The following is a 49352-nucleotide window of genomic DNA, read 5'->3' as shown; positions in this document are numbered from 1 at the left end:
CGGATCGCGCAAGGCCGCGAAGGCGGATAAGAACAAGGCGCGCTTGAGCACCTTGTTACCGCGTCTTGATGGATGCTCGCCACGGATAGACGAGCCGGATCGACGGGTAACCGGTGCGAGGCCCGCATAGGCGGCCAAGTGGCCAGCCGAAGCGAAGGCTTTATGGGCGACTTCCGTCAGGAGTCGAGCGGCGGTCCTGACGCCGACTCCCGGCATGCTGGTCAGGACCGGCCAAAGAGGGTGAGCAAGCACCAGTCGTTCGACTTCGGCGGCGATTTCGTCACGCTGCTTGCGTAAAGCGGCGAGCTGCTGGGCCAGGCGAGGCATAACGATGGTGGCGGCCTGTGTGCCGGGAACGATCACGGCCTGTTCACTCAACGCCTGAACGATTTCCGCCGCCAGGCTCTTGCCCATGCGCGGAGCGAGCTTGGTCAGGCGATTGGCAAGCGCCTTCTCGCTGACAGCGGCAAGCGTGGCGGGCGACGGGTAGCGCTCGAGCAGATCGAGGACAGCTGGATGATCGAGGCGAGGTCCGAGAACGCGTTCGAGCGCTGGATGAATCTGCGTGAGTAGGCCGCGGATGCGGTTGCTGGTTTGGGTAATCTGGGCGGCCAGATCGTCGTCGAAGCCGCACAGCATGGTGAGTTCGGCGAGCTGTTCGTCGGCCAGTCGAAGTGAGCGCAGCGTGTGCGGCATCGAGCGGGCGGCTTCAGCAATGATCGCGGCATCGCGGGCATCGGTCTTGGCTTCGCCGGCGTGCAAATCGGCGATGCGGCGCATGGCCAGCCCCGGTAGATAGGCGACCAGTACGCCTTCATCACGGGCAACGGCCACTGGCAATGCCCCAATGGTGGCGGGCTGATCGACGACGAACAGGAGCTGGCCGTGAGTCTTGAGTTCGGCGATAAGAGCACGCAGTTTGGCTTCGTCGTTGGGCAGCGCCTTGTTGTACAGGCGCTTTCCGTTCCGATCGAGTGCGACGGCGTGATGCTGGCCTTTGCCGACGTCGACGCCGACGAACACGTCGACGGAATTACGTTGTTGATCTTCTTGCATCGGAGTATGTGCGGAATGAACGAATTGGCCTGCAACCTCGGTGGCGAGTCTCGGCATCCACGTTACGGACGGCCTCAAGGATGTCTTGGCCGAGCCCCTATTAGCGATCACCAGCCACCCACCAGGCCCGGCGACAACACCCCCCGGATCATGGGCGACTGGGGGCAGGAATCATACCGGGCCTGGCTGGCCAAAGCCCCAATTATCGGGGCATGAAGATAGTAACGGGGGTCAACTCATTGACAGTTGACAGTTGGCCACGGCTAGCAACGATGTTGTTCTCAAAATTTTCGTCTCACCATAGTATGAAAGGGCGGCATTCGTAGCTTTCCACAAGGCTTTCTCTGAATCGGGACGGGCACCATCAACCGACGAGGCGACGCGTTTAGATATCGGGTCTGCGGCCAACGACTGGCTAGATGCATCCGAAATTACAGATGAGCAACGAGAGCCCTTAACACACCTGTTAAGGGCTTTTGACATTCCTCGCACCGAGGTGAAAGCCGACGAAGTGGGCGAGACTTCTTCAGTTCCCAAATCTGAATGATCAACGGCGTCAGCTAGCCCGGAGTCTTGCGAAATTGAATACCCGCGCCGCTCAGCCGCACGAACGGATCCCCGGACTCCACCAACCAACCATCGGGCATCGACGCCTTGCCGTGCATCGCGTCGATCAGTCGGGCCTCGTCGTATGTCACGCGGACAATTTTCAGAAGCCTATCCAGTAAGCTCGCCACGTCACTCAGTGAGTGACCATTCTTAAAGGCGTTAAATACCAAATCAGCGAGATATCGAAGCGGAACCACATGCTCACGGCGCCGTCTTGGCGCCTCCGCAGCGGCCAGCGATTGGCCGACGACCGTGTATTCATCCCTAACTATCAACTCCAAAAGCCGTGTGTGACACCACGGCTCGTCGTCGCGATTTTCGTCCGCGTCTTCCCAAAGCGCGCGCAGAACGCGGGCTGCGCGCATGAGCTCTCGCTCTTTGGTATTACAGTCAGTGCTCATTTGGAACGCGCTCTCCCAGAAAATTCACCGGCGGCATTAGCCGGCTTTGAGCTGGCTTCCTCAGCAAGCAGGGTGCTCATCATTTTGTTGTTAGCATCAATTTCTGTCAGGAGCATTATCGGTGCTTGGGTGCTGCTAATAGCGGTCATCGGCAACATTCGTTCGTTGCATTTGTATTACATGAACATCCGATAGTCGTACACATCGTTCACGATGTTGGGTGATTCCTTCACCACTTCGGCGAAGACCTGCGAATACACGAGCGTTACCGGAAGCGTCTTGTATAGCGTGTTGTTGTTCCAGTCAACCTTCGTGAGGGCAAGAATACTCGCGCATGTCGCATGCCATCCCCCAGCACCGGAGAAGCGGCGCAGCATTATAGGTTTAGGGAGAGGTTTCAACGGCGCTTCCTTGAAAACCGGTTGATTGGGTTTCTGTTGATTGACGCCATGGATGGCTCCTTGCGTCCAAAGCAGACACTCGTTTTCGGTGAGCGGCTGGTAAAGGCCGCGATCAACGCAATATCCAGCAGGAGCAGGGTTCTTGTTCCATTTGTTCGGCCCGTCAATCTTCAACCCATACCAATTGGTCCCGCGCACGATCTGAACTAGTTCTATCTCCATCTTCGATCCGAAGGCATCGAACGCGCCTTGGATTTCATCCTCGGTGAAGCCTGTCGTCTTATGGACATAGATTTTCTTCGGCAAGCGCCCGTTGTGTGAGTTTTGATAAAGCAACAGGCTCTTCGATAGCACTGACTGCATCTCCTGATACGTCAGGTATGGATTCCCCTTACGATCGGTTGTGTAATCACGCGTATCGTAAGCAACAAACTCGAAACCGGTGCCATCGGGGTCGAAAACCTGGCTGCAGCAAGTACTGTATTCGATGTCATCCTTAAATTTTTTGATGGCGTAGCTGAGTCCAATATAAGCCTCGTCCTTGTCCCAATCAGCGAGCTTCCAGGGAATTCCGCTTGCCTTTGCATAGAGAGCAACGCTCAATCCCCATGCAACCTGTGCTCGACATGTGCGCTCGAACATTGTGTCGTTGATGATTTGGATCGGAATGTTGAGTGGTGCAACCTTCGCTTTGATTCTGTCGTGAAGATTGAAGCCTTCGTATAGATAGGCCGCCTTCCATGCGGCGGGCAGATAGACGATCAATACGTCAAACTCATGTTTGAGCTTCTGCAGCGGAAGAATTACCTGCAAGATCAAGTCGGCTAGCTCGTTGCCGTTCCCAGAAGCGGCAATGACGTTGCACTCGTTCGGAGTAGCAACGCGCAGAGCCTCCGTCGGTGGTACTAGCCGGGCTCGGAAGACCTTCTCAAATCCCTCGTATGCGATGTAGTAGTTCGGAGCTTCGCGTACCTGCTGTTTGTTAATCAGTTCGCCGGCAAGCGCGTCTAGCCTAGGAAAGAGATCGCTTGGCGCCAGATAAGCAAGTCGGACTACATTTGGCGCGCCGATGTCAAGGCTGTATGGGCCATGATCGACCAGACCGCGCAGCGGATGAGCGTGAGTCTTTCCGCTCGCAAAGAGCAGGCGCGGTTCCGGTAGAATGGAATTGGCAGGTAGCGCGTTTGGATCATTAGCCATTTTAGTCACTCCTCTTGCTGAATGCGGAGCGCATGCTGATTTGGAATTCCGCGGGATGTTCGGTGCCTTTGTACGCGACAACGCTCGCGTCTCCCTTCCCGACGCCTCCGAGAAAAATCTGGATCCAAGCACTTAGAATTTCGAAAGCTTGCTTGTTATACCGACGGATCCTCTTCTTGTAGAGGAAGTCGGTGGCTTCCTCGCGCATCTTGTTTGGAGAAATCCAAATATCAGGTTGTAGCAGCAACCACAACTGTCCGTTCCGCTCTTCAACCTTTAACGAAACGGCCTCTGCCCAATAGACATCTTTGAGGCCAGGAACCCGGCCGTCAACAATGCCGTTGCGAACCGTTCCGTCCCGATCTTTCCAGGAAAGGACCTCTCGCAAAGGTTTCAAAGCATCGCTGTCGGCCTCCTCGTGGTCGATGATGGCGTACCAAGTCTTGCTCCGCTTACGCGGCAGGAGAGGCTTGTCAGCTACCAGCGCGGTCGCAACGCTTTGTTCCACCATCGACTTGAAGTAAGTCGAAGCGTTAATTGCACAAACAAAATCGTCGATCTCGAATGACGAAATTGACTTCACACGGTCTGGCTCGTAAATCTTGGCGAGTTCCCTGCCACATCCCCAGAACAGGATCCGATCCGTGTAACAAACCGAGCAGGGAGGTTGCTTCTCGAACAAGACGCTTTTCAACTGCCCAACGTCCAAAGCTCCGACATAATCGATTGCGCCGCAGGTCCTCGGAAACCCTGCGATTCGAAGCGCGTTCATCCGCAGAATGGGGTACGTCGTGCCGGCAGGAGGTAGTGGAATCCTCACCTGACTAGCCGTCGCGCTTCTTACTTTTGCGTCAATGTCAGGATTTTTTCCGGCGACTAATCGCCAGATTTTCACCAGCATCTCATCGAACGTACCGGTTTCGACGATCCCGCCTTTAACGCCTTTGCTGTGTGCGTAGTCCATCAACTCACACACTGGCTTTTCGACACGAGATATGCGTGTCACAGTCCAATATAAGCCATACGGAAACGAGTTGTTCTGTGCGATAGCCTCACGGAACATTGCCATCACATTGCCGTCGCGCCCGCTGTATCCGCTGACGACCATTCCGAAACGAGCGGCGGCGGCTACAAGACATTTCTGAATTTCACGATCATTGTGGATTAGATCGTCAGTGAGATTTTTTATCGTCTGATACCGAAAGTCGCCATGAACCTTCGCGTAAAACGGAAACCTCTCTGCGTTCAACGCCTCAAGCGCGGCATAAGAACCTTCAAGATGAAACGTGGTTAGATTCTTTCCTGCAATCGAAGCGTAAGCAGATTCGACAACCTCGTCGAAGTTGGTTGTGAAAATGACCCGGGCAAGGCCAAGGTGGAGTAGTGCAGCTAGCGCGCGGTGACCGATCGTCGAAGAAATTTTCTCTGTCGCAAGCGCGGTATTGAGATATTTCTGCTGTGCTGCATGATCTTTCCCGAACAGCAACTCGAAATAGAAGGAATACTCGCCCGGATCCCAAAGAGGAGGAAAGTCTCTGCTGTCCATGTATGCCTGTATGCGGGCTTGGATAGATCGATTGCTGACGTCATGTGCAACAACGTCTTGATTTTCCTGGGCGCAGTAGTAACGACGCTTAAGGTCCCAAGTTAGATCTGTTGCGGTAGGAAGCCCGGAACTGCGTGATGCTCCTGCTCCGAGAAACCACATTATCTGCTTCCCATTTTGGGAGACATGCTGGCGGAAGTCGATTTCCTTGATCTCTGGCACCGGCATAGCGAGCTTTTCCTCATTTTTTGGTTATCCAAGCTAAATTCAGGAACGCATCTTTCTGGTCTTGCCGCTCGGCACCGCTCGGACCGAGCAAGCCCTCCGCGTTAGTGGCCAGCACGGCGCCAGTAGGCTCGATGGCCGGAACAAGCGGTATCCAGCAAAAGCAGCGCACCCTCAGCGCGAAGCCTCATTTGCCAATCCATACTTTGAAAATGGGTGTCGTTGTCGTCGGCTGACCAAGGGCGGGTTGTGATCTCGCCTACCAGAGCACTCTCGTTCAGTCTAAAAATCGAAATCAGAGTCCTTAAGAGGTGTGTCATCGTCCTCATCGCCTTGATCGTGCCCCGCATCGCGACGCGCATAAAGTCTCGTACCATTCTGATCAATGGCAATTAGCGTCTTACGATGTTTCTTCGCCCAAAACTCACAATCCTCGCCGCCAGGACGCGAGACTCGATCTATTTCCCGCAACTGATTACCCGGATTATTGAGCCTCGCCGCTATCTCCAGAACTGCCCACTCAGTTAACGCGATTTCCGACGTCCGCTCAACCCGCGTTTCTGAATCTTTCGCCCTCACCTGCAGCCGATACCGTTTGCCGGATGATCGACGTTCGACATAATTGACTTTTTTCAGATCGTCCACACTGTCTGTAATACCGAATTCCCTCAAGCGCCTAATCGGCACCTTGTGTTGAGATATCGCTGGCGAGGACACGACCCTTACGCCAATCGCCTCTCGCACGAGCGCGGGCATCCATAATCCCGGAGGTCTGCGCGTTCCCGACTGTTCAAAAAAGCGAACCACTTTTGCATCGACGTGTTGCCTCTTCAGAGCAAACGCATCAATTATCTCGGAATATTTTTTTTTCACCAAGTAGACGCGGCGAACCGTTCCGCTAGCTGTTTCGAACAGCATTTCCCGCGCTGCAATTTTCTGAATTTTCAGCAACCACTCGGCGCGAAAGCGTAAAACCCTACTTTTGATTTTCAGCTCCCCTTTAGCCTGTAAACTGAGCGTATTTTTCGATTGTATCAAACTATTTTCTCCTTATTTATCATATATTTGCAGAGATTATCTGGAAATTTTTCTGCGCCCCGATCAGCGATCAGTAAATACACCGCGTATGCGCACCAAATCGTGTCATACCGGACCGAGGCACGCCGTTCCGCCTCAATTGGATTTTGCTATGCAGAAAAAATTTGACGTCAGTCCTTCAGCAGTAGAAATCGACAATTTCCCGATTATCTTTATCACGCGCAAGGAAGTCGAGCGCATCACCGGCATGTCGCGCTCATGGATTTATCAGGCGATGTCATCCGGGCATTTTCCCAAGCCTGTGGCGACGTGTTCGTCACCCACCTGCTCCGCATCTTCAGTTCGATGGATTCTCAGTGAAGTGCACAGCTGGATGGAAAGCAAAATTCAAGCGCGCGACAACCCGGTGCCGAAGCGAGACCGAAAAATGCGTCACACGCCACAATAATCTCGCTCGGCTTCCGATCAGCATCACCGCTTCAGCTGTAACTCAAGATCCCCGCGTTTCATGCTGCGCCCTATCGCCTTCGACGAATCGCTCAGCGGCAGTACCTAGTTTCATCTCGTAGTCATTCTCTGTTCAAACCTCCGTGCAAGCGCGTATCCCGCGAGTGCTGCGTTTATTTGCGCACGCTATCCGCCCTCGCTTGCACGATTTCCATTTAGACCGATATGAATAGCTCAACGTCATACAGCAGGTTGCCCGCAGCTACCCAGGATGCGCTCTCCCTGATTCGCAAAACCGTTGTCGGGTTCGATCGCATCACGCTTTGGGTGAATCACCCAAAACCGAAAATTCCGAGATCCATCCGTAACAGACTTGGCCGCAAGGTCACAATCAAAACGCGATCTGTGTCTTATCACGCTTACTGGCAAACGGAGATAAGAATTCATCAGCCCTACGTGGATGGACTGCGCGCGCTCCCCCGTGTTCTCTGCGGCAAATATGCTACGAAAATTGCCTACGCCGAGATCGCGATCGATTGGATTGCCGCTAGTCAGGATGATGCCGCTCAGTTGCAGCAATACATCCTCCAGCACTTTTATCTGAAGCATTCTCGCTACCCGGTCAAGTTCGAGAAAAGCACGGCCTATTACGGTCCACGTGCGTCGGAAACCCACGGGAAATTCAATCGGAACTTCGTGATTTACGCCGACAAATTCAGCAAGCTGGCTCGCGGTAAAAAGTTGCCATGCTGCCATCTGGAATATCGCTTTGGCTCACCGAAACTCAACTGCATCGGCTTGTTCACCATTGGCGACTGCGCGGCATTCGATTTCCACGGATTCTGGCCCAGGCATTTGAACCTCGTTCGCTTTAGCTCAAAGAAAAACCTCGGTCGGATCTTAGACCCGGAAAATCAGGACGTATCTAGTGCCTCATTCCGTCAACGCGCAGATGTCTTTCTCAAGGTACACGCCTATCAGGGCGGGTTCATCCTGCAGGACTGCATTTTGCAGCGTCGAGAAATCATGCCGATTTTGGAGCCCATCGATAACCGGCACTTTTTGACCAAACCGGCGGTGCGCTAGCCACACGTCGCCAGACACCGCAGGCGATAAGTTTTTTCAATGATACATACGCGTAATTTATTTTAATAAAAACCATCCTCATCACAGTGAGAAGCGCAATTTCCTGCAATTTTCATTGTGATTTCTCTATTTTTGAGCACATCGACCTCATCGTTGCACCCTACAAATTCGCAACATCCTGGTCAATGTGTGCTCTCCAATTTTTGGATAAACACCATGAAATACAATCTAACGAAAGAACAGACAGCGATCATTCAAACGGAGAAGAAACGTGTTTACGTACCTGCGGTAGCTGGATCAGGAAAAACGCACACGTTGAGTAAACGCGTTAGCCAATTGTTGGCTTCTGGCGTATCTCCTGACGCCATATTAGTTTTGAGTTTCTCTAACCGCGCTGTCGATGTATTACGCAAGCGTCTAGGTTCCAAGATCACCATCAAGACGTTCCACGCGTTTGGTAAATCCTTGGTGAAGCAGCGACATGGACGATCCGTCAAAGTAGCAACTCCCACGGAAATCGCTAGTTGCCTGAAGCAAGCAATTGCGAGCGAGCGAAAGATCTGGAAGCGCGTAAAGCAATCAACGGGCATCGATTTGAAGGACAAAACAGAACAACGTAGCTTGTTGGATTTTCTATCAGCAACGCAAGGGTTTCCATCTGACGCGAAACGACTGGTTGCTGATAGTGCCTCACGTTATACGTCGTACGCTCCAGTGCTTGACGAGCTCCGCGAAATCCGGAAGACCTATCGAAAATGTTTGAAGGAAGCGAAGCGCCTTGACTACGCGGAGATGCTCAGACGAGGACGTATGGCAATTCCTAAGCTGGATTTGCCGTACACCCACCTCTTTGTTGATGAGTGCCAAGACATGAGCCTTGCACAAATGCGCCTGCTATCAGCTGCGGTTGAGAAGATACCGAACGTGATGATGTTCGGCGATCCACGGCAGAGTATTTTCGGCTTTATGGGTGCCCAATTTCATAATGTGAGTGATGTGACGGACCGCTTTCACACGATGCCCCTGACGAAATCGTTTCGGCTCTCGCACCAGACTGCCTTGCTAGCCGACGCCATTTTGGAAGGTGAAACGTCGATCGTGGGAGCCCACGACGGCGAGCGGCCGACCTTAACCAGCTGCAAATCGACGGTGAAACAGGAGGATGAGATTGTGGCGCTAGTTGGCAAGTTGATGGCCTCGGGTGTCTCACCCGACGAGATTGCCATTCTGGGGCGTACCAAGGCGCAGTTGCGGGCGATCGACCAGGCGTTGCTATGCTCCGCTGGTTACGCGACGCAGCCTCGCTACGAGGAACGTTTGATCGAGCACACGCACCGGATGCTTGATCTTTTGCTGCTGTTGAATCGGAGCTATATGCGGATGCGGGAACTATCAAAGCCCGATGCGGAGCAACGCAAGCAAATCGAGGATAAGCTGGCGGCATTCGTCGACGGTGGGGTGCCGGCTAAGGTTTTAGCCGATTGTCGTCGACGGTTTATGGAAGCAGCGCGTGCCCCGACGTTTGCCGGGCGGTACGTAGCGATCAAGAAGATCTACCTGCGACTGATGAGAGTGGCGAACGAAGATGTCAAGCCGATCCGAATTGAGCTGGGGCGCTGGGACGCCATCAGCAGTCAATTTAATTCAGTCAAGAAATTGAGGTCGACGATCAGGCAACTCGAGGAGCAAACGCCAGTCACGCTATCGACGATTCACGGGGCAAAGGGCGACGAGTGGGATCACGTGATTATCGCAGGCGTGACGGACGGATCGATCCCCTTCTACCGGGAGATGGCGCGGGGTGAACTGGACGAGGAACGACGGCTTTTGTATGTGGCAGCCACCCGTGCCCGCCAGCGCTTGCATTTGTTTCACGCGCCGTATCATCACGCTCCGTCCGGGCAGCGCTTTGATGAGCCCTCTCGGTTTTTAACTCCGGCCGTTCGGAAGTTGTCGGTGAAGCGGTCGAGGTGATTAAGCGAACAGGAGCTGATTCGTGGCGTTGGCCGGCTTGGCCACACCGATAGGATAGCCGACGAGATGATTCATCTTGCCTGCCAACGCCCGCTCAATCAGCGCTTTCTTGAGCGCCTGTGTCGTAGCATTGATGGGCTTCGGCCGTCATCGGGCCGTTGCCGAACTACCCGAGCAACTCGGCGGGGGTCGCCGGTAGATCTACCGGCTTGGTTTTCGGTTTGCGAGGCATATCATCCTCCCCAGGAGAAGATATGCCTTGAACACGAAATTAATGACAGGCCCATGGTGACGGCCACAACGCCGTCAGTGAACGCTAGCAGTCTCTCCGCTCTCCCATCTGGCCCCCTAAAAAATCATCCGTGTTCATCCCACCGAATACGAAACCATAGGCCCGATTATCCCCAATGTGGAGGGCGTACTGCCGCCTAAGATGGACCTCACGCCAAGAATCATCAATCTGCGCGAAAGCGAAGTCGGCCGCCCCCTCAGCAATCTCACCACCTCGTTGCAATACCCGACGCTGCATGTAGACGCGCACGAGATATTACGCATCTTGGTTCCGTCGGGAAAACAGACCGTCACCAATGACGGCGGGTGATTCGCGGTGCGCGTCCATGGCCTACCGCTGGTTCAATAACGTCATCAATGATGCCGTCATTACCTTTGTCGACATCACTGCGGCGGAAAAACTCGAATCGAGATTTCGTCTCGATGCGAAGAACTGAGGCTTCTGCCACGCCAGTGCGCGGCCGATAATGGGGCAATCTCATCGCACCGCGTATGTTCGCTGGCGCACCGACCGCCATGCCGCCGCAGGCGTAGTGTGGATCGCGATAGTGATGCGTTGGTCTCGGCAATCTGTCGGAACAATACGTTACAGGTGGAGGCTGATCCCTTTGCTCGCGGACGCTGACCTGACTTGTCGATGCCGACGATTTCCACCAATCGCTTACTTAGTCTGGAAGACCACCCGCAATCATGTGGATGGTTCGTGCGGCACAACGGAAGGAATCATCATGAAAATTATCAATTCAATTGCCGCAGCGCTGGTATGCGCCAGCGTAATCCTCTCGCTTTCTGTGTTCGCTCAAGGCCGTCCCGGTAACGATCGCCAAGGAGACGGATTTCGCCAGGAACAAGGTCACCGCAGAGAGAACCCCGGCTATGGACATCAGGGCGGCCCCGCCGGCCATGATCAGGGGTTGGCGCGGGGCGAACGAGACTCAGGCCCGCGTGGCTGGCACAAGGGCGAGCGTTTGCCCAACGAGTACCGTAATCGTCAATACGTCATCAATGATTGGCGTAGCTATGGACTGCGTCGTCCGCCACGTGGCTATCATTGGGTCGGCATCGGTGGTGACTATGTTCTGGTCGCAATTGGGTCTGGTCTTATTTTTGAGATTCAAATTGGTCGATAACGATCAGACTAATTGAAGTTACCTGGAACTTATGTGGCAGCAAAGAAAGCCCGTTCAGGCAGCGGGCCTTTTTTTCAAGTTCACAACCGAAAAGCCGCCGTTGCAGTTGTGTTTCCCGGAAGCGGTCATTCATCACTGAGCGCAGGCGACCCGTTTGAGCCACTCGCCAAGATCGACATGAAAAGGCCGTTTCCGAAGACACACCGGTCGCTGCGCGTGTACGCATCCGGCTAGGCAAGAGATAATCCTGCATTACTCATAATTCGGGCCGGGTCATCGAGTTGTCTCCGACGACGATCTACACCGAGGTATGTCTATCCGGTGGATGGCCAAGCATCCGCGTTTCCACGTGCATTCGGCGCCCACCGGTGACTCATCAACACGGCCTAACGTTCCCTTCGTGGCCGAACAGAGTACAAGGTGCGACACACAGCGTTTCGCTCGACACATGATTCGGTCTGCATGATCGAACACAGCGCGGAGGAGCAGAGTCGTCATCCGAAACCGTTCACCGGGAAGGCAAGAGCTTTCGCCGCTCTGGTGAATGTCACGCGGGCCAGGAGCATGGCGAATAAGATGCACCGCGCTTGACGCAGACCACTAACGCGTTACCAGCTATAACGATAGCCCACTTGACCGAACACGCTGCGCCGCCGCTCGCCGCCCAGGTTGTGTGTGTATTTGAGGTTGACATACAACATCGACGCCTTGCCCATGCTCGCGGTCGCGCCGACTCCGAGTTCGTACCAGGTTTTCGCCGGAGATTCTGCGAATGAGGTATCGCCGACGACGACCTGTCCCGGCGAGATGAAGTCGCGCAGAATATCGGCGGTGAAGTAGGGCGTCAGATAACCTGTCTTGGCGTCGTTGGACAGATTCGGTCTGAACAGACGAAAGCCGATTCGGCCGCGCAATTCGTTCGACGTATTGCCCGAGACGGCCGATACGCTGTCGCTGAAGGGGTTCAGATGCACATATTGATAAAGCAATTGCATCTGCGGCTCGATGGCGAGCGACGACACGCCGAGCCGCAATGGTTTGCCGGCTTCGGCCGACACGCCCGCGCCTAAGCCATTCTGAGTCGCGCCGCCGCCATAGACGTCGCTATATTTGTCGTGATAGTGGGTCAATTGCGCGACGCCGTCGAAGTAGGTGCCGTCGGGCAGATAGCGTGTCCAATAGCCGCCGATCGACTGCGCCTGCATCGTCAGCGAGCCGGCGCGGGACGTAAGCGCCGCATTGATGGCGCGCTGGCTGTCATCGAAGGTCGACGACGCGGTGCCGAGCGTGACCATCGCGCCGGTGTGCGTGCTGCCGCCGGCATCGTCATGCGCGAGCGTCCAGTCCTTGCCGAATTGCGCGAAATAGGTTCGCGCCTGGGCAGAGAAGCGGTCGTTGCCGTTCATGGTCAGGTTCTGGCCGGCGACCCGCGCCCACACGCCATCGCGATGGGCGGGCTGGGCTCGTTCGATCGCCGCGATGTCGCCCACCCGTTCATGCAGGCGGCTCAATATCGAGAACCCATAATCCGCGTTGAGCAGAGGCGTCAACGAGTAGCCGACCACTGCCGGGCGGTACGCCGTCGGCGCGGTGGCCGGATCGGAGTTTGCCGGCGAGCTCGATCCGGGCGTCGATCCCGAGCCGCCGCCGGGCTGTGCTAGGAGTTTCGAGCGCAGATACCAGTCGCTCGGGGTGGCGCCGCCTTGGTAAAGCAGATATTGATAGGCACCCGCCTGGACCGGGCTGGCAAGATGAAATGCGCCGGACGCCGATGTGCCGCCGACTTGAACGACGCGAATTCCGTCGCCCACGGTTTGCGCGCCGCTTCCCGTGCCTTGCACTTGGATGCCGGTAGTGCCGCTGGCATTGCCACCGATGACGAGTGTGTCCGTTTGTGTTGCCGCGCCCCCTTGGTTGAGTACCGTATTGATAGCGAGCGTGCCCGACGCGCCGACGTAATTGCCGCGAACGTTCAACGTGTTGCCGGTTTGGCCGGCCACAGCGCCCACTTGCAGCAAGCCGGTGTTCGACAAATCGCCGCCGATCGTAAAAGTCCCGCTGGTGTTGCCGGCGAATGCCGGCATCGCACTGGCGACCGCCAGCGTGCCGAGATTGATCACGCTGCCAGGTGCGCTGCCGTAGCCGCCGAGCGTCGCGCCGGCGGCCACCTGGGTTGCGCCAGTGCCGAGCGAAGCGCTTGCATGCGCCGAATCGCCGACCGCGAGCGCACCGGCCGACACCGTCGTCGTCCCCGAGTAGGTGTTTGCCGCATCCAACACAGTCGTACCGCTGCCTGCCTGAACCAGCGCGCCGCTGCCCGATACCGTGCCGCTGAAAGTCGTTGCGTCAGAGCGATCAAACACCAGTGTGCCATTGTCGCTCACGTTGCCGACGATGCTGCCGCTCGTGCCGCCGTTACCAAGCTGCAATGTGCCGGCGGAAATTGTCGTGCCGCCCGTATAGGCATTCGCCGCGCTCAACACAGTCGTACCGCTGCCTGTCTGTGCCAGCGAACCGCTGCCCGATACCGTGCCGCTGAAGAGCGTCGCGTCGGACCGATCGAATGCCAGCGTGCTATTGTCGGTCACGTTGCCGACGATGCTACCGCTTGTGCCGCCATTGCCAAGCTGCAATGTGCCGGCGGAAACTGTCGTGCCGCCCGTATAGGTGTTCGCGCCACTCAACACCAGCGTACCGCTGCCCGCCTTGGTCAACGCGCCCGCGCCGCTGATACCCTGTCCGAGTTGTATCGTGAATCCTTGCGTATCGATCGTGCCGTTCGCGCTCGTGATTGAGACCGCGCGGGTAGGTGCAAGACTCAGATTCTGATTGGCCTGCAGCGTCCCGCCATTCAACACTAGCGCCCCGCTGGCCGCGCCGATCGCGGCGTCGGCGCCGATCGCCAGCGTGCCCTGCGAAATCGTCGTGCCGCCCGAGTAGGTGTTGCCGTTGGCCCCAGATGGCGCGAGCGTCAAGGTGCCCTGCCCGGTCTTCTCGACCGCGCCGGTGCCGGACAGCGCGCCCGTGTAAGTGCCGGCGTCCGGCTGCGCGAACCGCACCAGCCCGTTGTCGAGCACCGAGGGCGGCAAACTTTGCGCGCGCGCCTGGAGCGTACCGGCCGGATCGACGATCACGGTGCCCGTGTAGTTGCTGTTATTGCCGGTCAACGCTAGCGTGCCGCCCTGCACTTCGGCCCGCGTCACCCCCGTGATCGTGCCGGTGAGCGACCAAGTGCCGGAATCCGCCTTGTAAAGGGTCTGAAAGTTGGTGAAGTTGCCGGGCAGGCTCGCCGTGCCGGTGCCGTTGAGATAAACGGTATTGGTGCCGCCCCCGCCGTCCATATTGCCGGTGATCGTCGAGCCGGTATAAAGGCGCAGCGTATCGTCGCCCCCGGCGAAGACGAGGTTGCCGATGACCTGGCCACGATTGGTGAAATCGACCGCGCCGTTGCCGCTGGCGCCAATGACGTCGCCCGGGGCTTGAATGACACCGGTCGCATTATTAATGATCGTATTTGTGCCGCTCAGGTTCTGAAACCAAATGGCCGCCGCGTGATCCGCGCGAATCAATCCGTCATTGACGATGGTATTGCCGCTGCCTTCCAGATTGACCGCTTCGGCGGATGTCTCGGTGCCGAGCGAGAGCACTTGGCCGTTTTGCTGGACCGTCAACTGGCCGTTGTTCGCGAACTCGATGGTGTCCGCGCCGGTGCCATAGAGCCCGCTGGAACTCACGCCGGTGGCGCTGACCGTGCCGCCCGACTGAACCGTGACGTTCGCGTTATCGCGCACGCTAATCGCGTTTTCATCGCCCACCGCGACACTCGAACCGTTCTGGACTGTCACGGTTCGGTTGTCTTCGCTCGCGACGTTACCATTGCCGATCGTCGACGTGGTCGGATTCGGCGCACTCGAATCACAGATCGTCGATTGTCCGGTTGTCGTACACGCCGCGTGCGCAGTGCTCATGCATGCGGCCTGAAAAACCAGGAAAGGAAATAGCAGAATTGCATAAGCAGCAGGCTTCGCATGCCGTGATTTCGCGTCGCTGGCCATCGGTACCCTCGGATAGAGTCATTTCGCGATGGCATTGTATGGTTGCCTAATCGATTACATCGGAATATTAACAATATTTAATAATTCAACTTTATAGACCGATTGAGGTGTACTGCTCGTCTTTGAAAAGTTTCCCCCTACTCCCGGGGATGGGCCCGCGGGGCGCGTAACCGTCCACTGCCTGGTGCGGAACGGCCATTTGAGTGTCCGCGGGCCCACGCCGGCGAACGGCCGGAGATGGTCGAGTGTATGAAATCACGGAAGACAGCTATCGAGCGGCAAAATTAGCGGAAGCCCGGCGTGCCTGAATGACGGCTCAGGGAGGTTCGGATGGCTGCTTGGGGTCGCGACACGACAGCCATCTTTTCAAGTTCATCGCCGAAAAACCGCCGTTGAAGTTGCGTTTCCCGGAAGCAGCCATTCATCACTGAGTGCAGGCGACCCCAAGCGGACTCCACGCAAGTTGAGCAGTGACGACCGCTGTCGGAGTGAAGCGGTCACTCCGCGCTATCGTTCGGGGGGCAGGTCATCGGCCAGAAGGGACATCAATCTGAGCGCCCAAAGACGCCCAGTTCCACCGAGCGAGGACGTCTCCCCTATTAATCCCTGTCAGCTTGCCGAATTGCGTGCCGTGACGATCCACGCCGCGCCGTTGATCATCACCGACCGCTCGCCGGGGAGGCCCGCGAAGGCGGTGCGAACCGCGGCCGACGCGCGGGCGCGGATGTCGTCGGACTGATCAGCAAGCACGTGCAACAGCGGGCCGACCTCGAGCGTCATCTTCACCGCGTCGTCGATCGCAGCGTCCCTCGTCCTGCCCTCACCAAACGGGACGAAAGCATCGAAGGGCGCGATAGCGATATCGGTGAAGCCGGCTGCCGTCAGGATGCGCGACACACGTCCCCGGTCGCCGAACGAAAATGGGCCGTGCGCTTCGGGGTCTGGCGGCGCGCTCGGCGGGAGGATGCCCTTGAGCGCGCCCATCGGCAGGCGCACCCAATCGTTCTCGGCCACGCCGCGCCAGCAGACGAAAGCGACCCGCCCGCCCGGCCGCAACGCACGTCGCATATGGACGAACGCCGCTGTCGGATCGTCGAAGAACATCACGCCGAAACGCGAGAACAGGATGTCGAACGCGCTCTCTGGCAACTCGGCGCTGCTGGCGTCGGCCACTTGGAACAGGGCCGGCGTATTCTGTGGTGCAAGCGCGCGCGCCCGATCGATCAGTGGTTCGGATATGTCCACACCCAGCACTTGCCCCCCCCGGGCCGACGTGGGCGGCCAGTACCAGACTCGACGCGCCCGCGCCGCAGCCGACGTCCAGCACGCGCTCGCCCTTCGCGGGCGCGGCGGCTTCGATCGCGGCTTGGCCGAACACCGCCACTATAGCGTCAAGCCGGGCCTGGTTTGCGGCCCAGCGCTTCCCGCTTTGGCCATTCCAGTCGCCGACACGATCGGCATTTTGCTCTGCCATGATATCTACCTGTTCTGAATTCGCTTTTAACTAGGCTGTCCGATGTCAAAACGCGCATCGCAGCCAGAGCCTCCGCTTGCTCGAGGGACCCCAAACGCCAGCGCTCCAGGAGCTAAGCGTCCACGATTCTTTTCAGCCTGGCTCTTTGCATTGATTGCGGCGCCAAACGATTTGAAAAGGCTACTATCTTGTTCGCCAAACCCGCGACTACCATCGCCTTTCCTTGCAACAACGCCTGAATACCGCTCGCGGCGACCGGGCGGGACTTCATGGTGAGGAGGCGCAACAAGGCTGATGTGGTTGCGCCGGCTGCAGCATCGGAGCCTGTCTCGGTGTGCCCTGGGCAGAGAGTGGTAGCAATCACACCATGTGGGCGGAGTTCGTTGTGTATTGCCTCGCCAAGGGCGAGCACATATGCCTTGGTCGCCGCATAGGCTGCGTAGCTGGGAACGGCTTGGAAGGCCATGAGGCTAGCGACGAGAAGTATATGTCCGGATCGCCGCTTGGCCATATCGAGGCCAAAGAGATAGGTCAGCTCTGTGAGCGTCGTGATGTTGAACTGGATCAGGTTCACGGTGCACTCGATCGGTGTTTCCAATAAGTCGCCGTGCAAGCCGTATCCGGCATTGTTCAGCAAGATGTCGATGGTCAGCGACTTTGCGTCGAGACTGCATTTCAAGCGGCTGGCCGCGCCCGGCGAGGCAAGATCGATCGCCTCGACCAGCACATCCACCCCGTATTTCTGGCGGAGATCGGAGGCAAGCTTTTCCATCGATTCCTGCCGTCGGGCCGCCAATACGAGATTGACTTTCTGCGCAGCCAGTAGATCTGCGAATTCAAGGCCAAGGCAGCTCGAAGCCCCGGTGATCAGAGCCCATTTCCCGGCGAAGCTGTTCATTGATTCTTTCGACATGGTTCTCTTCCTAAATTCTTTAATCTGCAAATGGTGCTCAGTCACCTTCTCCATCGGAACACTCGCCTATCCTTTCGATCGGCAATGGCTTTGCGAACCTGTTCGGTCGCCGTATCCAGACGGGCCTGATCAATCTCCCTCAAAGATGGAATCTGTCCTCTCAAACCAGCATTGATTGTTGGGCGAAGATACCCGCCATCGCGCCCTGCGATGATGCCTGGGTGACCGAAGGCAAGAAGGGCGTCGTGAGGTCGCCCGCGGCGTAGATGCCGGGCATGGTGGTTTGACGGCGCTCGTCGACTTTGAGGACGATGCCGGTAGGCGTATCCATCGTGACGAGGCCCAGCGACTGATGCAAGCTTGCGGACGGCTTATTGCGGGGATGGGCGAACAGGATGTCAACTGCGACATTGCGGCGGGTATCGAGAATGACGGTGGTGATATGGTCCTTATGATGAGCAATTTCGACGATCCGGCCATCGACGACAGGTATGTGGCGGTGCGTCAGATCGGCCTGGATATCGGATGGAATGTCGTGACCATCGGCGAAGACGGTCAACTTGTCTGTCCAATCGTGGAACAGCCTGGCAGACTGGTGCGACTGCGGGCCGGACCAGACGAGGCCCCAATGCTGGCCAGCGACTTCAAAGCCGTCGCAATATGGGCATGGCACAATGGAAGTGCCCCAACTTTCGGCAAAGCCTAGAACATCAGGCATTTGGTCGACGATGCCATAGCTCAGGATCAGACGACGTGCCTTTAGGCTTTCGTTGTCGTCAGTGACAACGCAGAAATCGTCGATGGCGCCAGACACGCTCTCGGCCCGAGCATTGACCAGCCTGATCGATGGATAGCGCGCCAGTTGCTGCCGCGCCTCGACTAGGATGTCTAGCGGGGGCTTGTGATCGTGGCCGAGCAAGCCATGCGAATGGCCGGCAAAGCGGTTGCGCGGCCGGCCGGTATCGAGAACGATGACCTTGCGGCGGGCACGGCCGAGCTGCAGGGCGGCGGCGAGCCCGGCAAAGCTGCCGCCGATGATGACTACGTCATTCATGGTGATGGACTCCGTGTTGTGAATAACAGGCGTTGGGCTGGGGCTGGATTGCAAATTTAGGATACTCCGCGGTATCATAAATAAAGAATTTAAATACTGTCAAGTACTAAAATTGTCGTGACCAAAAAGAACATCCAAAGCCGGCGCGGCCGGCCCGCCAACGAGGCGCTTCGCCAAAAGATAGTCGACGCCGCCTGCGAACTCTTTGTGGAATTGGGTTTTCAAGCGACGACCATGGACAAGGTCGCCCAGCGGGCGAAGATATCCAAGCTAAGCATCTATCGGCACTTCGAGAACAAGGAGGCGCTGTTCAGTGCGGCCATGGCGACCCACTGCCATCAGTTCGCACCACAGGCCCTTTTTGAAAGCGTCGACGGGTCGGCCGAAGATCAGCTCATGGCGGTGGGATCATCCCTGCTTCGCACGCTGTTGAGCCTAGACGTCCGCAGTGTCGAAGCCATGGTCTTGGCCGGCAAGACGAATCAAAAATCGTTGAGCAAGCTCCATTACGAAGCCGGGCCCGCCTATGTCGTCGCCCAAATCGAGGCCCTGTTGCGTCAGTTGCACGCGAAGGCGGTTCTGAACGTGCCCGATCCTCGCCAGTCCGCCCGCTTGTTTGCTGCGCTTTTCAAAGGATCCGATCTGCTGCTTATCGCACGCTTCGATGAGGCAAGAGCAGAGGACGACAACGAAATCGAATCCTATTGCCGGTCAGCCGTCGCGATGTTCATCGCCGCGCATGGTGGGATCTAAAGGTGCGCTAGCGCGGCTTGATGAAGAACCCGCAGCAGTAGCAAACGCTGTTCGCTCTGAGCTGAATCGATCAGAGTTTTTAGGCGTTTTGACTATCCACGGCAGACGTCAGCTCCTGGCCGATAGTGTTGAAAAACTCGCCGAGCAAAAATTCAGCGAGGTTTTCAGGGGTCTTCTTACCCTTGACCGATGCTCACGAGCGGCTTGTAGAACGATCTGAGAGGCCCGCTTTTTCGCGAACTGGTCCGGCTTCGCGGAGAAAGAGCTTTTCAACGCTATCGGCCGAACTTTGCCGGTACTCACATCACGCGACACCTCACTGAGTAACCCATCAGCGACCGCACTATATGCTGGCCTTGATCTTCCCACCTTTTGAGATGCCATGACGATGACCGAGGAGTTCGACCAGTCGTGTCTCGCATTCTGAGAACGAGTATCCGCGGCGCTGGGAGATCATGAACGTGAGGGGGCGCATATGCCACGCGCGCCGTTGGAGTTCGACAAGCGTTCCTGTCGCGAGGTCTTCCGCCACCAGATGAAACGGCATGTGCCCCCAGCACAGGCCTCCTCTGAGCAGATCGTGCTTCGCGCCGAGATCGTTCACGAGCCACTGGCGCTCACTGGCGACACCCTGTTGAGTCTTTTCGGCATCGGGCTGATTGTCGGTTACGACGAGCTGGATGTGCCGGCCAAACTCCTCCCGCGGGATTAGTCCCGCAATTGAGGCCAGCGGATGCGATGGCGCACAGACGGTCACCATTTGCGTGTCGCATAGATGCTGCCTTTCTATGGTGCCCGGACTCAGCTCCGGCACGTCCGTGATCGTCACCGCCAACGCGCATGCACCATCGAGAACCAAACGCTCGCCGTTTTGCATAGTCGTCATGCGCAGATTGATTGCAACGGTCGGAAAGTCTGCCTGCAAGGTGCGCAGGCATTCGATCAGGTGCGCACGTGGAAAGTAGGTATCCACGGCAACCGAGACCTGTGGAACCCCAGCTTCAGCAATGGCAACCGCGCGCATCTTCATTTCCTCGGTGCGCGAGATCACACCGCGAGCATCAGGCAGGAGGCTGCGGCCAGCGGCCGTCAGCGTCGCTTTGCGAGTGTTGCGCTCGAACAGCACCACATCGAAGGCACTCTCGAGCGCGTTGATCGCGTGGCTGATTGCCGACTGTGCACGCCTGAGCTCCCGTGCAGCCCCCGAAAAGCTTCCCTGGTCGCACACGGCAACGAAAGCGCGAAGTTGATTGATGGTGACATTATCTAGCATGCATATCTAAAAAATAGATGACATATATAGATATTCAGTCAATTGCTTTCATAAATCAAGGGTCTCAGAATGGTGTCTACCGATTTTGTTTCGAAGGATGCGTGACATGAACAGACTGAATGGAAAGACCGCCGTGATCACCGGTGGCGCTACCGGCATCGGCCTTGCCGCGGCAAAACGATTCATTGCGGAAGGCGCTTTCGTCTTCATTTTCGGCCGCCGGCAGGAAGCGCTCGACGCGGCTGTGGCGGTCCTCGGGCGCAATGCCCGCGCGGTGAGGGGTTCGGTCTCCGATCTAGCCGACCTCCACCGACTCTATGCAGCGGTGAAGGCCGAGCGAGGAACCCTGGACATCGTCTTCGCCAATGCCGGGACGGGAAGCCCGCTCCCACTCGGTCAGATCACCGGCCAGCACGTTGATGACATCTTCGGCACCAATGTGAAAGGGACGATCTTTACGGTCCAGAAGGCGTTGCCGCTGATGAGCTCAGGTGGTTCGATCATCCTGACCGGCTCGAGCGCGGGCACCACGGGAGCCCCAGGATTCACCGCCTACAGCGCCAGCAAGGCGGCGGTGCGCAACCTCGCCCGGACTTGGGCGGAAGACCTGAAAGGAACCGGCATTCGGGTCAACGTGCTATCGCCGGGGGCGACGGCGACCGAACTGGCGAAGGAGGCGCTGGGCGAAGATGGCCAGAAGGCCTATGGGGCGATGACGCCACTCCAACGCATGGCCGATCCGTCGGAGATCGGAGCGGCAGCTGCTTTCCTCGCATCGTCGGACAGCAGCTTCATGACCGCCAGCGAGGTCGCCGTTGACGGTGGCTTGGCGCAACTTTGAGGAGAAAATCAAATGACTCCGTCGCTAAAGGGAAAAACAGCTCTCGTCACCGGGGCATCACGGGGCATTGGCCGCGCCATCGCCGAACGTCTTGCTCAGGACGGTGCGACAGTCGCGCTAACCTACAACGCCAGCAAACGCAGCGCGGACGAGACGATCGCCGCCATACAGAAAGCGGGAGGCGCCGCGTTCGCAATCCATGCGGATCTCGTTGATCCGGCGGCAGTCCCGGCTTTGTTCGATAGACTCGACAGCGAGCTCACCAAGCGGAACGGAAGCAAAGCACTCGACATTCTGGTCAATAACGCTGGCAATTTCGGCTGGGTTGGCTTCAAGGACGCGACGCCGCAGAGTTGGGACACGCTTATGGCGGTCTATGCTCGCGCCCCCTTCTTCATCGTTCAGGCCGCTCTCGATCGTCTGGCCGATGGCGGACGCATCATCAACATTTCTTCCGCTGCCGCCACGAAGCCTGTGACGGCAGCCCCTGTCTACTCGATGGCGAAAGCGGCCATCAACACCCTGACCCATACGCTCGCAATCGAGCTTGGGCCGCGTGGCATCACCGCGAACGCCGTAGCGCCGGGCTTCACGCGGACGGATGCGAACGCCGATTTTCGGGCGAATCCCGAACTCGTCAGGGCGGTCGAGGCCCAAATCGCACTGGGCCGCTTTGGTGAGCCTTCGGAAATTGCCGCCGTCGTGGCGTTCCTGGCCGCCGATGAAGGCCATTGGGTGACCGGTCAAACCATTGAAGCGAGTGGTGGTTACAAGCTCTGAGCGCGCCGGGAAACGAAGGAGAAATATATGAGTTACTCAATCATTGGCTTCGGCGAGATCGGCCACGCGCTTGCCAGGGCGTTCGCCCGCACCGGCGTTGAAGTGGCTGTTGCAACCACACGCGCCCCGGAGAGCTTTGCTGCCGACGCGGCCGCGATCGGACCGACGATCATTCCCAAAACGCTGGCGGAAGCTGTCAAGGCGGACACCATCTTTTTGGCTGTCCGTTTCGAGTCGCATCCAGAGGTTGCAAAAGCACTGCCCGACTGGAAGGGGAAGACCGTCATCGACGCGATGAACACGCAGGCTCCGCTTGAAGAACTGGGCGGGCTCCCGTCCTCTGCTTTCGTCGCGACCCAGTTCACCGGAGCCAGCGTGGTGAAAGGCTTCAATCATCTGGTCGCTGCCGTCCTTGGCCAAGACCCGGCCGTACACGGTGGCAGGAGAGTCGTGTTCCTGGCGAGCGACAATGACGGTGCCGCGGCGCAGGTCGGCGCACTTGCGGAAAAGCTCGGTTTCGCGCCAATCCAACTTGGCGAGCTTTCGGAAGGTGGATGGCTGGTGCACGCGCGCGGAAAGAAATGGGGCCATCTGATCTTCAAGGACTTGATCACCTTCGCCTGATTTCCATCGGTTTGCGGCTATTTCGCTGAGTCGAATGCCGAATCCCGGGCGCGGCAGACGGCAGTGCTATAGGCCGGACTATTCTTTCGATTGCCAATCGCCTAGACGCAAGCATGGGATCGGCTTCGCCACGGCTACGTCAAGCGGCCGACACATCGAAAACAAAGCAGGTGGTCGTCGCGTGCGCGTATAGTTTGCCCGTTTCATCTTCTGTGCGAGCCTCTGCAGTAACCATGTACCGCCCCACGTGGACAACCTTGGCGGCCGCGCGCAGTGGGCCGGTATGCTGCGATGCAGGTCGCACGATGTTAATGCTGAGTTCGGCCGTGGTGTAGGTGCGCCCTACCGGAAGTGTGGTTTGCACTGCGCAGCCAAGCGCTGAGTCTAGAAGTGTGGCAAACCAGCCGCCGTGTACCGTACCCAGCGGATTATAGTGTTGCACCAATGGAACACCCTGGAACACGGCGCGGCCGTATTCCACCTCCAACAACGTCATGTTCATCGTGTCGTTCATTGGTGGATACGGCAGTTCACCCGACATCATGGCGTCGAGAATCTCTCGCCCGTTCTTGCCGACAATTTGCTCCCTTCGAGCGAGGCCCGATGCCCCGCCGCCCTCACGTATGCGCCGCTTTGCATCTGCCTGCTCATTTGCCCAGAGAGACAATTTCCGATCGTTTTTCATAGACGTCTTGCGCTCCGAGGATTTTCAACCTATCACTTCTGCGTTCAACTTCGATCTTTTTTTCCCCGATAACAGATGGGGCAGCGAATTTGCCGGGAGACACAGCACAGCGATGAGCAGCGCTACGTCCATTTGCCGCATGTAGACCACATTGAAATCAGCGCGCTGCAAATTCGCAATACCGAGAAGCGGAAGTCTTATATGCGGCGCGGTGTCGGGCACCGCAAAAACACACACAGAACCAAGCTCATTTGGCTTCTGCCGGTATAACGAGAAGACGGGATTGATTTCAAATGAGTCCAAACGTTTTCCTCAAGCCTTTCTCGACGGGACCAGCTGGCATGAAGCGGCGCAGCTTGGCAAGAAGAGAAGCTTCCCCTTTTGGCGTACGACGCATCTTCCAGGCTCCCAAAGCGGCATCGACAATCGTTGCGGCGACTTCATCAGGCAAAGGTGCCTTTTGGACAGCGTTCCCAATTGCTTGGGAAACGATGCCGAGTTCTTTCTCGTAGTCAGGGATTCTGGAAGCCGTCCGCGGTGCGTTGAGATCCATGTTGGTTTTGGTAAAGGATGGTTCGACCAGCACCACTCGGATGCCGAATTGACGCACCTCGTGATCCAGAGTCTCGGACAGTCCTTCAACGGCATGCTTGGATGCAGAATAGAGTGCCATATACGGCGCCGGCAGAAAGCCCAGCACTGAGCTGACATTGACGATGCGGCCTGAGCGCTGCTTGCGCATGTGCGGCAGCACTGCCTTGGTCGTGCGCAAGAGGCCAAAGAGGTTAGTGTCGAATAGCATCTGGGCTTCGGAAATCGACGTTTCTTCTGTCGCCCCCAGCAGGGTGACGCCGGCGCTGTTGACAAGCACGTCGATGCGCTTGGCCTGAGCCATGATGGCCTGGATTCCGTTTTGAACGGACGCTTCGTCACGGATGTCCATCTCGATGAGTACGGCACCAGGTATCGCGGGTGTCTTTGCCGTGTTGCGCACCGTACCAAATACCTGGCAACCTTTCTCGACAAATTTCACCGCTGCGGCACGTCCGATGCCCGATGACACGCCGGTAACGACGACAACTTTGGAATTCGTCATGACAGTTCCTTTCCGTATGGGAGAGATTGGGGATCAACTAGGCTGTAGCGGAGGTCGGATCTTGAACCAGATGGAATACATGGCCGGCAAAAACACCAGGGTCAGAATCGTCCCGGCGAAGGTGCCGCCGATCAGCGTGTAAGCAAGGGTTCCCCAGAACACCGAATGGGTCAGCGGGATGAAAGCGAAGATCGCGGCCAAGGCGGTCAGGATCACCGGCCGCGCACGCTGCACCGTCGCCTCGACCACGGCATCGAAGGGCGCCAGTCCTTCTTCAGTGTTGTGCTTGATTTGCCCGACGAGGATCAGAGTGTTGCGCATCACGATGCCCGAAAGCGCAATCAGACCTACCAGCGCATTGATGCCGAACGGTTGGTTGAACAGCAGCAGGGTCGGCACCACCCCGATCAAGCCGAGCGGACTGGTAGCGAATACCATCATCATGGTGGCCATCGAGCGCACCTGCAGGATTATGATCAGGAGCGTGGCCGCGATCATGATCGGAAGGAGCGGTACGATGGCGGCAGTCGCCTTGTGGGACTGCTCGATGGCGCCTCCCTCTTCGATGCGATAGCCATCGGGCAGCTTGGCGATGATCGGCTTCAGTTGTTTCAGAATGGCCGTGGACACATCTGGCGGTTGCAACCCGGTCGCGATGTCGCCACGCACGGTGATGGTCGGCGTGCGGTCACGGCGACGAAGAATGGGATCTTCCATCCGTACACTCACGGTTCCGACCTGCGAGAGCGAAACGCGCTGCCCAGCTGATCCCACCAGCGTGAAACCGTTGATCTTCGCCGGATCCAGGCGGATACCGCCCGCCGCGCGCGCTACCACTTGCACCGAACGAATGTCCTCGCGGACCGCGGTGACGGGGACGCCGGTCAACAGGAACTGGAGTTGCTGGGCGACCGCACTCGAGCTCAACCCCACGGCCTGCAGCCGATCCTGATTCAAGCTGATATGCAGAGTGGGAACGCGCGATCCCCAGTCGGTATTGACGGTACGCATCATCGGACTAGCGCGCATGACCGCCTTGACCTGCGCGGCGATCGCGCGAATCTTGTCCAGGTCCGGCCCCATCACGCGGAATGCCACAGGATACGGCGAAGGCGGACCGAACACCAGTTGGGTCACACGCACCTGCGCTTCCGGTACGAGGCCGTGGGCGATGGCCTGGCGCAGCCGGACTTTGAGGGCATCGCGTTCTTCCGCGTTGTCCGTCCGGATCACGATCTTTGCGAAGGACGGGTCGGGCAGTTCGGGCGGCATGGCGAGATAGAACCGCGGCGCACCCTGTCCGATGTACGACGTGACGATCTTCGCTTCCTTCTGCTTGGCCAGCCAGGCTTCGACCTTGGACGTCGCAACGCTTGTCTGCTCGATGGAGGACCCGTAGGGCATCTGTACCTCGACCAGGACCTCCGGTCGGTCGGACGTCGGGAAGAACTGCTTCTTCACCACGCTCATGCCAAGGCCGGCGAGCAGCAGCGCTCCGACCACGATGCCCGCGACCAGCCACTTGCGCCGGATGACCCGACCTAACACGCGACGGAAGCGGTTGTAGTTCGGCGTGTCGTAGATGGTCTTCTCGCCGCCCTCGATCCTCGGCATTTCCGGGAGCAACTTCACGCCGAGGTACGGCGTGAAGGCCACAGCGACGATCCAGGAGGTGATCAGGGCAATGCCCACGATCCAGAACATGTTGTGCGTGTATTCGCCCGCGGTAGACCGGGCAAAGCCGTTGGGCAGGAAGCCCACGGTCGTGACCAGGGTGCCGGCCAGCATCGGTGCGGCCGTGTGGCTCCACGCGTAGGCGCACGCATGCACCCGGGTGAAGCCTTCCTCCATTTTCACGACCATCATCTCGATGGCGATGATGGCGTCGTCGACGAGCAGGCCCAGGGCGAGGATCAGCGACCCGAGGGTGATGCGGTCGAAGTTCTTCCCCGTGGCCGCCATGACGACGAACACACCGGCTAGCGTCAGCGGGACGGCAGCGGCGACCACGACGCCGACACGCCAGCCCATGCTCAGGAAACACACGACCATCACCACGAGCAGGGCGACGAAGAACTTGAGCATGAATTCGTTAGTTGCCGACTTGATATTGACGGACTGGTCGGTCACCTTGGTCAGGCTCACACCCAGGGGCAATCCGGCGTTGATCTTGGCGGCTTCCTTGTCCAACGCCTTACCCAGCTTCAGGCCGTTCCAGCCGTCACGCATGACGATGCCCAGCAGCAGCGCTGGCTTGCCATCGTTGCGGACCAGAAAAGTCGGAGGATCTTCGTAACCACGCTTCACCTGCGCGACGTCCGACAGTTTGAACGTGCGTCCATGGGCAACGATCGGTGTGTCGCGGATCTGCTGCAACTTGTCGACGGCGCCATCCAGACGAATGAAGACTTGCGGCCCCTTGGTGTCGATCGATCCCGCTGGGGAAAGGAGGTTCTGGTGGTTGAGCGCGGCGAAAATATCCTGCGGCGTGACGCCCAGTGTCGCCAGGCGGTCATGGGAGAAGGACACGAAAATGCGTTCGGGGCGCTCGCCGATGATGTTGACCTTCTTGACGCCCGAGACGCGCAACAGGTCTTGACGCAGAACCTCCGCCTCACGGACCAGTAACCGCTGTGGCTCACCCGGGGCTTGCAAGGCGAACAGCGCAAAGGTCACATCCGAATACTCGTCGTTCACCATCGGGCCGATGACGCCAGCCGGCAGGTACGCGGATTCGTCGTGGATCTTCTTGCGCGCCTGGTAGAACTGCTCCGGCACGTCCGATGGCGGCGTATCGTCGCGCAACTCCAACAGGGTGAAGGCCAGGCCGGGGCGCGTATACGTCTCCGTGTGGTCGTACCAGCGCAGCTCCTGCATGCGCTTCTCAATTGGATCAGCGACTTGGTTCTGCATCTCCTGCGCCGTCGCCCCCGGCCATGCGGTGATGATCGTCATCTGCTTGACCGTGAACGGTGGGTCTTCGGCACGACCCAGTTTGAGGAAGGCGATGACGCCCGCCACCGAGATCAGGATGATCAGGAACAGCGTGATGGAACGTTCGCGGACCGCGAGCGCCGAGAGGTTGAAGCCGCTCATTGCAGCAGCCCTCCGCGTTCCACGATCGCGGACGTATTCGTCGTGAGAGGTATGGGCCGAATCTCTTCGCCGTTGTGCAGCAGCTGGGCACCGAGTGCCACGACCTGATCACCTATCTTCAGGCCTCCCGCAGTGCTTTCAATACGCGCGGTACCGTCGGTTAGGCCGAGTACTTTGACAGGACGCCAAGCGACGTGCGCAGGATGGCCCGTTATTGTCCAGACGCCCGGGCCGTGGCCCGGATCGAAGACGGCGCCTATCGGTACCTGCATGTCGGCTTGCACGGCATTTTGGTGTTCCGGTATCCGGATGGTGACGGTTGCGCCAAGCGGCGCCTTGGCCAACGCGCCCGTGAGAACGTACCGCGCTTCATAGGTGCGCGTCAGGGGGTCTGCAGCATCGGAGAGTTGTCGCAGCCTCGCAGGTACGGTTAGCCGATCTCGGCCGTATAGCGTTGCGTCGGCCGTGGATCCGATGATCGGACGCAGCGTTTCAGGCAAGTCGACAATCGCTTCGCGAGGCCCCGCGTGTGCTAGGCGCACCACGACTTGTCCCGCGCTGACCACTTGACCGGGTTCGGCTCGCGTGTCCACCACGACGCCGTCGGCATCAGCTCGTAGCACCGCGTAATTGGCCGCGTTTTTCGCCACATCGGCCTGAGCTTCGACAGCGGCGAGTTGTGCCTGGGCAGAATCGGCCGCTGCCTTGATTTGATCATAGGCCGACGCAGACACCGCGCCGGCGGCCACTAGGCCGCGATAGCGGGCTTCGTCGTGAGCGGTCTGCTTCGCCCGCGCGCGGGCCGCGGCGACCGATTCGCTCAGTGCGTGCGCATCCAACCGCAGATCGATCGGATCGATGCGCATAAGCACTTGGCCACGTTTGACCGTCTGCCCTGTGTCGACAAGACGTTGCAGCAACTTGCCCGAAACACGAAAGCCCTGGTCGCTGACAACCCGAGCACCTACGACGCCGGTGAACGACAGAGAGACAGTCGGGGCCGCCGTGACGAGCGCCGCCCCCACAACCGAAGTCTCGGTGCGCGGATCGGAAATGTGTTTGTTGCCGCAAGCCGTCAAGGCAAGTGGCAAGAGGCATATGACGGATGACGCAATTCGGCGGCGACGCATGAGGTCCTTCCTCCCAAGGCAGGACCTTCATTCTTATTCATGTGACCATTTTAGTCAATAGTCACATTCAACAATTTATCTAGATCACGGCGCCAAACTGCGTAGGATCAGTCCGGAAAGTTGAGCCGTGGCGTCGGTGGCGAGATCGAGATTGTATTGGAGCAGCAACGGATTGACGTAAGGGCGCATGACCAAATAGATGGCATTGGTGATCTCATCTAGAGGGGTTTTGCGCTCGAATTCGCCTGAATGGCGGCCTTCGAGAATGATTCGCGCAATAAGTTGTCTGACATGATCTTCATGAGCACGCGCAGAGGACCATGGCCCACTGGCTGCCGCCGCGGCAATATCGAAGAGCTTGCGCTCTTGAAAAAATAAGTTACTGCCCGCCTCCACCAAAGCTCTAAACGTTTGACGCAGCCGCTCAGACGCGGTAGGCGCCGCGGATACGGCCTCGTCCACCGCTTTCATGACCTCACTCAGACAATTGGAACAGATCACCTCCCCAATTGCCTGCTTGGAGTCGAAGAACTTATAGATATAGGCCTTGGAAAAGCCGATAGCTTTGGCCAGATCGGAAACAGTCGTCTTCTCGTAACCGAAATGGCTGAAGTGTTCCGTGGCGGCTTCGACGATCTGTGTGCGGACATCATGGTCCGAGGGTCCCCGCAATTGAGGGGCCGATGAAGTGGTCTTGTTCATATGATGAGCTTACCGCGACGGAGAAGCCTTGACAACAAGTGACCAAAATGTATTATAGTCACACTTTGATCCCCGCCCGGAAAATCTCCATGCCCCCTCGCCGCACTCTCGCCCTTTTACTGTGTGCCAGTGCCATGGCTGGTTGTGCGGTCGGTCCCGATTACCATCGACCTGAGGTTCCGCTTCCGCATCACTACATGGAGCAGGCGGCGGTCGGACAACAACATGCTGCCGCCACGGTCAATCTCTCGAAATGGTGGGAGGGTTTCAACGATCCACTCCTGACGCATTTCGTATCGCTGGCTCTTGAGCAGAACCTGGATTTGGCACAAGCCGCAGCCCGCGTCACGCAGGCGCGTGCCGCTCTTGGTGCGTCAAATGCCTCGCTGCTTCCCTCCGGCACCATCAGCAGCTCGGCCGCCCGGGCATATCAGTCGACCGAAACCCCGTTGGGGAGACTGCTCAACGCCACGCCCAACTATGATCGATGGGGCACCGCCTACGCAGCCGACCTGGATGCCAGTTGGGAAATAGATATCTTCGGGGGACTGCGGCGCGCACGCGAAGCGGCGCTAGCCGACTATCAGGCATCGGAAGCGGGCGCCGAGGCCACACGCCTGGAAGTTGCCGCCCAGACCGCGGATATCTACATCAGTGTTCGCGGTCTGCAGAGCCGTCTTGTAATCGCGCGGCGGCAGGTCAGAGTCGAGCAAGAATTGTTGGCAAAAGTCCGCTTGCTTTACGGTCGCGGCCTCGCCGCTGAATACCAGGTCCGGCAAACCGAAGGCGAACTCGCCCGGGTTCGGGCCACGGTGCCGGTTCTCAAAATCAAGCTCGACGCGGCAATGAACGCGCTGGATGTGATGCTTGGCTCTCCACCGGGCACCCACCGGGCCGAGCTGGCGAAGGTTGCACCAATACCTGCTACACCGAAGTTTGCATCCCTTGGCTCTCCTGCGGACCTGCTCCAGCGGCGGCCCGACCTCATTGTCGCCGAGCGGCATCTCGCCGCGGCCAATGCAAGAATCGGCGAAGCCATCTCCGAGTATTACCCGACATTCTCACTCAGCGGACTGCTAGGCAGCGCCACGGCGGTCTCGACCGGCAATCTATTTACCAGTGGAGCAAACCAGGCGGCCGGCGTGCTAGGCCTGCGTTGGCGCCTGTTCGACTTCGGTCGCATCAACGCGCAGATCAAACTGGCCAAGGGACGGGATGCGGAAGCCTTGGCGGCATATCGGCAAGCGGTCCTTCGTGCGACCGAGGATGTCGAGAACAGCTTCTCCGCATTGATCAACAACGAGGAAGAGACCGTCACGTTGGCCCAAGGTGAGACATCGCTTGCTCGAGCGCGAGACTCCTCATCGACTGCCTATCAGAACGGCGCTGCAAGTTTGATCGATGTACTCCATGCCGACGAAACGGTACTTGAAGCGTCGGATGCACGGGCGCAGGCCCAGACAGGATCAGCGCGTGCTGCGGTCGCAGTCTTCAAGGCACTTGGTGGCGGCTGGCAAGTTCGAAAATCCGGGTCGGTCGCCACCAACTAGCAAGCGAGTGCATTCACAGCGCACCGGCATACACATGCCAGATAGCCAGAGCTTTGGCTTATGCCAAGTGAGCGGCCGGCCCGCCCGCGTTGGTACCGCCATGCACGAACCGACACACTGCCAGCGCGGTGAGGCCCTGCGACGGTCCGTTTGCGAGTGGGCAATTTGTCTAACTGATAGTCCAACGAGATCGTATGCCGGCGCTGCGTCAGGCAGCATCCCGGTGCGACACCTTGGGTATATCGATGCTCGAATGCAACGGTCATGTTAAATGCCGTTGAGACTTAACCCTGAGAACCAGGATACACGTGAGCACCAGAAGCTGACCATGCGTTCGAAACTTGTATAGCCACCGGAGCGGGGAGTCGCATTGCGGAAGGAAGGTTTATTGCTTGGTACAAAGCCACCTTTCGAAAGTCGGCCAGAGTGTATAGATGAGTAGCAGAAACTTGGCCGGTGAACGATCGCTCGCCGGCCAATTTACTGTCATACCTCGGTCTGCTCGGCCATCTCGAGGGCATCGTCGACCTCAATGCCCAGGTAGCGCACGGTACTTTCCAGCTTCGTATGTCCGAGCAGGAGTTGCACCGCCCGGAGGTTCTTCGTTCGCCGGTAGATCAGCGACACCTTGGTGCGGCGCATCGTGTGGGTTCCGTACACGGTATCATCGAGTCCAATAGAAGCGACCCAGTGATGAACCATTCGTGCATATTGTCGCATCGACAGATGGGGCGATGTGTGCACCCTGCTTGGGAAAGGATAGTCGCCAGGCTTCAGTCCCCGCGCTCCGATCCAAGCTTCGAGACTCTGACGGGTATGCTCCGTTATCTCGAACTGAACCGGTCGCTGGGTCTTCTGCTGCAGGACCGTAGTCCGAGAGCAAACACGACTTCCATGACAGACGTCCTGCACTTGCAACCGCGTCAGATCGCATGCTCGGAGTTTGCTGTCAATCGCGAGATTGAAAATCGCGAGTTCGCGGACATTCGATGACAACTGCAGTCTCGTCCGAATCGCCCAGATTTCGCGAAGTTTCACCGCAGGCTTTTGCCCGGTGATTTTTCCCTTGTTCCACGGAACATGGCAACCAGCTTCGGGGTTTTCGGTGTTCATGACAATCTCCTTTCAAACGAAGAGAGATCCAGTGTGCTCCCTGCGATGAGCGTCGGCTTTCGCTTGTCCAACAGCCCTTTGAGCGACTGTCGCTCGTCGCGAACGAATGTCCGAAACTGGCCGGCTTGCGGCGGTGCCGGCGGCGATCAGCTTACCCGACAACGGCCATTGAGCGAGGACGGACCGGGCCTCGGGTAGTCGAACTGAACGACGACCTCGACCGGCGGTTCTTGGCCGTGTCCTGCCAAGCTGCGCTCCAACTTGCTCGCCGTAAAGCCGCCGATCAGGATCCGCCAGGTTTCATCAGTTCGATGGCACATCGAGCCGCCGGAACTGACCGCCTTCCGCCTAGTAGCAAATAACCTTACTCTAGTCCCCCCAGCCACTCTGGCTCTGTGTGAAGAACGCAGCGCTCACGGCACAACGATCGCCCGTCCAGCTGTACGGAGTCGCCTGCGTATTGTGACTTTGTGGCGGACATCTCACGAATAACGAGGCGTCAGCACCGCATCGAGCCTGTCCAACACTTCCAGCGCCCGCCCCTGAATGCCAACGCCCTCGTGAGGCGCAATAGCGAAGTCCTGCGGATTAATGCGAATCACCGGCAGTCCCTGATGCACACTGAAGTTACGCACCGTGGTCACGGCCCGCCCTGCACCGATTTCAATCACTACGGCGCGCTTGACTGCCCGCATCCACCTTTCGAGCCTGGCGATCTGCCGATCCGCACGCTCTGAAATCCAATCCCAATCGTTGAACATCAAAATGTTCGGCCTAGCCAGACCGCCGCAATTAGCACAAGCCGGCAGCGGAGACCGCAAGCGACACGCCTTCTCATCCACGATCGGCACCAGGGAATCCGCCGACCAAATGTCCATCGTGCAGACGCGAGCGCATTGCAGCATATGCAGTGTGCCATGACACTCCACAATCCGATCGTCAGGAAAACCCGCTTTCGCGAAGTGCCCGTCGACATTGCTGGTAAACACGAAGGCGCCGTGAGTCATGTCGCTGGCCCAGCGCTGCAGGATGGCGTAGCCTCGATGAGGCGTTGTCTTGCGATAGAGTTCGAGCCGATGGCCGTAGAAGCCCCAGGCCAGCGCTGGCAAGTGATGAAATGCCTTCGGATTCGCGATTGCCTGGAAGGCTATGCGGGCTTGCTTTAACGCAGGGTAGGCGCGCCAGAGGCCCGCACGCCCCCTGAAGTCCGGTAGCCCGGAATCGACGCCCATCCCGGCACCTGCAGTGATCAACAAACCATCGGCGTCGCGCAACCAGGCGAGCGCCCGCTCAAATCGTTGTGCTTCCAGCATCATCTGTGCCCCGCGACTTGATAAACTGAAATCAGTGCTCTTGTTCGATATCCCCCATTTCCTTCGGTACGTTAAAGAAGGAAATGGGGAATACAAACCCGATTCACCGCAGGTGATGGCGAGCTCTTCGTTATTGAGTCGCAGAGGCGGGTGATGGCTTCGCACTCCCCGCATCCGGGGACACTGTCGCATCATCAACCATCTGGGTTAAGGAGTGCCTGGAGGTGACGGAGTACATCGTATTGTCTCCTTCAGCGTTATATACCGCAAACGTGAACGACGCCCCGCTACCAGTGTATGTCTTATCTCCTCGCTTAAAGGTCATCGCCGCATCGGCACCGCAAGTCACGTTCCCCGTCACAGGATCGGCGGTCAGCACATAGAAGTTCGATAAGGTGGTGATCACACGCGCTTTCACCCACGCCGTGATTTGTGCTTTCGTATGGGTTTTATCGTTTTTTGCAATCCCATCGGCGATGTATTCAGCGACGTAGTTCTTTACCATCGAATTAACAGTCTCTTTGGTATCTGCGTTCCAACACATACCGATATCTTGGGCGTTTGGTTGCTGCTGGCACCCCGCCAACATCGCGATCGTGAGAATGGCCAACCCCGATTTGATTTTATTCATGATAATCATCCTTGATTTTGTGAATGGGTGTACCCGCGCGTACCTTTTCTAGGTTGGCACGCGCGTTTTCCTGGCGGGCGGTCTCAGCCAACTCCCTGGAGACGACGGCTTTGCCTATCGGCGCTATGGCGAGCCCAGCTAACTTGAAATGCTGAAGTCCAAATGGGATACCCACCAGCGTGACACAGCACACGATGCCGGAAATCGTGTGAACGATCGCAATCCAGACGCCGGCGAGGATGAACCACACGATGTTCCCGATCGAGCCAAGGAACGAGGTGCCGATATCACGCTTCTGTGTCAGCTCATAGCGATTGATGACGTCTTTTCCGAAGGGTGCCGCTGCCAAGGTGGAGATGTTCCAGCACGCTCGTCCCCATGGTATGCCGATGATGGAGATAAACGCGATGGCCGATACCGCGGCCCACAAAAGCCAGGTCCAGAAGCCGCAAAAAACAAACCAAAGGAAGTTCCCGAGTGTGCGCATGATGTTTGATTGACTCCGCTCGTTGTTATCGCAGCGCTGAATAGGCTGCTTCGCACGCGTCAGACAGTTCGTGTCCAAACGCCAGTACCGTCACGATATTGGTTGCCTGACTTTGCATCTGCTCCTTTCCGGGTAAGGATGCGCAGCGTTCTGCTATCGCAGTCTCGCCGTGTTGCTTGATGCCTGTGCGAATCCCAGACTGCAATCTTTTGTAACCTTCAGTGACTTCGGCTCGGACGCTCGCCTCCTGATCTGGTTGAGTCAGTGCTGCCAAGCGTATGAGATCCGGTCCGCATGTCCGCAGGACCTTGAGATATTGGTCACATGCCGGTGGAATTGTCTGGGCATCGGCGGTCACCGGCGTTTGTGCCAACCAGACGGTAGCCCCGATAAAAAGGTATTTGATGGTCTTGTTCATTTCTTTCTCGTTGAGTCGCTGTGCGTCGCCCTCGCCTGCCTCAATAGACGCGGGGTCACCGGCAAAGCGTTTATCGTTGGCTATTTCACTGACTGTTCGTGCTTGGTCAGCGTGTTGCCGTCATAGACATACGTCGCGTACGGCTTCGACGCGTGGATTTGGGCGGTGCGAGGCCCAACTGCGCCGCTGAAATCAATGGGCTGAAATCTCATCGCTACTCCTTCATAATAAAAAGCGCCGCCTTGGCGGCGAACGGAACAAAAACCTACCCACGCTGAAAATCAAAATGCGTGTGGTTGCCTATGCGCCCGTTGGCGGAAGGCTTCGATCCAACACCGCCAAACAAGCACGCAAAATCGGCCGCCCAATAAGACCGCCGCGCTCCAATGCCATCAACCGCTCACGACGCGTTTGAACAGAAATGGAGGAATCGCCAATCAGGCTCAGTGCGGCCGCCACTAAGGCGCGATAAGCATTGCGCCTTAGGAGCAGGTACGCCGCTCCAGCGACCGGGCCAAGGAGAAGGCTTAGCGCTACCCAGCTCGCGCGAGATACACCAATTTGGTTGACGACGAGCCGCCGCATATCCAATGCAATCGCAGCAGCAATTCCCGCCGCACAAAGCAGCCAAATCTCAAGCAACATGAATACATCCCCATAAAATCTATATGCGCATATAGTATATTATCTATGCACATGTAGAATCCGTCCATGGCGCATCCCCTACATGACCACCGTTATCCGCTGATTGCCCGTCTCCTCACGGACTTGCGCAAGCAGCGCGGACTACTTCAACAAGAGGTTGCTGATCGGCTCGGGCGCACACAAACTTTCGTATCGAAGTATGAAAGCGGCGTACGTCGAATTGATGTGATTGAGCTGCTTGATATCCTTCAAGCGCTTGAGGCTGACCCTCACGAGTTTATCGATCGCTTCCAGGGCCAAACATCCCTTTCTACTTTGCCACGATAGCAGCGAGGCTTTTCAGTACTCCTCCGGCAGCAATAGCGTGGTCGCGGATCGATCTGCCTCGGTAATGACCCATATTTTTGTGCCAGTCGCAAGCGTATAGCTTGAGAGTATTCGCAAGCCCGCCTTGATCGCGAACTCATTCTGGTGGCGATCATGCTCGGAGACATCGCCCCAGTCCCCCTTGACGTGCCGAATCAACAGCGCTGTTGGCGTCGCTGCGACTTGCAAGGCCATCAAGGCGCGCGGGGTCGTCACCAAGTCACCTAGCGGAAACCGCGGTTCCCCGCTATTCACACTCTTCAATTTCATATTGCATTGCTCCAAATGCATAGGCGAGCGCAATCCTCCGAACGATTCGGACACGCAGCCAGGGTTACAGGGGAATTTTCAGAAAACGAGTGCCGGACGGCGCTCGTTAGACAAATGACGTGAGATGCGAACGCTTCACGTTATGCTGTCATTGCAATCGTCAGAAATCCTATCGATTGTAATGATATTATAGCATAATATCTCATATATCAGCCACTCACAGGTGGTGACTTTGGGGGGATTTTGTTTGTAAGTTATTTTGATAGTTACGTACTCAAAAAAGCAAAAAACCCTTGAAAATCAAGGGTTTTTTAGCCATTTTGGCGGAGACGGAGGGATTCGAACCCTCGATCCAGGTTTTGGCCCAGATGCTCCCTTAGCAGGGGAGTGCCTTCGACCTCTCGGCCACGTCTCCTGAACTTCGCGCCGCGCCGTCGGGAGGACGGCGCGGCGAAGGCAGAATAATAACGGTTCGGGGCAGAACGGTCAAATATCATGACGCTCTGCCGGCAACTCGTCTCTCGCTCAGGCCTGGTCGAGCTCGAACGCCTTGTGCAGGGCGCGCACGGCCAGTTCCATGTATTTCTCGTCGATCAGCACCGAGATCTTGATTTCCGAGGTCGAAATCATCTGGATGTTGATACCTTCTTCGGAGAGCGTGCGGAAGGCCGTGCTGGCGATGCCGACGTGTGAGCGCATGCCAACGCCAACCACGGAGACCTTCGAAACCTTGGGGTCACCCACGATCTCGGCAGCGCCCACGTGTGCCTGCACGCTGGTCTTGAGGATCTCCATCGCGCGCTGGTATTCGCCGCGGCCCACCGTGAACGTGAAGTCGGTCTTGCCTTCCACGCTCTGGTTCTGGATGATCATGTCGACGTCGATATTGGCGTCGGCGATCGGCCCCAGGATCTGGTAGGCGATGCCCGGCCTGTCCGGCACACCCCGGACGGTGATCTTGCCTTCGTCGCGCTGAAACGCGATGCCCGAGATGACTGCCTTTTCCATCGTTTCGTCTTCCTCAAAAGTAATCAAAGTGCCGGAACGCATTTCCTGTTCGAGCGGACACAGCGGGTCGGTCAGGCTCGACAGCACGCGGGTCTTCACCTGGTATTTGCCGGCAAACTCCACCGAACGGATTTGCAGCACCTTGGAACCCAGGCTCGCCATCTCGAGCATTTCCTCGAAGGTAATCTTGTCGAGCCGGCGGGCATCGTCAACCACGCGCGGATCGGTCGTGTAGACGCCATCCACGTCGGTGTAGATCAGGCATTCGTCGGCCCCCAGCGCCGCAGCCATGGCCACCGCCGAGGTATCGGAGCCGCCGCGTCCGAGCGTCGTGATGTGGCCGTTCGGATCGACCCCCTGAAAGCCGGTGATCACGACGACCCGGCCTTCGTCCAGATCCTTCAGCACGCGTTCGCTGTCGATTTCGCTGATGCGCGCCTTGGTGAACGAGCTGTCGGTCTTGACCGCGACTTGCCAGCCCGCGTAGCTGACCGCATCGAGCCCTTCGGCCTTGAGCGCCAGCGCCAGCAACCCGACGCTGACCTGCTCGCCGGTCGAGGCGATCATGTCGAGCTCGCGCGGATCCGGATGCGCGGAGATTTCCTTGGCCAGACCGAGCAGCCGATTGGTCTCGCCGGACATCGCGGATGGCACCACCACCATGCGATGACCGGCCTTGTGCCATTTGGCGACGCGTTTGGCGACGTTCTTGATCCGCTCGACCGAGCCCATCGAAGTGCCGCCATATTTGTGTACGATCAGAGCCATATCATCACTAAAACATTGATTGCAAAAATTGGGATTCGACGCAGATGGCGCAACGCTTTTGGCAACGCACTCGGCCGGCGCAACGCCAGCGGGCCGCAAACTCGAGCAGGGATAGGCGCCCCAGTCAGCGCAACAGGTTATTATCGCATGATTTGCGGCGTCGCTTGACTGCCACGGGGCCGCGCATTACTCGTCGAAGCCATGCCACGCAAGGCGCCGCCACGCACCGGGGTGTGCCTCGAGTTGCCCGGATGGATCGCGCAGGAGCCGTTGATCGACGCCCAGCCGCGGCACGAACAAAATCCTCTCGCCCAGCCAGACGACGGGCACGGCCCGTTGCCAGACCGGCACGCCCTCGCCCTGAAACAGATTTTTCAGCGTCTTGCTCGGCTGGCGCGGATGTCGCTTGAGCCGCTCGCCACCGCTTCTGGGTTCGGCCCGCAACAGTGCCGAGCCCAACAGGCGCTCGGGCACGTCCGTGGCAGTATCGACGTCGCTGCCGGGCGGCATCGGCGAAAAGATCAGCGTGCCGCGCCAATTCGGCAAGCGCCACTCGCGTTGCCCATGCCAGCGCAGCGTCGTCGCGGTGTCAAGCTCGCGCGCCGGCGGCGGCGATGCCTCTTCCCAATACAGGCGGTGGCGATAAAGGCGCATCACGCGACCGTCGTGCGGCAATTCGACTTGCGCCGCGCCGTCGGTGCGACGCAGTTGCCGCTGCCAGTCCGCCAGGCGCGATTCGCTGGCCGAGCGCAGTCCCAGCAAACGCACCCAATACCGCAACAGATTGGTCAGGCGAGCATCGCCTAGCCGCAGCAGCACGCGATGATCGAGCCCCGTGCCGTCGGGCCATCGAGCCGCCTGAAAATCCTGCGCGCCGAGCTCGTCGAGCAGTGCTTGAGCCTGGTGCGCGTGCCGGGCAAAGCGCGCCAGTGTCTGGCGGTACGCGGGGACATGCCTGGCCAGGGCCGGCATCACGTCATGACGCAAAGCGTTGCGCAGAAACCGTGAGTCCTGATTCGAGGCATCCTCGACCCAATCCAGGCCGTGCTGCGTCGCATAGGCATCGATTGCCGCGCGCGAGACGTGCAGCAAGGGTCGCAGTAATGTCACGCCGGCCAGACGGCCGGGCCGATCCATCTCGGGCATGCCTGCGACCCCCGGCAAGCCAGTGCCGCGCAGCAATTGCAGCAGTATCGTCTCGGCCTGATCGTCCGCATGATGAGCTGTCATCAGGCCGGTCGCGCCATGGTGCTGGCACAGATCGCGCAACGCCGCGTAGCGGGCCTGGCGCGCCGCCGCTTCGACACCCTGCCCGGCGCGCGCGTCAAGCCGGACCCGGCGCGCGTCGAAAGGCACGTGCAGGCCGGCCGCGCGCTCGGCGCAAAACCGTTGCCAGTTATCGGCCTGACGGCTCAGGCCATGGTGGATATGTAGGGCGATCAGATGAATGCCGATCTCGCCGGCGACCCGCGCCGCCGCGTCGAGCAGCACGGCCGAATCGCGCCCACCGCTCAGTGCGATGGCGACTCGCGGGATGGTACCGGGGATATGGGAGGAGGATGAAACACAGGATGCCAGCCAGCCGGCCAGCGCCTGCCGAACCGCCGCCGAGACGTCGGCGACGGCGCGATCGGCGCCAGAACTATTTGGCGCCGGTTTCCTTGAATTTGCCATAGCTCAGCAGCCGCTCGTGCCGGCGCGCCAGCAACTCGCGCGGACTCATGCCATGAAACTGCCGCAGCGTATCGGCCAGGGCGCGCTTGAGCATGCCCGACATGCCGAGCGGATCGCGGTGCGCGCCGCCCAGCGGTTCGTTGACGATCTTGTCGATCAGGCCCAGCGCCTTCAAGCGGTGTGCCGTCAGCCCCAGCGCCTCGGCGGCCTCCGGCGCCTTGGCCGCGCTTTTCCAGAGAATCGACGCGCAACCCTCGGGGGAAATCACCGAATACGTGGCGAATTGCAGCATCAGCACGCTGTCTCCAACGGCTACCGCCAGCGCGCCGCCCGAACCGCCCTCGCCGATGATGGTGGTGACGATCGGCGTCTTGAGTTCGGCCATCACGTATAGGTTATAGCCGATGGCCTCGGATTGGCCGCGCTCTTCGGCGTCGATGCCCGGGTAGGCGCCCGGCGTGTCGACGAAAGTGAAAATCGGCAGGCTGAATTTCTCGGCCAGCCGCATCAGCCGCAATGCCTTGCGATATCCTTCGGGGCGCGGCATGCCGAAATTGCGCAGCGCGCGCTCCTTGGTGTCGCGCCCTTTCTGATGACCGATCACCATGCAGGCCTGGCCGTTGAAGCGCGCCATGCCGCCGACGATCGCCTGATCGTCGGCGAAGTGCCGATCGCCGTGCAGCTCGTGGAAATCGGTGAAGATATTGCGCACGTAATCGAGCGTATAAGGCCGCTGCGGATGGCGCGCGATCTGCGAAACCTGCCATGGGGTCAGGTTCGCGTAGATGTCTTTGGTCAGTTGCTGGCTTTTTTTCGAGAGCCGGTCAATCTCTTCGGAAATATCAACTGCCGAGTCATCCTGCACGAAACGCAATTCTTCGATCTTTGCGTCAAGCTCGGCGATCGGTTGTTCAAAATCCAAAAAGGTTGTTTTCATCGAGTAACCCCGGAAAATTCGGCAGCGTATTGTAACTCTTGCGAGACGATCCGGCCGGATCGCGCACAGATATATCCAATCGCCGCAAGTACCATCAATATTCGACCGGTAGCGGATCGAGACTGCGCCACATGTACCACGTCGCCACAGACCGCCACGGTTCCCAGTTGGCGGCGACCTCGCGCGCTTCGCTGCGCGTCACGGGTTCGCCGCTGAAATAGTTTGTGCTGATCGCGTTGATCAATCCGATATCGTCGAGCGGCAGCACGTTGGGCCGCAGCAGGTTGAACATCAGGAACATCTCGGCCGTCCAGCGGCCAATGCCGCGAATCTGCGTCAATTCCGCGATCACGCTCTCGTCGTCCATTTCGGACCACGAGCTCACATGCAATGCGCCGGATTTGAAATGCCCGGCGAGATCATGAATGTATTCGGCCTTGCGCCTGGACAGCCCGCAAGCCGTCAGCGCCTCTTGGCCCGCCTTGAGGAACTGCGCGGGCGTCAGCCGCGGACAGGTCGCCTCCACGCGATCCCAAACGGATTGCGCGGCCTTCACGGAAATCTGCTGGCCGACGATCGAGCGTGCCAGTGTCACGAACGGATCGCCCCGACCGAGCAAATGCGCCGGCCCGAACTGCGGAATCAGTTTTTTCAGGATGCGGTCGCGCCTGACCAGGTCGCTGCACGCTTTGTCCCAGTAATCCGGGCGGCCTGTGCCCGTCGTATTGACCGGCACCGCGCCGGTCGCGACGACCGGCGTCCTGGGCGTGACGATTGTGGTGGTCTTGCTGGTTTTGGCGACGACCTGCCTGGTTGTTGCTGCCTTTTCGGCCGTTGCGGACACTTTCAGGGCAGCACTTTTGTCGCGTGCGGTCGTGGTGGTTTTGCGAGTTACCATCAATATTCTCTTAGCCTCGCCGCCATTCGGTCAGACCGCCCGGCCGGTCTTCAAGGACAATGCCTTCGGCCAGCAACTCGGCGCGAATGCGATCGGCTTCGGCAAAATTCTTCGCTTGCTTGGCGGCCGCGCGCGCGGCGATGCGAGCCTCGATCCCGGCATTGGCCGAGGCCTGCGAGCCCGCATCGCTGCCAGCCGCGGGCAGCCCCTGCAGGAACGCTTGCGGCTCTCGCCCGAGCAATCCCAGCGTCGCGGCAAGCTCCTTGAGTTGCCGCGCCAGCCCGGCGGATTGAGTCTTGTTGATTCCGTTGACCAACTCGAACAGCACCGAGACCGCCAGCGCGGTGTTGAAGTCGTCGTTCATCGCCGCGCGAAAACGCTGTGCGTGATCTTCTTCCCAGTCGAGCGGCGCGGCATCGGGCGCCACGTCCTTGAGCGCCGTATAGAGCCGCGTGAGCGCGCCACGCGCGTCCTCGAGATGGGTGTCGCTGTAATTCAGCGGACTCCGGTAATGCGTGCGCAAAATAAAAAACCGTACGACTTCGGCATCGAACTTCTCAAGCACTTCGCGGATGGTGAAGAAGTTGCCGAGCGATTTCGACATCTTCTCGTTGTCGACTCGCACGAAGCCGTTGTGCATCCAGTAGTTGACGAACGGCTTGCCGCTCGCTCCTTCGCTTTGCGCAATTTCATTCTCGTGATGCGGAAATTGCAGGTCGGCGCCGCCGCCGTGGATGTCGAAATGCTCGCCCAGCAACTGGCAGCTCATGGCCGAGCATTCGATGTGCCACCCCGGGCGGCCGGCGCCCCATGGCGAAGCCCACTTCGATTCATCGGGCTCCTGCGGTTTGGCGCGCTTCCATAGCACGAAGTCGAGCGGGTCGCGCTTGGCCTCGTTGGCGGCAACGCGCTCGCCAGCGCGCAAATCCTCGAGAGACTTGCCCGACAGCTTGCCGTAGCCTACGAATTTCCGTACCGCGTAATTGACGTCGCCGTCGTCGGCCTGGTAGGCATATCCGTTGCGCTCGAGCCGACCGATCATGTCGAGCATCTGCGGCACGAACCGGGTGGCACGCGGCTCATGATCGGGGCGCTGCACGCCGAGTGCGTCGGCATCCTCGTGCATGTAACGAATGAAACGCTCGGTCAGCACGCCGATGGTTTCGCCGTTTTCGGTCGCGCGCTTGATGATCTTGTCGTCGATGTCGGTGATGTTGCGCACGTAGGTCACGCGATAGCCGATCGTGCGCAGCCAGCGCTGCACCATGTCGAACACCACCATGACGCGCGCGTGGCCGACATGACAATAGTCGTAGACGGTCATGCCGCACACGTACATGCGTACCTCGCCCGGCGTCAGCGATACAAATGGCTGCTTATCCCGCGCCAGCGAGTTGTAAATCCGGAGTGAATCCATAGAAACGATGCGTGGCCGCCTGCCGATTTTCCCGCCATGCCAGCCCAGGAAAACGCCCGCTGGTCGAAGGGTACAGCGAGGCGGCAATAGAAGCACGTCCGCACGGCCAAGGAGGATCCCCAGCACGCGTGAGCGTTTTGTTAGAATGCGGCCGAGTATAGCACCACTTATATGCCCCTTTGCACCCTCCGGCCGCCACTATGACCTTTCGTTTCCGGTTTCTCCCGCGCCCCGTCCTGGCTGCCTTGACGGCCGCGCTCATCATGAGCGGCGTCGCGCAAGCACAGTTGCTCTCACCCCAGCAGGAGGCCGGCGCCGCTATCGGCAAATTAGTCGACAGTCATCAATACCAGACGGCGCTGCCGCGCATCGATGCCTATCTGAAAAAGTATCCGCGCGACGCGCAAATGCGCTTCACGCGTGGCCGCGTGCTGACCGAACTCGGTCAGCGCGAGCAGGCCATCGCGGCATTCACGGCGCTGACGCAGGATTTTCCTGAGCTGCCCGAGCCATACAACAATCTGGCCGCGCTGTATGCGCAGGAAGGGCACTACGAGCGGGCCCGCGCGGCTCTCGAGATGGCGATTCGCACCAACCCGAATTTCGCCGTCGCGTACGTAAATCTGGGCGACGTCTACGCCAAATTGGCCGGTCAGGCCTATACGCGTGCCAATCAGCTCGCGCCCAGCGCCAACGTCAACGCCAAGATCCAGGCACTCGATCATATGCTGCAGAGCCAGACGATCGCGCCGGCCGCTCCTGCGCCAGCCAGCGCGGCCCCGGCCGCCAACGGTCACGCGAGCCCCTGATGCGGCGGCGCCTCGCCACCGCAATGCCATTACCGTCGTTATTTTCGGGAATGAAATTCATGTCAAATCGCTTTTCCTTTTGGCGCGCTGCAGCATGCGGCGCAACTGCCCTGACCTTGCTGGGCACCGCACCCGCCCACGCTCAAGACAAGAACCAGGCGGCACCGACGAGTCATCCGGTCGTGCAATTCAAGACCAGTGATGGCGATTTCAAGATCGAACTGTTTCCGGAAAAGGCCCCCAGGACGGTCGCCAATTTTCTCCAATACGCCAAAAGCGGTTTTTATGATGGCACGATCTTCCACCGCGTGATCAACGGTTTCATGATTCAAGGCGGCGGCTACACGCCCGACTACCAGGAGAAGCCGACTCGCGCCCCCATCGCGCTCGAGAGCCGTAATGGCCTGAAAAACACCACGGGCACCATCGCCATGGCCCGCACCAGCGATCCGAACTCCGCCACCTCGCAATTTTTCATCAATGTGGCGGATAATGCATCACTGGATTATCCGCAACCGGACGGTTACGGTTATGCGGTGTTCGGCAAGGTCATCGCCGGCATGGACACGGTCGAGCGCATCAAAGTGGTGCCGACCACCACCCGCGGCCCCTATGCCAATACGCCGGTCACCCCCGTCGTGATCAAATCCGCCGCCGTGGTTCAACCCTGAACCGGCACCTGGCATCATCTCCACTTTTTTGCAAAGGAAACATCATGGTCGAGCTGCACACCAACTTCGGCGTCATTCGTCTCGAACTGGACTCCGACAAGGCGCCGAAAACCGTCGAGAATTTTTTGAACTACGTGCGTAAGGGCCATTACGACAACACGATTTTCCATCGCGTCATCGACGGCTTCATGATTCAGGGCGGCGGCTTCGAGCCAGGTATGAAGCAGAAGGAGTCCGACGCGCCGATCGAAAATGAGGCGAATAACGGCCTGCAAAACGATCGGGGCACGATTGCGATGGCCCGGACCAACGACCCGCACTCGGCCACGGCGCAGTTCTTCATCAACGTGAAGGACAACGATTTCCTCAACTTCAAGGCGCCCACCTCGAGCGGCTGGGGTTACTGCGTGTTCGGCAAAGTGATCGAGGGGCTCGATGTGGTCGACCAGATCAAGGCCGTCAAGACCGGCTCGCGCGGTTTCCACCAGGACGTCCCGACCGATGACGTGATTATCGAAAAAGCCGTGATCGTTGCCTGAATCGCTCTCGCATGCCGTTCGAGATCGCGCGGTTGCCCGCCTCGTTTCATTTGCGCGGGCCCGCGCTTTTTATTTCCGATCTGCACCTGAGTCCGGCGCTGCCGCGCACGGTAGCCGCCTTCGACGCCCTGTTGCAGGGTCCGGCACAGGCAGCGGGAGAGTTGTTCATTCTGGGTGACTTTTTCGAATATTGGGTCGGTGACGACATGCTCGACACCGATCCTGACGATCCAGCCTCGTTCGGTGCGTTCGCGCGCGACATCGCCGCCAGGCTCGCGGCCCTGGGCGAAGCCGGGCTTCCCATCTACATCATGCCAGGCAACCGCGACTTCCTGCTCGGGCAGCGATTCGCCCGCTGCGCTCGCGCCACGCTGCTGCACGATCCGTGTGTCGTCGAACGCTTTGGACAACGCATCGTGCTCACGCATGGCGATATGTTGTGCCGCGACGACCTGGCCTATATGCGTTATCGCCGCGTCGTGCGCTCGCCCCGACTGCAGCGGCTGTTCCTGGCATTGCCGCTGCGGTTTCGCATGGCCATCGCCGAACGGCTGCGCGCGCGCAGCGCCGGCGCCCAGCAGCGCAAAATCTATGACGACGTCGATCATGCGGCGGCACGCGAATTGTTTTCCTGCGCCGACGCCCGCACCCTGATCCACGGGCATACCCATCGCCCCGCGTGTCACGAAGACCTCGACAGCCAAGGGCAGCCCACGCATCGCTGGGTGCTCACCGACTGGGAATGCGATCACGGCCGCCCCCGGGCCGGCTATCTCCAATGGGACGCCGACGGCCTGCGGGCCGTGCCGTATTCCGCCCCGCTCGAGCCGGCAGCGCACTGAAAGTCATTTGCCGGGCAGGCTCGATGTCAACGGCATGAACCCGCTTGTCGCGTCAACGGCGGGTTAGTTGTCCTGAATCCCTTCGCCGAGCTTGCGCAACTCGCTGGTGTCCACCTTGCAGCGCTGCAGCACTTCAAGATGCGCGCCGAGCCGGTCAAGCGCGGCCAGTATCGCCTCGATCTTCTGTGAGTGATCAGCGGCGTTTTCGATCAGGCCGTGAATGGCCAGCGACACGGGATCATCCGCGTTCGGCGTGATGCCGTAAGCGGAGAACTCGGGTTTGGCGGCCTCGCCGTCAGGCTTGTCGCGCGGCCGGTCTGGCGAGATGACGCGCGCCGGATTGCCAACTGCCGTGGCCCCGGCCGGCACCGGCTTGACCACCACCGCGTTGGAACCGATCTTCGCGCCCTCCCCCACCGTAAAGCCGCCCAGCACTTGCGCACCCGCGCCAACGATGACGCCTCGCTCGAGCGTCGGGTGGCGCTTTGCGCCACGCGTGAGCGATGTGCCACCCAGCGTCACGCCCTGGTATATCGTGCAGTCATCGCCGATGATCGCCGTCTCGCCAATGACCACGCCCATGCCGTGGTCGATGAACACGCGCCGGCCGATGGTCGCGCCGGGGTGAATTTCGATGCCGGTCAGAAAGCGTCCCAACTGCGACAGGAAGCGCCCCAGCCATTTGAAGCCGAGTTGCCAGCATCCGTGCGCCATGCGGTGCCAGAGCACCGCGTGCAGCCCCGGGTAGCAGGTCAGAACTTCCCAGTTGCTGCGCGCAGCAGGGTCCTTTTGCCGGATTGCGGCAATGTCTTCGCGAATATGGGATAGCGTTTCAGATGGCATGGCCCTGATGTCGATCTCGAATGCGTTTTGGGAAAAGGCGAAAGGCAGCACGCGGCGACAGACAGCGGCGCATCGCGTGCACGGCGAGCGTTACGCGCGCGTACAGGACACGTAATACGGCAGGCACGCGCAACAACGTTGACGCAGACGGTTCATAGGCGGCGAGTCGATTTTGCGGTCGGGCGCCGAGGAGCACCTCGACCGGACAATTCTGAACTTATGATTTCGGATTGTATGAGTTTTTGCGAATCCGTGCTGAGCCTCGGGTTGCCTGCGGGGTGCGCTACTTGCGAGGCTGCCGCTGCAGGATATGCTTGGCGATGCCGCGCAAAATATTGACTTCCTCATACTCCAGGCCGCTGCGCGCGAACAGACGGCGCAGTCGCGTCATCAACCGTTTCGGGTTGGCCGGGTCGAGAAAATCGAGCGCCACCAGGGCCGACTCCAGGTGCGTGAACATCCCTTCGATTTCATCGCGGGTCGCCAGCAGCTCCTCAGGCGGCAGCTCGTGCCCGGCCGGCGACGTCTGCGCGGCCAGACATGCCAGGCGCGCCTCATAGGCAATCACCTGCACCGCCTGCGACAGGTTCAGCGACGCGTATGCCGGATTGGCGGGGATATGCACCAGGGCGTTGCAGAGTTCGACCGCTTCGTTGGACAGCCCTGCCCGCTCGCTGCCGAAGACGAAAGCGACCCGCTGGCCGAGTGTCGCATGCCGGCATGCCAAGGTCGCTGAGTCACGCGGCTGCGCCGATGGCGGACCATACTCGCGGGTACGCGCCGACAGCGCCACGGCCCAATTGACGCCGGTCAGCGCCGCCGGCAAATCGGGTTCGATGCGCGCAGCGGCCAGGACGTCGTCGGCACCGCTGGCCAGCGCGATCGCCTCGGGATGCCGCAGGACGTCGCTGCCCAGGCGCGGAACGGCCAGCACCAGTTGACCGAAGCCCATGGTCTTGATGGCCCGCGCAGCCGCGCCGACATTGCCGGGATGGCTGGTTTCCACCAGCACGAAGTGAAATTGGTCAAACAGCGCATCGCGCGGCGCCGCTTCATCGGGGCGTATTGGCATTGCAAATCTCACTCAATTGCGTCGAAACCGGCGGCCGAACCACACAACTGCATGACAGTTGGCACGACACCCGCCTCCTCGGCTAAAATAGCGTTCTTTCGCCGTCGATGCGCCCGCTCAAGCGAGCGGGTCGAGCGATGCCTGCACGGCATCGCCGCGGCAACGCTCTTATCCAAAATTCATCACGCAATCGTCGCGCGATTGTCGGACAGCGTCCCGGCGATCCAGCACATAAAGGATTATTTATGCATCCCATGCTCAACATCGCGGTCAAGGCTGCCCGCCGCGCTGGCCAGGTCATCAACCGCGCCTCGTTGGATATCGATCTGGTCCGGATCAGCAAGAAGCAGCATAACGATTTCGTGACTGAAGTGGATAATGCCGCCGAACAAGCGATTATCGAAACCCTGCTGACCGCCTATCCGGAGCACGCGATTCTAGCAGAGGAGTCTGGTGCTTCCGGGCAGGACTCCGAGTTTCAGTGGATCATCGATCCGCTCGATGGCACGACCAATTTCATTCACGGCTTCCCCTATTACTGCGTGTCGATCGCGTTGGCGCACAAAGGGGTCATCAGCCAGGCGGTCATTTACGATCCAACCCGCAACGATCTGTACATCGCTTCGCGCGGGCGCGGCGCGTTTCTCAACGACCGCCGGTTGCGCGTGTCGCGCCGCGACAAACTGGCCGACAGCCTGATCGGCACCGGCTTTCCGTTCCGCGATCTGCAAGGCATCGATAACTACCTCAAGATGTTCGGCACGATGACCGAACACTGTGCCGGCATCCGCCGCCCGGGCGCGGCTGCTCTTGATCTGGCCAGCGTTGCCGCCGGGCGACTCGATGGTTTCTTCGAACAGGGGCTCAGTCCGTGGGATATGGCCGCCGGTAGCCTGCTCATTACCGAAGCCGGCGGTCTGGTCGGCAACTATGTCGGCGACAGCAATTTCCTGCATCACGGCGAGATCCTGGCCGGCAATCCGAAGGTTTTCGCGCAAATGGTCAAATTGCTGGAAGGCTATTCCAGCGTCAAATCGTCGGTCTGAGAGGATTGTGCGCGGCAGACGCGCCAGCGAACCGCAAAAAAAAGGTTCATCGCGGAAAACCGTGGGGTTTTCAAGGCAGTTGATAATCTGACGACGCAAGGAAAGGTCATCGGAGGATAAATTGCTGGATCGCAAAGCATTGCAAGCGCTGGGCT

47 protein-coding genes, 1 tRNA gene and 2 pseudogenes are annotated in these 49352 nt (G+C 58.9%); 16 read left to right on the top strand and 34 right to left on the bottom strand.

What is annotated here, in order from left to right:
* From EPN80_RS08155 to EPN80_RS08130, 6 genes are all read right to left on the bottom strand, one after another.
* Nucleotides 1-1056, bottom strand: a 1056-nt coding sequence (locus EPN80_RS08155) for an IS110 family transposase (RefSeq protein WP_293025642.1), incomplete at its 3' end; no start/stop codon positions are given.
* 560 nt (nt 1057-1616) lie between these two features.
* On the bottom strand, nt 1617-2030 hold the full coding sequence (locus EPN80_RS08150; RefSeq protein WP_293025638.1) for a hypothetical protein: 414 nt from the start codon (nt 2028-2030) through the stop codon (nt 1617-1619).
* 32 nt (nt 2031-2062) lie between these two features.
* Entirely contained in the window at nt 2063-2215 is a 153-nt protein-coding gene (locus tag EPN80_RS08145; protein WP_293025636.1) for a hypothetical protein, read from the bottom strand.
* Between the two features lie 27 nt (nt 2216-2242).
* A complete protein-coding gene (locus EPN80_RS08140; RefSeq protein WP_293025634.1) occupies nt 2243-3667 on the bottom strand; it encodes a nuclease PIN in 1425 nt (474 codons plus the stop codon).
* A gap of 1 nt (nt 3668) precedes the next feature.
* Nucleotides 3669-5441 carry an SIR2 family protein gene (locus EPN80_RS08135; protein ID WP_293025632.1) on the bottom strand — a complete coding sequence of 591 codons (1773 nt, stop codon included), beginning with the start codon at nt 5439-5441 and terminating at the stop codon, nt 3669-3671.
* Nucleotides 5442-5720: 279 nt separating this feature from the next.
* Nucleotides 5721-6476, bottom strand: coding sequence for a hypothetical protein (locus EPN80_RS08130; RefSeq protein WP_293025630.1), 756 nt, complete (start codon nt 6474-6476; stop codon nt 5721-5723).
* Nucleotides 6477-6627: 151 nt separating this feature from the next.
* Between EPN80_RS08130 and EPN80_RS08125 the strand changes: the two genes are divergently transcribed.
* The 3 genes from EPN80_RS08125 (at nt 6628) to EPN80_RS08115 (ending at nt 9983) form a co-directional block, all read left to right on the top strand.
* Nucleotides 6628-6924, top strand: coding sequence for an AlpA family transcriptional regulator (locus tag EPN80_RS08125; protein WP_293025628.1), 297 nt, complete (start codon nt 6628-6630; stop codon nt 6922-6924).
* Between the two features lie 224 nt (nt 6925-7148).
* On the top strand, nt 7149-8009 hold the full coding sequence (locus EPN80_RS08120; protein ID WP_293025626.1) for a hypothetical protein: 861 nt from the start codon (nt 7149-7151) through the stop codon (nt 8007-8009).
* A 216-nt stretch (nt 8010-8225) separates the two neighbouring features.
* Complete coding sequence (locus EPN80_RS08115; protein ID WP_293025624.1) at nt 8226-9983, top strand: ATP-dependent helicase; 1758 nt, start codon at nt 8226-8228, stop codon at nt 9981-9983.
* A 15-nt stretch (nt 9984-9998) separates the two neighbouring features.
* Here the strand turns inward: EPN80_RS08115 and EPN80_RS08110 are convergent.
* Nucleotides 9999-10215: pseudogene (locus tag EPN80_RS08110) on the bottom strand (IS256 family transposase); the annotation flags it as partial.
* 201 nt (nt 10216-10416) lie between these two features.
* On the opposite strand from EPN80_RS08110, the gene EPN80_RS08105 reads away from it, so the two are divergent.
* Nucleotides 10417-10584 carry a hypothetical protein gene (locus tag EPN80_RS08105; protein ID WP_293025622.1) on the top strand — a complete coding sequence of 56 codons (168 nt, stop codon included), beginning with the start codon at nt 10417-10419 and terminating at the stop codon, nt 10582-10584.
* 418 nt (nt 10585-11002) lie between these two features.
* The gene (locus EPN80_RS08100) at nt 11003-11404 is read left to right on the top strand and encodes an RcnB family protein (RefSeq protein ID WP_293025620.1); all 402 of its coding nucleotides are present in this window, start codon (nt 11003-11005) and stop codon (nt 11402-11404) included.
* 608 nt (nt 11405-12012) lie between these two features.
* Here the strand turns inward: EPN80_RS08100 and EPN80_RS08095 are convergent.
* From EPN80_RS08095 to EPN80_RS08080, 4 genes and pseudogenes are all read right to left on the bottom strand, one after another.
* A complete protein-coding gene (locus EPN80_RS08095; RefSeq protein WP_293025618.1) occupies nt 12013-15372 on the bottom strand; it encodes an autotransporter outer membrane beta-barrel domain-containing protein in 3360 nt (1119 codons plus the stop codon).
* Between the two features lie 696 nt (nt 15373-16068).
* Nucleotides 16069-16933, bottom strand: a pseudogene (locus EPN80_RS08090) (class I SAM-dependent methyltransferase).
* A gap of 112 nt (nt 16934-17045) precedes the next feature.
* Nucleotides 17046-17900, bottom strand: a complete 855-nt coding sequence (locus EPN80_RS08085; protein ID WP_293025616.1) for an SDR family NAD(P)-dependent oxidoreductase — start codon at nt 17898-17900, stop codon at nt 17046-17048.
* Between the two features lie 106 nt (nt 17901-18006).
* The gene (locus EPN80_RS08080; RefSeq protein WP_293025615.1) at nt 18007-18900 is read right to left on the bottom strand and encodes an NAD(P)/FAD-dependent oxidoreductase; all 894 of its coding nucleotides are present in this window, start codon (nt 18898-18900) and stop codon (nt 18007-18009) included.
* Nucleotides 18901-19017: 117 nt separating this feature from the next.
* On the opposite strand from EPN80_RS08080, the gene EPN80_RS08075 reads away from it, so the two are divergent.
* The gene (locus EPN80_RS08075; protein WP_293025613.1) at nt 19018-19653 is read left to right on the top strand and encodes a TetR/AcrR family transcriptional regulator; all 636 of its coding nucleotides are present in this window, start codon (nt 19018-19020) and stop codon (nt 19651-19653) included.
* A 343-nt stretch (nt 19654-19996) separates the two neighbouring features.
* Here the strand turns inward: EPN80_RS08075 and EPN80_RS08070 are convergent, their stop codons facing one another.
* Nucleotides 19997-20926 (bottom strand): LysR family transcriptional regulator, encoded by a 930-nt coding sequence (locus EPN80_RS08070; protein WP_293025611.1) that lies wholly within the window; start codon nt 20924-20926, stop codon nt 19997-19999.
* 106 nt (nt 20927-21032) lie between these two features.
* On the opposite strand from EPN80_RS08070, the gene EPN80_RS08065 reads away from it, so the two are divergent.
* Genes EPN80_RS08065 through EPN80_RS08055 form a run of 3 tightly spaced genes read left to right on the top strand, consistent with a single transcriptional unit; the run spans nt 21033 to nt 23171 of the window.
* Complete coding sequence (locus tag EPN80_RS08065) at nt 21033-21767, top strand: SDR family oxidoreductase (RefSeq protein WP_293025609.1); 735 nt, start codon at nt 21033-21035, stop codon at nt 21765-21767.
* 12 nt (nt 21768-21779) lie between these two features.
* Nucleotides 21780-22547, top strand: coding sequence for an SDR family oxidoreductase (locus EPN80_RS08060; RefSeq protein WP_293025607.1), 768 nt, complete (start codon nt 21780-21782; stop codon nt 22545-22547).
* Nucleotides 22548-22574: 27 nt separating this feature from the next.
* Nucleotides 22575-23171 (top strand): NADPH-dependent F420 reductase, encoded by a 597-nt coding sequence (locus EPN80_RS08055; RefSeq protein WP_293025606.1) that lies wholly within the window; start codon nt 22575-22577, stop codon nt 23169-23171.
* Nucleotides 23172-23310: 139 nt separating this feature from the next.
* Here EPN80_RS08055 and EPN80_RS08050 read toward each other — a convergent pair whose 3' ends face one another.
* The 6 genes from EPN80_RS08050 to EPN80_RS08025 form a co-directional block, all read right to left on the bottom strand.
* On the bottom strand, nt 23311-23856 hold the full coding sequence (locus EPN80_RS08050; protein WP_293025604.1) for a PaaI family thioesterase: 546 nt from the start codon (nt 23854-23856) through the stop codon (nt 23311-23313).
* Nucleotides 23857-23880: 24 nt separating this feature from the next.
* Nucleotides 23881-24159 carry a hypothetical protein gene (locus EPN80_RS08045; RefSeq protein ID WP_293025602.1) on the bottom strand — a complete coding sequence of 93 codons (279 nt, stop codon included), beginning with the start codon at nt 24157-24159 and terminating at the stop codon, nt 23881-23883.
* Nucleotides 24146-24952: an oxidoreductase gene (locus tag EPN80_RS08040; protein WP_293025600.1), complete on the bottom strand. Its 807-nt coding sequence runs from the start codon at nt 24950-24952 to the stop codon at nt 24146-24148. The genes EPN80_RS08045 and EPN80_RS08040 overlap by 14 nt, the downstream gene beginning before the upstream one ends.
* A gap of 33 nt (nt 24953-24985) precedes the next feature.
* Nucleotides 24986-28048, bottom strand: a complete 3063-nt coding sequence (locus tag EPN80_RS08035; protein ID WP_293025598.1) for an efflux RND transporter permease subunit — start codon at nt 28046-28048, stop codon at nt 24986-24988.
* The gene (locus EPN80_RS08030) at nt 28045-29178 is read right to left on the bottom strand and encodes an efflux RND transporter periplasmic adaptor subunit (RefSeq protein WP_293025596.1); all 1134 of its coding nucleotides are present in this window, start codon (nt 29176-29178) and stop codon (nt 28045-28047) included. The genes EPN80_RS08035 and EPN80_RS08030 overlap by 4 nt, the downstream gene beginning before the upstream one ends.
* Nucleotides 29179-29262: 84 nt before the next feature.
* Nucleotides 29263-29880, bottom strand: coding sequence for a TetR/AcrR family transcriptional regulator (locus EPN80_RS08025; RefSeq protein WP_293025594.1), 618 nt, complete (start codon nt 29878-29880; stop codon nt 29263-29265).
* A gap of 89 nt (nt 29881-29969) precedes the next feature.
* Here EPN80_RS08025 and EPN80_RS08020 point away from each other — a divergent pair, with 89 nt between their 5' ends.
* Nucleotides 29970-31430 (top strand): efflux transporter outer membrane subunit, encoded by a 1461-nt coding sequence (locus EPN80_RS08020; protein ID WP_293025592.1) that lies wholly within the window; start codon nt 29970-29972, stop codon nt 31428-31430.
* 486 nt (nt 31431-31916) lie between these two features.
* On the opposite strand, the gene EPN80_RS08015 is transcribed toward EPN80_RS08020, so the two are convergent.
* The 6 genes from EPN80_RS08015 to EPN80_RS07990 form a co-directional block, all read right to left on the bottom strand.
* Nucleotides 31917-32543 (bottom strand): tyrosine-type recombinase/integrase, encoded by a 627-nt coding sequence (locus tag EPN80_RS08015; protein WP_293025590.1) that lies wholly within the window; start codon nt 32541-32543, stop codon nt 31917-31919.
* A 482-nt stretch (nt 32544-33025) separates the two neighbouring features.
* Nucleotides 33026-33856, bottom strand: coding sequence for a Sir2 family NAD-dependent protein deacetylase (locus tag EPN80_RS08010; protein ID WP_293025640.1), 831 nt, complete (start codon nt 33854-33856; stop codon nt 33026-33028).
* 130 nt (nt 33857-33986) lie between these two features.
* Complete coding sequence (locus EPN80_RS08005) at nt 33987-34487, bottom strand: hypothetical protein (protein ID WP_293025588.1); 501 nt, start codon at nt 34485-34487, stop codon at nt 33987-33989.
* Nucleotides 34480-34974 carry a YccF domain-containing protein gene (locus EPN80_RS08000; protein ID WP_293025586.1) on the bottom strand — a complete coding sequence of 165 codons (495 nt, stop codon included), beginning with the start codon at nt 34972-34974 and terminating at the stop codon, nt 34480-34482. Before EPN80_RS08000 ends, EPN80_RS08005 begins: the two co-directional genes overlap by 8 nt.
* A 25-nt stretch (nt 34975-34999) precedes the next feature.
* Nucleotides 35000-35392 (bottom strand): hypothetical protein, encoded by a 393-nt coding sequence (locus EPN80_RS07995; protein ID WP_293025584.1) that lies wholly within the window; start codon nt 35390-35392, stop codon nt 35000-35002.
* Between the two features lie 300 nt (nt 35393-35692).
* Complete coding sequence (locus tag EPN80_RS07990) at nt 35693-36037, bottom strand: hypothetical protein (RefSeq protein WP_293025582.1); 345 nt, start codon at nt 36035-36037, stop codon at nt 35693-35695.
* 66 nt (nt 36038-36103) lie between these two features.
* On the opposite strand from EPN80_RS07990, the gene EPN80_RS07985 reads away from it, so the two are divergent.
* Nucleotides 36104-36364: a helix-turn-helix transcriptional regulator gene (locus EPN80_RS07985; RefSeq protein WP_293025580.1), complete on the top strand. Its 261-nt coding sequence runs from the start codon at nt 36104-36106 to the stop codon at nt 36362-36364.
* Between the two features lie 12 nt (nt 36365-36376).
* On the opposite strand, the gene EPN80_RS07980 is transcribed toward EPN80_RS07985, so the two are convergent.
* From EPN80_RS07980 to cysS, 7 genes are all read right to left on the bottom strand, one after another.
* On the bottom strand, nt 36377-36673 hold the full coding sequence (locus EPN80_RS07980) for a hypothetical protein (protein WP_293025578.1): 297 nt from the start codon (nt 36671-36673) through the stop codon (nt 36377-36379).
* 321 nt (nt 36674-36994) lie between these two features.
* Nucleotides 36995-37088: transfer RNA gene (locus EPN80_RS07975), tRNA-Ser, on the bottom strand.
* 110 nt (nt 37089-37198) lie between these two features.
* Nucleotides 37199-38449 (bottom strand): aspartate kinase, encoded by a 1251-nt coding sequence (locus EPN80_RS07970; protein WP_293025576.1) that lies wholly within the window; start codon nt 38447-38449, stop codon nt 37199-37201.
* 186 nt (nt 38450-38635) lie between these two features.
* Nucleotides 38636-40123, bottom strand: a complete 1488-nt coding sequence (gene tilS, locus EPN80_RS07965) for a tRNA lysidine(34) synthetase TilS (protein ID WP_293025574.1) — start codon at nt 40121-40123, stop codon at nt 38636-38638.
* On the bottom strand, nt 40092-41060 hold the full coding sequence (locus EPN80_RS07960) for an acetyl-CoA carboxylase carboxyltransferase subunit alpha (RefSeq protein ID WP_293025572.1): 969 nt from the start codon (nt 41058-41060) through the stop codon (nt 40092-40094). Before EPN80_RS07960 ends, tilS begins: the two co-directional genes overlap by 32 nt.
* A gap of 94 nt (nt 41061-41154) precedes the next feature.
* Nucleotides 41155-41958 carry a DNA-3-methyladenine glycosylase gene (locus EPN80_RS07955; protein ID WP_293025570.1) on the bottom strand — a complete coding sequence of 268 codons (804 nt, stop codon included), beginning with the start codon at nt 41956-41958 and terminating at the stop codon, nt 41155-41157.
* 10 nt (nt 41959-41968) lie between these two features.
* Nucleotides 41969-43375, bottom strand: coding sequence for a cysteine--tRNA ligase (cysS, locus tag EPN80_RS07950; protein ID WP_293025568.1), 1407 nt, complete (start codon nt 43373-43375; stop codon nt 41969-41971).
* A 200-nt stretch (nt 43376-43575) separates the two neighbouring features.
* Between cysS and EPN80_RS07945 the strand changes: the two genes are divergently transcribed.
* From EPN80_RS07945 to EPN80_RS07930, 4 genes are read left to right on the top strand one after another with little or no spacing between them, the layout of a single operon-like run.
* Complete coding sequence (locus tag EPN80_RS07945) at nt 43576-44184, top strand: tetratricopeptide repeat protein (RefSeq protein ID WP_293025566.1); 609 nt, start codon at nt 43576-43578, stop codon at nt 44182-44184.
* Nucleotides 44185-44243: 59 nt separating this feature from the next.
* The gene (locus tag EPN80_RS07940; protein WP_293025564.1) at nt 44244-44855 is read left to right on the top strand and encodes a peptidylprolyl isomerase; all 612 of its coding nucleotides are present in this window, start codon (nt 44244-44246) and stop codon (nt 44853-44855) included.
* 44 nt (nt 44856-44899) lie between these two features.
* Nucleotides 44900-45394, top strand: coding sequence for a peptidylprolyl isomerase (locus EPN80_RS07935; RefSeq protein WP_293025562.1), 495 nt, complete (start codon nt 44900-44902; stop codon nt 45392-45394).
* Between the two features lie 11 nt (nt 45395-45405).
* On the top strand, nt 45406-46236 hold the full coding sequence (locus EPN80_RS07930; protein ID WP_293025560.1) for a UDP-2,3-diacylglucosamine diphosphatase: 831 nt from the start codon (nt 45406-45408) through the stop codon (nt 46234-46236).
* Nucleotides 46237-46299: 63 nt separating this feature from the next.
* Here the strand turns inward: EPN80_RS07930 and cysE are convergent, their stop codons facing one another.
* A complete protein-coding gene (gene cysE / locus EPN80_RS07925; protein WP_293025558.1) occupies nt 46300-47079 on the bottom strand; it encodes a serine O-acetyltransferase in 780 nt (259 codons plus the stop codon).
* A gap of 283 nt (nt 47080-47362) precedes the next feature.
* Entirely contained in the window at nt 47363-48151 is a 789-nt protein-coding gene (locus tag EPN80_RS07920) for an RNA methyltransferase (protein ID WP_293025557.1), read from the bottom strand.
* Between the two features lie 245 nt (nt 48152-48396).
* Between EPN80_RS07920 and EPN80_RS07915 the strand changes: the two genes are divergently transcribed.
* Nucleotides 48397-49197 (top strand): inositol monophosphatase family protein, encoded by an 801-nt coding sequence (locus tag EPN80_RS07915; RefSeq protein ID WP_293025555.1) that lies wholly within the window; start codon nt 48397-48399, stop codon nt 49195-49197.
* On the opposite strand, the gene EPN80_RS07910 is transcribed toward EPN80_RS07915, so the two are convergent.
* On the bottom strand, nt 49170-49352 hold a 183-nt coding region (locus EPN80_RS07910), incomplete at its 5' end, for a hypothetical protein (RefSeq protein ID WP_293025553.1). The genes EPN80_RS07915 and EPN80_RS07910 overlap by 28 nt on opposite strands.

The organism is Pandoraea sp. (assembly GCF_004297875.1).
In the GTDB taxonomy this organism is placed as follows: Bacteria; Pseudomonadota; Gammaproteobacteria; order Burkholderiales; family Burkholderiaceae; genus Pandoraea.
This window is presented reverse-complemented; position numbering and strand designations above follow the sequence as displayed.

Bases quoted from the DNA above. Each gene is read 5' to 3' on its own strand.
- EPN80_RS08150 (WP_293025638.1), bottom strand. From the start codon at position 2,030: ATGCGCGCAGCCCGCGTTCTGCGCGCGCTTTGGGAAGACGCGGACGAA.
- EPN80_RS08145 (WP_293025636.1), bottom strand. From the start codon at position 2,215: ATGACCGCTATTAGCAGCACCCAAGCACCGATAATGCTCCTGACAGAA.
- EPN80_RS08140 (WP_293025634.1), bottom strand. From the start codon at position 3,667: ATGGCTAATGATCCAAACGCGCTACCTGCCAATTCCATTCTACCGGAA.
- EPN80_RS08135 (WP_293025632.1), bottom strand. From the start codon at position 5,441: ATGCCGGTGCCAGAGATCAAGGAAATCGACTTCCGCCAGCATGTCTCC.
- EPN80_RS08125 (WP_293025628.1), top strand. From the start codon at position 6,628: ATGCAGAAAAAATTTGACGTCAGTCCTTCAGCAGTAGAAATCGACAAT.
- EPN80_RS08120 (WP_293025626.1), top strand. From the start codon at position 7,149: ATGAATAGCTCAACGTCATACAGCAGGTTGCCCGCAGCTACCCAGGAT.
- EPN80_RS08115 (WP_293025624.1), top strand. From the start codon at position 8,226: ATGAAATACAATCTAACGAAAGAACAGACAGCGATCATTCAAACGGAG.
- EPN80_RS08105 (WP_293025622.1), top strand. From the start codon at position 10,417: ATGGACCTCACGCCAAGAATCATCAATCTGCGCGAAAGCGAAGTCGGC.
- EPN80_RS08100 (WP_293025620.1), top strand. From the start codon at position 11,003: ATGAAAATTATCAATTCAATTGCCGCAGCGCTGGTATGCGCCAGCGTA.
- EPN80_RS08095 (WP_293025618.1), bottom strand. From the start codon at position 15,372: ATGAGCACTGCGCACGCGGCGTGTACGACAACCGGACAATCGACGATC.
- EPN80_RS08085 (WP_293025616.1), bottom strand. From the start codon at position 17,900: ATGGAGAAGGTGACTGAGCACCATTTGCAGATTAAAGAATTTAGGAAG.
- EPN80_RS08080 (WP_293025615.1), bottom strand. From the start codon at position 18,900: ATGAATGACGTAGTCATCATCGGCGGCAGCTTTGCCGGGCTCGCCGCC.
- EPN80_RS08070 (WP_293025611.1), bottom strand. From the start codon at position 20,926: ATGCTAGATAATGTCACCATCAATCAACTTCGCGCTTTCGTTGCCGTG.
- EPN80_RS08065 (WP_293025609.1), top strand. From the start codon at position 21,033: ATGAACAGACTGAATGGAAAGACCGCCGTGATCACCGGTGGCGCTACC.
- EPN80_RS08060 (WP_293025607.1), top strand. From the start codon at position 21,780: ATGACTCCGTCGCTAAAGGGAAAAACAGCTCTCGTCACCGGGGCATCA.
- EPN80_RS08055 (WP_293025606.1), top strand. From the start codon at position 22,575: ATGAGTTACTCAATCATTGGCTTCGGCGAGATCGGCCACGCGCTTGCC.
- EPN80_RS08050 (WP_293025604.1), bottom strand. From the start codon at position 23,856: ATGAAAAACGATCGGAAATTGTCTCTCTGGGCAAATGAGCAGGCAGAT.
- EPN80_RS08040 (WP_293025600.1), bottom strand. From the start codon at position 24,952: ATGACGAATTCCAAAGTTGTCGTCGTTACCGGCGTGTCATCGGGCATC.
- EPN80_RS08035 (WP_293025598.1), bottom strand. From the start codon at position 28,048: ATGAGCGGCTTCAACCTCTCGGCGCTCGCGGTCCGCGAACGTTCCATC.
- EPN80_RS08030 (WP_293025596.1), bottom strand. From the start codon at position 29,178: ATGCGTCGCCGCCGAATTGCGTCATCCGTCATATGCCTCTTGCCACTT.
- EPN80_RS08025 (WP_293025594.1), bottom strand. From the start codon at position 29,880: ATGAACAAGACCACTTCATCGGCCCCTCAATTGCGGGGACCCTCGGAC.
- EPN80_RS08020 (WP_293025592.1), top strand. From the start codon at position 29,970: ATGCCCCCTCGCCGCACTCTCGCCCTTTTACTGTGTGCCAGTGCCATG.
- EPN80_RS08015 (WP_293025590.1), bottom strand. From the start codon at position 32,543: ATGAACACCGAAAACCCCGAAGCTGGTTGCCATGTTCCGTGGAACAAG.
- EPN80_RS08010 (WP_293025640.1), bottom strand. From the start codon at position 33,856: ATGCTGGAAGCACAACGATTTGAGCGGGCGCTCGCCTGGTTGCGCGAC.
- EPN80_RS08005 (WP_293025588.1), bottom strand. From the start codon at position 34,487: ATGAATAAAATCAAATCGGGGTTGGCCATTCTCACGATCGCGATGTTG.
- EPN80_RS08000 (WP_293025586.1), bottom strand. From the start codon at position 34,974: ATGCGCACACTCGGGAACTTCCTTTGGTTTGTTTTTTGCGGCTTCTGG.
- EPN80_RS07995 (WP_293025584.1), bottom strand. From the start codon at position 35,392: ATGAACAAGACCATCAAATACCTTTTTATCGGGGCTACCGTCTGGTTG.
- EPN80_RS07990 (WP_293025582.1), bottom strand. From the start codon at position 36,037: ATGTTGCTTGAGATTTGGCTGCTTTGTGCGGCGGGAATTGCTGCTGCG.
- EPN80_RS07985 (WP_293025580.1), top strand. From the start codon at position 36,104: ATGGCGCATCCCCTACATGACCACCGTTATCCGCTGATTGCCCGTCTC.
- EPN80_RS07980 (WP_293025578.1), bottom strand. From the start codon at position 36,673: ATGAAATTGAAGAGTGTGAATAGCGGGGAACCGCGGTTTCCGCTAGGT.
- EPN80_RS07970 (WP_293025576.1), bottom strand. From the start codon at position 38,449: ATGGCTCTGATCGTACACAAATATGGCGGCACTTCGATGGGCTCGGTC.
- tilS (WP_293025574.1), bottom strand. From the start codon at position 40,123: ATGGCAAATTCAAGGAAACCGGCGCCAAATAGTTCTGGCGCCGATCGC.
- EPN80_RS07960 (WP_293025572.1), bottom strand. From the start codon at position 41,060: ATGAAAACAACCTTTTTGGATTTTGAACAACCGATCGCCGAGCTTGAC.
- EPN80_RS07955 (WP_293025570.1), bottom strand. From the start codon at position 41,958: ATGGTAACTCGCAAAACCACCACGACCGCACGCGACAAAAGTGCTGCC.
- cysS (WP_293025568.1), bottom strand. From the start codon at position 43,375: ATGGATTCACTCCGGATTTACAACTCGCTGGCGCGGGATAAGCAGCCA.
- EPN80_RS07945 (WP_293025566.1), top strand. From the start codon at position 43,576: ATGACCTTTCGTTTCCGGTTTCTCCCGCGCCCCGTCCTGGCTGCCTTG.
- EPN80_RS07940 (WP_293025564.1), top strand. From the start codon at position 44,244: ATGTCAAATCGCTTTTCCTTTTGGCGCGCTGCAGCATGCGGCGCAACT.
- EPN80_RS07935 (WP_293025562.1), top strand. From the start codon at position 44,900: ATGGTCGAGCTGCACACCAACTTCGGCGTCATTCGTCTCGAACTGGAC.
- EPN80_RS07930 (WP_293025560.1), top strand. From the start codon at position 45,406: ATGCCGTTCGAGATCGCGCGGTTGCCCGCCTCGTTTCATTTGCGCGGG.
- cysE (WP_293025558.1), bottom strand. From the start codon at position 47,079: ATGCCATCTGAAACGCTATCCCATATTCGCGAAGACATTGCCGCAATC.
- EPN80_RS07920 (WP_293025557.1), bottom strand. From the start codon at position 48,151: ATGCCAATACGCCCCGATGAAGCGGCGCCGCGCGATGCGCTGTTTGAC.
- EPN80_RS07915 (WP_293025555.1), top strand. From the start codon at position 48,397: ATGCATCCCATGCTCAACATCGCGGTCAAGGCTGCCCGCCGCGCTGGC.